Here is a 55,836-nt window from a genome sequence, read left to right on the forward strand (position 1 = left end):
CGAATGCGGGTCATACCAGGTGCCAGCGTCGAGCGTGGCAGGCCCAGCCGGGCCGTAGGTCAAGAATCACAGTTCCGATGCTCGTCATGCCCCGACTCTCCTTCGGCTCCGCACGCGCGCCGGTCCCGGCCTGCTGGGCGGCGATCGCCCGCCGCTGAACCTCCCGGACCTGGACCTCGGCCTGCTCGCGCGCCTGGGCGATCCCGGCCGGCCTCGATACGCTGCTCGGCCTCAGCGGTCACGGCGGCGTCATGCTCACGCACCTCGCCCCGTATCTGGGGTTGCCAAACGAACTGGCCGGTCAGCTCTCTGATGGTCGTTAAGCCACGTCCTCGGTGGGGGAGGGGCGTCGAGAGCATCGGTTCGAGAGGCGCTTGGGGGAGCGCCCGGCAGTGCGCACGTCGCCTTACCTTGTCTCTTGGTGGAGAACAAGATAAGGCGACGTGCAACTGGTCTCCGTGGACGGGCTTCAAGGGTCTGCTCACATGAGCGCTGACGCCTCAGAGTTATTAATCTACATTGTAAAGGCGTTCGGCTGAGTTTCAAGATCATTTAATATGGACTGAAGACTCCTCGCCTACAGAACACGGGGCGTTGCGCCGGTGGATTGGCCTGCTGCGCCCTGAAGGGCGTCTGGTGCCCATCGAGGGTGCTCGATGGGTGCCGAGCCGGGCGAGGACCAGTCTCACTGCACTTCCACGGTTCGGGCGATGCCCAGGTGGAGGCTATGGGCGGTGAGTTCGCCGTGGTTCTGGCGCTCATCGTGGACGGCTACGGCTCGGACCGTTTCGGGCGGCGTGTACGGCTTGAGCCAAGACCGCCACGTACCGCAATCGGCGTTGAGGGCCCACTGTCGGGAGAGCCGCTTCCCGGCGGGGAGCCCTGCCGCCGTGTCGATGCTCCCTCGCCCACAACCCCACAGCGGATCAGCGTGACTCCGGCCGGACAGTTCGCAACGGACCGGCACGATCGCCTGCCCGCTGAAGGCTGAACCCGTCCCCGCGGTGCCCCGAGAGCCCGCTGACCGGGCGCGTCCGGCTGTTCGGCGCGATCATGCCCCGCGTCTCCACCGCGACGGGGTGTGCTCCACCCAGGCTGTTTCCGCGGCGCTCGCCCTCCCTTTCCCGTGATTGCCGTGTACGGACATTCGGGATACTCTCATCATCCAGATGATGAGAGTATCTGCTTCTGATGTGTGACTTCAGGGGGATGTATGACCACGATCGGCGCCGGAACGGGTGGCAGCGGCGACGACTTGGAGGCGAGCGGCGTTCCCGAGGTCGACCTCACCAACGCGGAGGTGATCCGCGACCCCTTCACCGCCTACGGCGACGTCCGGGAGCGCGCGCCGCTGGCACGGTTGCCGATCCCCGGCATGCCGATGTGGGCCGTCACCCGGCACGAGGGCGCCCGGGCGCTGCTCGCCGACCCGCGCTTCGAGATCAATGAGAGCAGCTTCATGCGGCCCGACGTGCCCGCCGACTGCCTGCCGTACATGCGGACGATGAGCGAGACGGAGGGGGCGGAGCACCTGCGGCTGCGGCGGCTGGTGGCGCCCGCGTTCACCGCGCGCCGCGCTGCCGCGTTCCGGCCCCGGATCGAGCGGATCGTCGAGGGACTGCTCGACGACCTTCCCGGCCACGCCGAGGGCGGCTCGGTGGACCTGCTGTGGCACTTCGCTCGCCCGCTGCCGATGGACGTCATCTGCGAGCTGGTCGGCATCCCCGAGTCCGACCGCCCGAGCTGGCGCGAGTACGGTGCGACCATCGCCTCGGGCGCGGGACAGGCGTTCGCCGCGGCGATCCCGGCCGTCATGCGGGGCGCCGAGGCGGCGGTTGCGCGGCGGCGAGAGGAGCCCGGCGACGACCTGCTCTCCGACCTGGTCCGTGTCCGGGACGAGGACGGCGACCAGTTGAGTGAGATCGAGCTGGTCATGCTGGTCTGGCAGCTCGTGCTGTCCGGTCAGACGCCGACGAACCTCATCACCAACGCCGTGGCGGCCCTGCTGGAGCACCCCGAACAGCTTGCCGCGCTGCGCGATGGCCCGGCGCTCATGCCGCGCGCCGTCGAGGAGTTGATCCGCTGGTGCGGCCCGACGCTGCTGACGATCCCTCGCCACGCCCGGGAGGATGTCGAGCTGTACGGCGTGCCGATCGGCAAGGGTGAGCCCGTCACCGTCGCGGTCGCCGCCGCCAACCGCGACCCGCGCGCGTTCGCCGACCCCGACCGGCTCGACGTCACCCGGGTTTCCGGCACCTCGGGTACGGCGAGCCACCTCGGGTTCTCCCACGGGCCGCACTTCTGCGTCGGGGCGTCACTGGCCCGTGTGCAGACCGAGGTCGCGCTCACCGCCCTGCTGTGCCGCTTCCCCGACCTGTCGCCGGCCGTACCACCGGCCGGGTTGCGCGCCCCCGACCCGGGCACCTGGCGCCTCACCGCGCTGCCCGTGACCGTTTGACAACGGTAATGGTGACGTCGGGTGTCGGAACCCTCTGAACGCCTTTGTTGATCAAGGTTTGCGATCTTGCTCTGGGAGGTAGGGGCTGAAATGGTCGGCGACGATCCCCGCGATCGCAGCGGCGTCGCGGGAGCCGTCGACTTCGACCACGCGGATGCCGAGCTGGTGGGCGGTGCGGACGGCGTCCTCCGCGACGAGGCGATCCCGGGTGAGGCGGTTGGCCTGTGCGCGGGCCGGATCGCTGACGCGGTGCCCGAGCGAGGCGGCGCGCGGTAGTTCTTGGAGCTGGTGTCGGCGGAACTCTGGCGTGGGCACCATGACGACCATCCGGCGCGGTGAGTCGATGATGGGTGCGACGAGTTCGGGGCGGAGTCCCCAGCCTTCGGCGATGATCGGATGGCCTGAGACGAGCGCGCGCAGGTCGTCCAGGGCCCACTCGAACCGGTCCGGGAAACCGGCCAGGGTCGCGGCGGCCATCTCTTCCGGGGTGGTGTGGACCCACATCTTGTCCGGGTCGGGCTCGGTGGCGGGCTCGCCGAGGCCGACGCGACGGGCGATCCGGCGATCGTTGTGACCGCGGGCGTCGTGGTAGTCGTAGTGATAGACGGTGATGCGGTATTGGACGGCCAGGAGCCGGGCCACGGTCGACTTTCCGGCCCATTGGCCGCCGCCAATCCACAATGCGCGGCGCAATGTGCCGAAGGGGTCCCGGACTTCGCTGTCGGCAGGGGAGTTGTGGCTGGTCATCTGGTGTCCTCCTATGTCGGGGTGCGGCGGCTGATCTCGGCGGCGTAGTTGGCCCAGTCGCCCGCGGACAGATGCTGCCAGGCGACGGCGACATCGGTGTGGATGCCCAGGGTTCGGGCCCGGTGCCGGACCGGGCCGGCCGCACCGAGGCCGTCGATGCCACCCCATGGCAGGCGCCGGGGTGTCACGAGTCGACCGGGTCCGCGCAATGCGGCATGCGGCGGGACTGCTGCGGCCGGTCAGCCGAGGGCGACGCCGTACATCGCCTTGATGATCTTGATGGGGATGTCCAAGGTCTTCGGCTCGACGTTGGTGTGGACGACGACGCTTCGCCGGCCGTCGTCGGTGCTCAGCGCGAGGGTGAAGGATCCAGGGAGGATGCCGCTGACGCCACGCACGGTCAGGCCGTCCATCCCCGCGCTGTCGAACTCGATCACGCCGAGGCCGTAGCGGGCGTGCGGCAACCAGACGACGCTGTCGTTGGCGACCGTGGTCCACATCTCGTGGTGCTGAGCCGGTGGCAGTAGGCCGCCGGTCGCGATCGCCTTGAGAAAGTGGGTCAGGTCTTCGGTGGTGGAGACGATGCCGCCGGCCGCCCAGCCCCATGAGGTGTTGAGCGCGGTGACGTCGATGGGGGGTCTGTCATGGTCGATCATTGACGCCCAGTTCTCCGCGGTGAGCGTCGCCGGGTCGACGCCGTCCTTGAGGGCGCCGGCAACGTAGGCCGTGGGATGCGGGTGGGGGTAGCTTGTGGCGTCGGCGGGCCGTACGTAGGTGTGGGTCAGGCCGAGCGGCCGGATGACTGTGCGTTCGACTTCGGCGGCGTAGGTGTTGCCGGTGACCTTCTCGATGATCGCGCCGGTCAGGTAGTAGCCGCCGTTGGCGTAGATGAACTGCTCGCCCGGCTCGCCGGCCGGCGGCTGGGACACCGCGAGCTTCACCAGCTCGGAGGTGGTCCAGACGCGGGTCGGCTGGGTTGCGATGCTGTGCTGTAGTTCTGGTGCGAGGCCGGTGAGGAACAGGCCGCTGGTGTGGTTGAGCAGATGTCGGATGGTGATCTTGTCGCCGTCGTAGCCGCCCGTCTCCATGACGCCGGGCAGCCAGGTGTTCACCGGGTCCTCGAGGCTCAGCTTGCCTTCGGCTGCCAGGGCCAGCACGGTGGCGGCGGTGAATGCCTTACCGGAGCTGCCGATGTGGAGGTGTTCCCCGGGCTTACGCCGATGCCGGGTGGCGAGGTCGGCCACTCCTGCGGTGCCGAACCATGTTCCGTCGGCGTCGTGAACTTCGACGACGATGCCGGGAATGCTGTCCTCGGCAGCTCGGTTCAGGATCTGCTGCATCACTTCGTGGATGTTTTGCGCCATTCTGATGCCTTTCGGAGGAGAACTATTCGGAGGAGAACACGCGGTCCGCAGACGCCTGGAGCGTTCAGCGCCCTCTGCGCATGTAGGCGCGGAGCGACAGCGGGACGAAGATCACCAGCAGTGCGGCCGACCAGAGCAGGACGGCGCTCACCGGATGCGCGAGTGGCCAGGCCACGTTTCCGGACGGGGCGCCCGGGTTGCCGAACAGCTCCCGTGAGGCGGCGGTGAGCGCGCTCACCGGGTTCCAGTCGGCCAGGAAGCGCAGCCAGCCCGGCATGCCGCCGGTCGGGACGAACGCGTTCGACAGCATCGTGAACGGCAGGCCCAGCGGCACCATCGCGTCGGCGACCTGGTCGTTCTTCACCGCCAGGCCCAGATAGACGCCCACCCAGCTCAGCGCGTACCGCAGTACGATCATCAGCAGGAACGCCTGGGCCGTGGGGATCAGGCCGCGGTGCGGCTGCCAGCCCACCAGCAGGCCCGCGCCCACCATGATGGCCAGCATCAGCAGGCCGATCAGCAGGTCGGCGCCGGTCTGCCCGAAGGGCACCGCCAAGCGCGCGGTCGGCATGGAGCGGAACCGGTCCATCACGCCGCGGGAGGCGTCGGTGGCCATCCGCGTCATGACCCCCAGCCACGCGGAGAAGGTCACCATCGCGAACAGGCCGGGCATGAGGTACTCGCGGTAGTCGCCGCCGTCCGGCACCTGGATCGCGCTGCCGAAGACGTACCCGAACAGCACCACCATGACGGCCGGGAAGACCAGCGCGGCGACGATCTGTCCGGGTTCTTGCCGGAGCCGTCCCAGCTCGCGGCCGACCAGGGTCAGCCCGTCGAGGAGGGTCCAGCGCAGGCGACCGAGTGGTGAGGTGAGGGCGGTCATCGGGCGGGCTCCTTGCGGTCGGTGAGGCGCAGGAACACCTCGTCGAGGGTGGGACGGCGCAGGCTCACGTCGGCGGCGGCGACTCCGGCGCGGTCGAGTTCGCGCACGATGTCGGCGAGCCGGAGGCCGCCGCCGGGCAGGGCGACGCTGAGCCGATCGGCACCCGCCGTCGTGGGATCGGTGCCGGTGAGGGTGTTCAGGACGGTCATCGCCGCAGGCATCGCGGCGGGGTCTTCGAGGGCGACGTCGAGGCGGTCGCCGATCGTGGCCTTCAGCTCGTCCGGCGTGCCGGTGGCGATCACCTGCCCGTGATCGATGACGGCGATGTCGTCGGCCAGCTGGTCGGCTTCGTCCAGGTACTGCGTGGTGAGCAGCACCGTGGTGCCGTCGGCCACCAGCTCGCGGACGCTGTCCCAGATCTCGCCCCGGCTGCGCGGGTCCAGGCCGGTGGTCGGCTCGTCCAGGAAGAGCACCTCGGGACGGAGGATGAGACAGGTGATCAGGTCGAGGCGGCGCCGCATGCCGCCGGAGTAGCCGGCGACCGGACGATCGGCGGCGTCCATCAGGCCGAAGCGTTCGAGCAGCTCATCGGCCCGCCGGTGCGCCTCTCGCCGGGACAGGTGGGAGAGGCGCCCGAACATGCGCAGGTTGCCGCGGCCGGTGAGCTTCTCGTCCACGGCGGCGTACTGGCCGGCGAGCCCGATCCGCTCGCGTACTCTGCCGGCCTCGCGGACGACGTCGTATCCGGCGATGCGGGCGTGGCCGGCATCGGGATCGGACAAGGTCGCCAGGATGCGCACCGCGGTCGTCTTGCCGGCGCCGTTCGGCCCCAGCACGCCGCAGACCGTTCCTCTCGGGACGCTCAGGTCCAAACCCCGCAGGGCATGGGTATCGCCGAAGGACTTGTGCAGCCCTTCGGCGACCACGATCGGATCAGGCATGACCCCTCCACTGGGTACTTTGTACGCGGTTATGGCGGTCACGTTAAACCACTGGGTACTATGTACGCAACAAGGAGGTGGAACGGTGACCGACGCCGAGTACGTGAACATCTGGATGCGGCCCGAGCGCCCCGCCCGCGGGCCGAAGCCGGCCTACAGCCGCGCCCAGATCACCGAGGCGGCCGTCCGGATCGCCGACGCCGAAGGGCTGGAAGCCGCCACCATGCGGCGCATCGCCGCCGAGATCGGCGCCGGCGCGATGTCCCTCTACCGGTACGTCCCCAGCCGCGACAACCTGGTCGAGCTCATGGCCGACCGGCTGATGGGCGAGATCGACGTCACGGGCATGCCCTCGGGCGACTGGCGAGCCGACCTGACCCGCTACGCCGACGGGCTGCGGGCCATGTGGCTGAGGCACCCGTGGATCGCCACCGTGCAGCGGTCACTCCCCAGCTTCGGCCCCAGCCAGCTGCTCTTGATCGAACGGCTGATGGGAGTGCTCGACGCCTTCGTCTCCATCGACGAGAACCTCGGCCTCATGGCCATGCTGAACAGCTACATCGAGGGCACCGTCCGCGAGGAGATCAGCTCGGCCAGGGAATTTCGCCGCAGCGGGCTCAGCGAGTCGGAGTGGATGGCGCGGAGCTACCCGTACATCGACCGGCTGGTGAAGAGCGGGGAGTACCCGATCTTCACCAGGATCGTGATGGAGGCGCGCCAGCCGCACCTGAGCCGCGACGACCAGTTCCGGTACGGGCTCCAGCGCGTCCTCGACTGCATCGCCGCGGCCCTCCCGTCAACGGCCGAGTCTCCGATGCCGGCGCACCGAGAGGAGCGGGAAGGGCAGGAGGGGCCAGGGCGGGCTCGTAGTCGATCGTCCGAGAGGGCATCAAAAGCGAAATAGACGCATCGAACATGCCTGAATGCCCACCGAAAAGGCGCAGCGGCGGCCCGTGTCCGGTCGCGGGTGGAGTCCGGGGCCTGCCGATGCCGGGGTATTGCCCGCAGCCGATCGGCGCCGGCCCCGGCCCGGCGGTCCGGCCTGACGGTGAAGTTTTTCGAGCAGGAGGCCCGGTTCTCGCGGCATGTGGGTGAACTGCCCGAGGCCGCGGCGGACCATGCGGCCGGCCAACTGAAGGCCGATCCGGCGTTGTGGCGGAGTATGACTGGTCGGGCCGGGCGATCGAGCGGCACCGGGCCGGCCGGCGTCGTGCCCGCGGACTCGACGTTCTTCCACCGCGTCCGTGGTCAGCGTTGCGTGTGAAGACGGTTTCAGTCCCCGCCGTGATCTTGCAGCCGCCGGCCGGGTGGGCGCCAGCCGTGTGTGAGCAGGTCGAAGACCTCTTCGGCGGCCGCTCGGGGATCCTGCAGGCCTCGGGTGAGCACTGGTATGTCGAGGACGAACCGGGCGAGTGCGCGGCAGGTGATGTCGTCGTGGCTGACGCCGGCGTCATCGGCGATGGCCGTGCTGAGGGTGGCGGCGTGCCGGGTCCACATACGTTCGGCGTACTCCCGCAGCGCGGGCGTGGAGTCCACGAGGTCGGTGAATTCGGCCCGGAGCGGGTGGGTCGCGACCTGGAGCCAGGAGGTGAGGACATGCTCGCGAAGCGCATCGACGACGCCTTGACCGGTGGGGCGCCGGCGTACCACGGCGATCAACTCCACCTCTCGGTCTTCTTCCTGGTCGAAGACCAGTGCCTCCTTGCCCGGGAAGTGCTTGAACAGCGTGGTGGTCGACACGTCGGCCGCTTCGGCGATGTCTCTGATGCTCACCCGGTCGTAGCCCCGCTCCAGGAACAGCCGCAGGGCGGCGTCGGCGATCGCTTGACGGGTTGCCGCCTTCTTGCGTTCGCGGCGACCGACGACGGGTGGCGTGTTCATGCAGGCACTCTACCAAAGGTGGTCACAGACAATTAGTGGACCAATTGCACTTTTTTAGTTGTTCTGCTTTTCTGTGGTGGCGGGGCTGTCGCCGGCTCTCGGGATCTCGGGAACGACGTGCACGAGCAGCTGCGACAGGCGAACACAGCTTGCGGCCCCGCGCTACCGGCAGCCGCGTCCGCGATCCCGCCGCGGCTCGCACACCGTCATGAACGAGAGGACCAGCCATGAACTCACCAGCACCGGCCACCGCAAGGATCAGCATCATCGGTGCAGGTCCCGGTGGCCTCACCTGTGCCCGCATCCTGCAGAAACACGGCATTCCTGTGACGGTCTACGACCGCGAGACCCACCCGGAGGCGCGCAACCAGGGCGGCACCCTCGACCTGCACGCCGACGACGGGCAGCTCGCCCTGCGCGAGGCCGGCCTGATCGAGGAGTTCTTCGAACTGGCACGCCCGGAGGGACAGGAGATGCGCCTCCTGGATCCGACGGGGCGCGTCCTGGGCCAGCACGTCCCGGCCGAAGACGAGCTCTTCAAACCGGAGATCGACCGGGGCCAGCTGCGCGATCTGCTGCTCAACTCGCTAGAGCCGGGGACCGTGCAGTGGGACCACGCCGTCGAGAAGGTCAGCGGCCCGGCCGACGGCCCCCGACGGGTGCACTTCCTCGATGGCACGACCGTCGAGACAGACCTGGTCATCGGTGCCGACGGTGCGTTCTCCCGGGTCCGCCCGGCGCTGTCGCCGGCCGTGCCGCGGTACACCGGGGTCAGCTTCCTGGAGGCCTGGTTCCAGGACGTCGAGAACGCGCACCCCGACCTCGCCGCGCTCGTCGGCCAGGGCAGCGCCACCGCCGCCGACGGTGACCGCGCTCTGTTCGCCCAGCGCAACAGCGGCGACCACATCCGGGTGTACATCATTCAGCGCTTGCCCGCCGATTGGATCACCGCGAGCGGTCTGAACGCCGCCGACACCGCCGGGATCCGCGCCCGGCTGCTCGACGCCTTCTCCGGCTGGTCACCGCCCATGCTGAAGATGATCACCAGCAACGACGGGCCGTACGTCGATCGTCCGTTGTTCGCCCTGCCCGTCCCGCACACCTGGGACCCCACACCGGCCATGACCCTGCTCGGCGACGCCGCCCACCTCATGCCCCCGCTCGGCGTCGGCGTCAACCTGGCCATGCTCGACGCCTGCGAACTCGCCCTCGCACTGGCCGGCTCCACCACGGTCGGCGACGCCGTCGCCACCTACGAAAAGACCATGCTTCCCCGTGCGACGGACACGGCCCGGAACCTCGAAAACGGCGCCGAAGCTCTGCTCGAGCGACACGACAGCGATGAAATCGCAAGATTCGGCCCACCTCGGCACTGACCGGTCGACCGATACCGAGCGCCGAGAAGGCGCTGGAGAAGGCGTGGTTCCAGATCCGGGGCCGATTGGTCTCACATTCGCGTAACCCTTGGCCAGGCCGCACGCGGTGGGAACGGTGTCGCCGGCGGGTCGGCCGTCAATGCGTGGACAGCAGGATGACGCCGACCGTCACGATCCCGGCCGCGGCGATGCGCCGGGGGCCGAGCCGCTCGGCGAAGAACATCGCGCCGATGAGCGCGCCCCACAGGATGCCCGTCTCGCGGAGCGCCGCGACCTCGGCGAGCGCGCTGCCGGTCTGCGCCCACAGCACCAGCCCGTACGACAGCATCGAGATCGCCCCTCCGCCGGCCGAGATCCGCCAGCGGTCGCGCGACGCGGACACGATCGCCCGCCCGCGTACGGCTGTCATCAGCGCGAAGGCCAGGACCCCCTCGACGGCGAACATCCACACCGTGTAGCCGAGCGCTGTACCGGACTCCCGTACGCCCATGCCGTCCACCACCGTGTACGTCGCGATGGTCGCTCCGGTGAGCACGGCGGCGGTCACGGCCTGGCGGGACGGCATGCGCTGCGGTCCCGTCCCGGCGAGCGCCAGCGCCGCCAGCCCACCGCATGTCGTGGCCAGGCCGCACACCTGGAGGATCGTGAGCCGCTCTCCCAGGAACGTGACCGCGACGGCGACGAGCAGCGGCGCGCTCCCTCTGGCGATCGGATAGACCTGGCTGAAGTCGCCCAGCTCGTAGCTGCGGATGAGCAGCAGCATGTACACCAGTTGCATCGCGATCGAGACGACGCCGTACGGCCAGGACCCGGGCGCGGGTGGAGCCACGAAAGGCAGCAGCGGCAGGCAGATCAGCGACTGGGTGATCCCCATGACGCCGAAGGCCGCGTGCCGGTCGGGCACCGCCTTGGCGAGCGCGTTCCACGTGGCGTGCAGCAGACCGGCGAACAGGACCGCGACAGCGGAAAACATGATCGATCCTCGAAGTCGAGCGGGTCAGCCGGAGACGCCGGCACGGCCGTTTTCGAGACGGCCCATCATCCGGCGGTGGAAGGACGGGTCCTCGGCGACGGTCAGCCGCAGGTCGTACCAGCCGGACGCGGTGTCCCAGTCGATGACCGCCCGGTCCCCGGCCGCGACGGCCACCTCGCGACGGCCGGCGCCGTAGGCGAGGGCGTCGAGCGTGAACGTCAACGGCGCCGGTCCCGGGTTGGCGATCGTCACGGTGAGCCGCCCGCCGCCGCCCCGGGAGGACACCGCCGTCCGGGCAGCCGGGCCCGTACGCGACCCGGCGAACTCGCGCCGGAACCCGTTCGGGCCGGTGAGGGTCAGTTGGTAGGCGTCCGCACAGACGGGGATGGTGACGGACTGCGCGCCGAGCACGTCGAAGTGGCGCGGGAACGCGAACTCCCCGGCGTACGGGTAGAGCACGACATGGCTGCCCCGCTCCCCGGTGTCGGTCATGGTGACGATCAGCCCGTCGTCCGTCAGGACGGCGGACGCCTCCGGCCGGTACGGCAGCGGCCGGGCGGGCCGCGTGCCGGGCTCCTGCGCGGCGAGCCGCCCCTCGGCGGGCGGGGTCGCCGGCCAGCGCACCCGGAACGGGGGCACGGTCACGGCCGCCGCCGCGGGTACGGCAGGCGGGGCCGAGGTGAAGTCGAACGCCGCGGGTACGGCAGGCGGGGCCGAGGTGAAGTCGAACGCCGAGGTGAGGTCTCCGGCGACCTGCCGCCGCCACGGGCTGATGTTGGGCTCGGCGACGCCCAGCCAGCGTTCCACGAAGCGGATCGTCGACGTGTGGTCGAACACCTCCGAGCAGACGTGCCCACCGGCGGTCCACGGCGACACGACCGTCATCGGCACCCGGTAGCCGAGCCCGATCGGCAGCCCGTCGACGAACTCGTCCTCGGCGCCTTCCGGTGGCAGCGGAGGCGGCACGTGGTCGTAGAACCCGTCGTTCTCGTCGAAGGTGAGGAACAGCGCGGTCCGCTCCCACACCGAGGGGTGCGCGGCGAGCGCGTCCAGGATCTCGTAGACGAGGCCGGCGCTGTGCGCCGGGCTGGACGGGTCGGGGTGCTCGGAGTACGCCTCCGGCGCGACGATGTAGGAGACCTGGGGCAGCCGCCCGTCGGCGACATCCGCGCGGAAGGCCGCGGCCAGCCGCCCCGGCGGGACCCGGTGCAGGCCCCGCTCGTAGGCGTCCCGCTCGGCCGGGGTGAGCGCCTCGACGCCTTTGCGCAGCGCCGCGAGCATCTCCTCCCGCTCCTCCGCGGGCAGCCCGGCGATCGAGGTGTGGAAGGAGTGCAGGCTCCGGCAGGGCGTGTGGGCCAGGGCCTTGCGGGCGACGTCCTTGAAGGACGCGAAGTAGTCCAGGGAGTTGCACTGGTAGTTGTCCCACTCCTGGTAGACCCGCCAGGTCTTGCCCGCCGCCGTCAAGCGCTCGGGGTAGGAGACGTGGGTGTAGCCGGGATGAGCGTCCTCGTCACAGGCGTCGTTGGCGGTGGTGCGCCGCCCGGACGGCTCGTATCCGACGGTCCCCGACCAGTGGTACAGGCGGTTGGGGTTCGTCGGTCCGAACATCGAGCAGTGGTAGGCGTCGCACAGGGTGAAGGTGTCGGCGAGCTCGAACTGGAACGGCAGGTCACGGCGGTCGAAGTGGACCATCGCACCCGGCCCCTTGCCCGCGATCCAGCCGTCGTGCCAGCCGCCGCCCCGGGTCCGCTGCCCCGTCTCCCATTCGTGGTCGACGCCCTCGACGTACTGGAGGTCGCCTTCGGTCAGGTCCCGGTCACCCGTCCCCGCGCGTACCGGGTAGGGGAGGACTCCGGACTGGTCGAACACCGGCCGGCCGTCCGGCAGCGTGATGGCGTTGCGGTCGCCGAACCCACGCACTCCGCGCAGTGTCCCGAAATAGTGGTCGAAAGAGCGGTTCTCCTGCATGAAGAACACGACGTGCTGGAGGGAGCCGAGCCCCCCGGGCGGCACCGGCCGAGCCAGTGCCGCCCGCAGAGACGGGGGAAGAGCAGACAAGGGGAAGGTGGCCTTTCAGATCTTGCGGCAGTACAGGGCGTCCGGCGTGCCGTATCGGCCGGTGCGGTAGGAGAACGCGATCCCGGCGGCGTACTCGTCGGACGCGCACTGCGCCTTACGGTAGCCGGAGGCGTAGTCGCCGCCCTCGCCGGAGGAGGGGCGGCTGTCGCTCCGGTCGTCCCACAGGGTCCGTCCGGCTCCGGCGAGCGGGATCCGCCCGGGGGCGCACAGCACCGCCGACACCTTGTCGCCGCGCAGGCTGTAGCCGGTCATGAACTGGCCGGTGGGGCACTGGTACTTGGTGAACGTGGACGCCCAGTCGGTCGTGACGTTCTCACTGGTCACCACGGTGGCCGGACCGGAGGCCCACAGGTCCGCCACTCCGGCGTCGGTGCACAGGCCACCCTGGCCCTTCTGGCTGATGCCGATCAGGCGCTGGTCGTCCGGGCAGGACAGCTTGTGCGCGCCGGAGTCCCAGTCGCCCCGGGCGCGCATCCGCGCGGACTGGTCCGCGTCGGCGTGGATGGCCTGGAGCATGGACCAGGTGCGGACGGGCGCGACCTGTCCGGTGTGCCCGGTGGCGGCGATCAGGCGGCGCCAGTGCGCGGCCCGCCAGTCGTCGGTGTCGAGCACGCTGCGCAGCGCGCCGTCGGCGGCGTAGCGGACGAGCCCCCAGGTGTTGCCCTGGTCGTTGTCCTGGAAGCCGACCATCGGCCAGTAAGCGAAGTCGGTGTCGTTGTCGACGAGGAAGTCGACCATGTTGGCGAACCAGGCCTTGTCCTTGTCGGTGGCGGCTTTGCCGACGCCGAACTCGCTGATCCACACGGGGGCGGTGAAGTGCCGGTCCGGGGTGGTCGCCACGTAGGTGGCGGTGTCGCGCATGACCGTGAAGAGGTCGGAGCGGCTCAGATCCCGGTAGCGGTAGTCATGGGTCTCGCCCAGTCCGTCCGCGCCGGTGTGCTGCGGTCCGGTGTAGCCGTAGAAGTGCGCGGCGTAGACGAGCTTGTGCGAGCGGACGAGCGTCTGCGAGAGCGTCGCGACCGGTTTGAGAAGCGGCCTGTCGTGCCAGACGCCGTCGACCGGGATGCCCGACCAGTTGATCCCCTCGATCATGATCAACATGTCCGGGTTGGCCTCGGTGAGGATCCGGTCACCCGCCTGCTGCGCGGCGGCGGCCCAGTCGTGGCCGTCGCCCATGCCCCAGTTGGGGTTGTCCCAGGTGTCACGGCGTACCTCGTTGCGGAGGTCGGCGCCGACGACCCGCTTGTTGGCCTGGTACCGCCGCGCCATGAACACCCAGTCGTCCAGCCATTTCTGGGTGGTCTGGCTGCTGTTCCACCGTTCGTTTCCGTCGACGCCGCAGCACCAGCGGGTGGTGGTCGTGTGGTTGTTGAGGATGACGGCGAACCCGTCGGCGGTGAGCGCCTCGACGACCCTGTCGTAGACCTGGAGCGGAGTGAGGCCGCGCAGCTGCGGGTTGGCCGCCACGCCCGCGTCGGTGACCGGACGCGCGTCGGTGATCATCTGGTTGGAGAACGGCAGCCGGATGCTGTTGACACCGAGCGTGTGGAAGTCCGTGATCAGCTTGCTCATCGGGGCCCGGTCCAGGCCGAGCGGGACCCGATGGGAGGTCTCCGACGCGTAGTTGTTGGCCGGGTTCTCGTCGTCGCCGCTGCCGGTCCAGGTGCCGCTGGCACCGTGCCAGTTGCCGGACTGCAGTTTGAACCGCTTTCCGGTGGCGTCCACGACGTAGCGGCCCTTGGTGCTGAGAGGTCCTTCCCAGGACGCCGCGAGGGGGGTCGGTGTGTCGGCGGCCGCGGGCTGGGGGAGCGCGGCCAGGCTGCTGAGGGCGGCGGCGAGCACCGCCAGGAACGCTCGTGTCCTCATCAGGTCTCCTCGGAGGGGGAGTGACGCGCGAGAACCGCGACGTCGCGGGGGTGGAGGATGACCTGCTCGACCTCGGGACGCCCGGGGGCGAGCAGATGGTGGAACCGGTACGGCAGATCGACCGTGCGGGCCTGGGTGGTGTGGTTGAGCAGCAGCAGGAACTCCCGGCCTCCGCCCGCGCGCACCGCGGCCTGCACGCCGTCGGGTAGGCCGGGCAGTACCGGCTCGGCGCCGGCCTCGGCGAGCGCCTCGGCCATGACCGCACGCATGATCGTCTCGTCGGGGCGGGTGGTGACGTAACGGACCGTGCCCGCGGCGAACCGGTTCCTGGTGACCGCGGGCGTGCCGTCGGGGAAGGCCAGCAGGACGTCCGCGCCCTCGATGCGTACGTCCTCCCGCCACAGATCGGCGGTGCCTTCCCCCAGTGGGAACGTCTCGCCCTCGGCGGCGGGCAGATACTCCTCGACGCGCAGGCCGAGCGCCTCGCGCAGCGGCCCCGGGCAGCCGCCGTGGTGGACCCGGTCGTTGCCGTCCACCACGGAGGTGAAGAACGACACCAGCAGGTGGCCTCCGGCCGAGACGTAGTCGGCCAGCCTCCCCGCGTGCTCCTCGGTGAGGAGATAGAGGTTGGGGACCACGACCAGCTTGTAGCCGGACAGGTCCGCACCGGGCGGCAGCGCGTCCACGCCCACACCGAGGTCGAACAGCGGGCCGTAGTGATCCAGTGCCCGGTCGACGGCCTTCAGCCCGTCGGACGGATGGGAGTCCAGTTCGAGCGCCCACCAGCTGGTCCAGTCGAACAGCACGGCCACCTCGTTCGCCACGCGGGTTCCGGCCAGCTCCGGCACCGCGGCCAGCTCGGCGCCCAGAGCGGCGACCTCCCGGAACACCCGGGTGTCCGCACCTCCGTGCGGCACCATCCCGGAGTGGAACTTCTCCGCGCCGCCGCGTGACTGCCGCCACTGGAAGTACAGGACGGCGTCGGCGCCGTGCGCGATCGCCTGCCAGCTCCACAGGCGCATCCGGCCGGGCTCCTTGATCCCGTTGCGTCCCCGCCAGTTGACCGCCGACGGCGCCTGTTCGACCAGGTACCACGGGTCGCCGCCGTGCGCGCCGCGCGCCAGATCGTAGGCGAGGCCCGCCGCCACGTGCGAGCGCGGCCAGAACGGGTCCGGGTAGCTGTCGAGCCCCACGATGTCCATCCGGTCGGCCCAGGAGTGCAGGTCCACGGGCTTGTGGTGAGCCAGGAAATTGGTCAGGACGGGCACGCCCGGTGTGACCCGTCGCAGGACCGCGGCCTCGAGCTCGAAGCACGCGCGCAGCGCCTCGTTGCTGAACCTCTTGAAGTCCAGTTGCTGGGCCGGGTTGGCGTACGTCGGCGCGAGCCTCGGGGGCAGGATCTGGTCGAAGGAGGTGTAGCGCTGGGACCAGAAGTCGGTGCACCAGGCCGCGTTCAGCCGCTCGATGTCGCCGTACCGCGCACGCAGCCAGCGACGGAAGTCGCGGGCGGACTCGTCGCAGAAGCACTCCGAGACGTGGCAGCCGTACTCGTTGCCGATGTGCCAGAAGCCCAGGGCGGGGTGGGCCTTGTAGTGCGCGGCGAGCGCCTCGACCAGCCGGGCGGCCCGGTCGCGGTAGACCGGGCTGGACGGGCAGTAGTGCTGGCGGCCGCCCGGCGACAGGACAGTGCCGGACTCGGTGACCGGCAGGATCTCCGGGTGTTCGGCGGCCAGCCACGGCGGCGGTGAGGCGGTCATGGTGGCGAGGTCCACGGTGACCCCCGCCGCCGCCAGCTCGTCCATCACCGCGTCGAAGTAGGAGAAGTCGTACGCGCCCGGCGCGGGCTCGACCCGTGCCCATCCGAAGACGCCGACGGTGACCAGGTTGACCCCGGCCTCGGCCATCAGGAGCACGTCCTCGGCGCGGATCTCGTCCGGCCACTGCTCGGGGTTGTAGTCGCCGCCGAATCCCAGGCCGCCCAGGCGGTCGGTGAAACTCATGTACTCAGTCCTTCATTCCGCTGGCGGCGATGCCCTGGACGATGTAGCGCTGTGCGACCAGGAAGATCGCGACCAGCGGGAGGATCGTGACGACGGCGCCGGCGAAGAGCGCGGGCAGGTTGATCGACTGTGAGGTCAGGAAGGTGGACAGCGCGATCTGGGCGGTCCACGACTCCGGGTCCTGGCCGATGACGAGGGGCCAGAGGAAGGCGTTCCAGCTCTCGATGAACGACAGAATCCCCAGCGAGGCGAGCAGGGCGCCCGAATTGGGCAGCGCGAGCCGCCAGTACACGCCCAGATGGCCGAGGCCGTCCAGGCGGCCCGCCTCCTCGATCTCCTGCGGGAACTTCAGGTAGAAGTTGCGGAACAGCAGCACCGAGAACGCGTTGAACAGGCCGGGCGCGATGACACCCCAGAGGGTGTCGACCCCGCCTATCGCGCTGACCAGCACGAAGGTGGGCACGAACGTGGCCGAGGTGGGGATCATCAGGGTCACGATGACGAAGGACATGACGGCGCCGCGGCCGGGCACCGAGATGCGGGCCAGGGCGTAGCCGGCCATCGAGCCGAGCAGGGTGGAGACGGGAGCGGTGACGATCGCGATGACGAAGGAGTTCCCGAGCGCGCCGGCCATCGGCACCGACGGGTCGTCGAACACGTCGATGAAGCCCTGCAGGGTGAACGGGTCGGGCAGCCAGTGCCAGTCCGGGTCGGTGATCTGCATTCCGGTCATCAGCGCGGCGCGCAGCATGAAGTAGAAAGGCGCCAGGAACAGTACGGCGGCGACGCCGACGAGCAGGTAGGTCAGGATCGTCACCGGAGTCCTGCGCGTGGTCTTACGCATGGTCAGTCCTTCCGGCCGAATCCGACGAGGCGGCCCTGCAGCAGGGTCACCAGGATGATCAGCAGCGTCAGCAGGAACGCCCCCGCCGAACCCACGCCGTAGTCCTGGCCCTTGAGCGCCGTGTCGTACAGGAAGACCAGCGGCGGCCGTACGGGGGCGGTGGAGTTGCCGGCGGCGGTGATGAACACGTTGTAGAACTCGTCGAAGGCCTGGAACGCGGCGATGAGGATCAGCATGAGGATCGCCACCGAGGTGTTGCGCAGCATCGGCAGGGTGATGTGCCGGAACTGCGCCCACCGGGACGCTCCGTCCAGGGAGGCCGCCTCGTACAGGGGGACCGGGATGGCCTGGAGACCCGCCAGGAAAAGGATCATGTAAAGGCCGACCTGGAGCCACAGACGCACCGTGATGATCACGATCCAGTACAGGGGCGGGTCGGTGCTGGCGATCCACGACTGGACGTCCCAGCCGAACAGCCCGCCGATGGTGTTGGCGACGCCGGACGGCAGGCCGTTGAACAGGCTCATCTTCCAGATCAGGGCGGCGACGACGTAGGAGACGGCGGCCGGGATGAGGAAGCTGGTGCGGAAGAAGGCCCGGCCGCGGCGCATCCCGTGCAGCAGCACGGCGAGCCCGAGCGACATGCCGAAGGTCACCGGCACGATGAAGAACGTGAACAGGATGATCCCGGTCATCGAGGACCGGAACGCCTCGTCCTCGAGCAGGGACGCGTAGTTGTCGAAGCCGACCCAGGATCCGAGATCGACGGTGCCGCGCGCCTCGCTGAAACTGAGCAGGAAGCTCCAGCCGATGGCGACGTATTTGAACAGGCCGAGGCCGAGGAGCATGGGCGCGGTCAGCAGGGTGAAGGCGCCCACGGCCTTCCAGTCGGTCCGCCGCCCGCGGCGGCGGGGCCGGACCCCGGCCGGGCGGGCGGCCGTCGCCGCCCGCCTGGTCGTAGCGGTGTCTGACATGGTCAGGCCAGCTGCTTGTCGAGTTCGGCCTGGGCCTTCCCCGCGGCCTCGTCGAGCAGCGACTTGGCGTCGCCCTCGCTCTTGGCGATCTTCATGACGGCCTGCGCGAACGCGGAGTCCATCGTGGTGTTCCACAGGTTGGAGTAGGCTCTGCTGGTGTTCGCCAGGATGTCGGCGGCGTCCTTCGCCGGGCCCGAGCTGAACTCGGTGGTCTGCGCCGCGACGCTCTTGCGCGCCGGGACGTGGAACCCGTAGCTGACGCACCAGTCCTTCTGCAGGTCCGTCTGCTTGATCCAGAGCCAGTCGAGATACTTCTTGGCCTCTTCGACGTGCTTGCCCTTGGCGTTCACGGCCGCGAACCAGCCGCCGATGCGGGAGACCGCCTGGCCCGTGTCGCCGAACTTCGGCCACGCGACGACGCCGAAGTCGTCACCGAGCGCCTTCTTGATGGCGGGCATGGCCCACAGACCGCACCACTGCATGGCGGCGGCGCCCTGGATGAACGCGCCCGGGTCGTACCAGTCGGTGGTGAAGTCCAGCAGCAGCGACTTGTCGTCGTGCAGCTGCTTGAGGCCGGCGAGCGCGGCGATGGCCTCGGGCGAGTTGAAGACGACCTTCTTGCCCTCGGGGTCGAGCAGGTCGGCGCCGTTGGACCACAGCAGCAGGTACCCCGCGTTGCCGATGCCGTCGGAGCCGACGAACAGGCCCTTCTGCTCCCGGCTGGTGAGCTTCTTGGCGGCTGCGGCCAGCTCGGCGAAAGTCTGCGGCGCGGCGATCCCGGCCTTCTCCAGGACGCTCTTGCGGTAGTACAGGACCATCGCGTCGTCCATCATCTTCAGGCCGTAGAGCTTGCCGTCGGCCGTGGCGGAGTCCAGCGACGCCTTGGAGTACTCGGCCTCCTGTCCCTTGATGATGTCGTCGAGCGGAGCGAGCAGGCCGTTCTTGACGTCGACGTACTGGAAGTCGCCGATCTCGAACAGGTCGGGCGCCTTCGGGGTGAGCAGCGTCGAGTGGAGCTTCGCGGAGTAGTCACCCGCGATCCAGTTGACCTTGATGGCGACGTCCGGGTTGGCCTTGGTGTACTCCTTGGCGTACCGGATCACCGCCTGCTGGGTGCCGGCCTCGCCGTAGGCGTGGTACCACTGCTCCAGCGTGACCTTGGCGCCGGCCTTGACGGCGTCGTCCTTGCCGCAAGCCGCGAGCGCCACACCGCCGACGAAGAGGAGCGAGCCGCTCAAGAAGGCGCGGCGGGATGTCAGGGAAGTGCTCATTGGGGGGTTCCTTCCTGGGGCCGGGTGCCCGTCGGCCCACAAGGGCCGGTGTTCCCGGAGACTGTGCTAGGTCGTGATCGGCGGATCTTCTCGGCTCCGCCGCGGCGGAGATCCGCCGATACGCTCCCTAGCCTGGGGATGTGACCAGGGACTGGACGGCGACGGCCGCTGCGCCGCGCGCCCATTCCTCGAACGGCAGTGGACGGATGACGAGGCCGCACCGTCCCGCGCTGCCGTACGCCTGGGCGGAGAACGCCTCGCGGATCGATTCCTCGAACAGGTCGTAGGCGTCGAGTCCCTCGCCGGAGACCACGAGGCTCTCCGGGCCGAGGAGGTTGGCCACCACGGCCAGGCCGAGGCCGATGGCCCGGCCGGCGACGGCGAAGACCTTGCGGAGGACCTGGTCGCCCGAGCGGGCCAGATCGACCGCCTGGTCGATGGTGAGGTCGTCGACTCCCGTGGCGCGGCGAGCCTCGGTGAGCAGTGCCTGGGTGGAGGCCACCGCTTCCAGGCAGCCCGTCGCGCCGCAGTGGCAGCGCGGTCCCTCGACGCCGATCGGCACGTGGCCGATCTCCCCGGACACGCCGAACGCGCCTGAGACGAGACCGCCGTTGACGACGAACGCGCTCCCTATGCCGGTGCCGATGGTGACCAGCGCGAAGGAGGACGCGCCGACGCCCGCGCCGAACCACTGCTCGGCGGCCGCGAGGGCCTTGACGTCGTTCTCCAGGGTGGTGGTGAGCCCGGTGGCGTCGTTCAGCAGCGCGGCGAGCGGGACGTCCCGCCAGCCGAGGAAGGGGGAGTAGCGCACGATGCCGGCGGCGCGGTCGACATCGCCGGAGATGGCGACTCCGAGCCGGTGGGTCCGCTCCCGGAATCCGGGCCGCATGTCCAGGAGCTCGGTGACGATCGCGGCGAGGGCCGCGACCACGTCGGTGGGCTGCATGGGGGAGGCGGAGGCGTCGGTCCGCACGTCGAAGCCGGGCACGGCGTGGTGGCGAGCGGCGACGATCCGGGAGCCCAGGTCGGTGACCACGCCGATGAGGTCATCGCCGGTGATCTTTATGCCGATGAAGTACTCGCGTTCGGGCGCGATCGCCAGCGGGCTGGCGGGCCTGCCCGCGCCGGGCGCCGTCCGCTCGGTGGGGGCCAGTTCCCGCAGGTAGCCCGCCTCGATCAGGGGGCGGGCGGCTTTGGTCACCGCCGCCGACGAGAGGCCGGTGAGCCTGCACACGTCGACCCTGCTCACCGGGCCCCGGGTGAGGACCATGGTGAAGACCGCGCTGGCGGCGGGGCTGGTGATGGGCGCCCCGGAGCCCTGGCTTCTCGGCATGCGAGTCACCGTAGGGTCAACTAATTAACTTCGTCAAGAATTTAATTCCGCGCGGATCGGCGGTACATTTCCCGGACCGACATCGCCCCCAAGGAGTGCCCCACCGTGATCGAGTACGACCTCCAGCAGCGGATCTGGCTGCTCAGCACGCCGACGACCGCGTACGCGCTGAGGCTGGACGACGACGGCACGCCGCGGCACGTGCACTGGGGACGCCCTCTGACGTTGGAGCAGGCGGCGGCGGTGCCGCGGTTCCGCGACCCGGCGGACAGCAGCTTCGAGCACCCGCGGGCGGACGGGGTGGAGCTGCCCGTCACCGGGTTCGGGCCGGCCGCGCTCCAGGTCCGCTTCCCCGGCGGCGGACAGGAGATCGAATGGCGGTATGACGGGCACGCGGTGGACGGCGGCCACCTGACGATCCTGCTGCGCGACCGGCGCCATCCGCTCGCCGTCGAGCTGCACTACCGGGTGCATGAGGACGTCGACGTGCTGGAGCGGTGGACCGTGCTGCGGCACACCGGGGACGGCGCGCCGATCGAGCTGCTGCGCGCGGACTCGGCCTCGTGGGCGGTTCCCCACCTGGCGGCCTACCGGCTGAGCCACGTGACCGGGGCGTGGGGGAGTGAGTTCCGGCTGCGCCGCGAGGCCGTGCCCGGGGGTGAGACCGTGTTGACCAGCCGGCGGGGTGTGTCGGGGCACCACGCCAATCCATGGGCCATGATCGATGACGGCACGGCCGGCGAGGAGCACGGCGAGGTGTGGAGCTCCGCGCTGGCCTGGAGCGGGAGCTGGCGGATCACGCTGCACCGTTCGCCCGCCGAACGCCTGTGCTGGAGCGGCGGGTTCGGCCACGAGGGCGTCACCTGGCGGTTGGAGCCGGGCGAGACGCTGGAGACGCCGGTGTTCGCGGGCCTGTACCGCCCCGACGGATTCGGCGGGACGAGCCGGTCCTGGCACGCCTACATCGCGCGGCACGTGTTGCCCGCCGCCTCCGAGTCGCGTCCGGTGCTCTACAACTCGTGGGAGGCGACCGGCTGGGCGGTGACGGAGGAGGGGCAGAAGCGCCTGGCGGGCCTGGCGGCCGAGGTCGGCGCGGAGCTGTTCGTCATGGACGACGGCTGGTTCGGCGCGCGCGACAGTGACGAGGCCGGTCTCGGCGACTGGACGCCGAACCCCGGCAAGTTCCCCGCGGGGCTGGACGGGCTGATCGCCGAGGTGCACCGGCTCGGCATGCGGTTCGGGATCTGGGTGGAGCCGGAGATGGTCAATCCGGACAGCGACCTCTACCGCGCCCATCCCGACTGGGTGCTGCGTCAGCCGGACCGGCACCGCACGCTGCTGCGCAACCAGCTGGTGCTCGACTTCGGGCGGCCCGAGGTGGCCGCGTGGGCGCACGACTGGCTGGACCGGCTGGTGGCCGGACACCCGATCGACTTCCTCAAATGGGACATGAACCGGGCCTTCACCGAGGCGGGACGGCCCGGGGCCGGCGACCCGGGCCGGGTGTGGATCGAGCATGTGCGCGGCGTCTACGAGGTGATGGATCGGCTGCGCGCCGACCACCCCCGGCTGCGGATCGAGGCGTGCGCGGGCGGCGGCGGCCGGGTCGACCTCGGCGTGCTGCGCCGCACCGACGAGGCGTGGACCTCCGACAACACCGACGCCGCCGACCGGATCGCGATCCAGCACGGGTACGGGCAGATCTATCCCGCCCGCACAATGGCGGCCTGGGTGACCGACAGCCCCCACTTCCTGACCGGCCGGGAGCTGCCGCTCCGGTTCCGCTTCCACGTGGCGATGGCCGGCGTGCTCGGCGTGGGCGGCGACCTGTCACGCTGGAGCGCCGCCGAGCGTGCGGAGGCGGCGGAGCTGGTCGCGATGTACAAGGAGATCCGCCCGGTCGTCCAGCACGGCGTTCACCACCGGCTGGGGGAGCCGCCGCTGACCGGCGCGCAGTATGTCGCGGGCGACCGGGTGGTCGTGCTCGCCTGGCGGCTCTCCTCCCGCTTCGGGGCCCCGCCCGTCCCGCTGCGGCTGCGCGGCCTGGACCCGGACGCCCGCTACCGCGACGACGACACGGAGGCCGTCCACTATGGGGCCGTCCTCCTGGCGCACGGCCTGCCCCTCGAACTGCCGGGCGCCGACCACGCCAGCGCCCTCGTCCGCCTGACCCGCATCGCCTGAATCGCTCAGCTCGGTGTCCGGCGTCCCGGACGTAGACGAGACGCTCTCCTACATGGCAAGAAGGATCTTGCCGAGCACGTGGGCGAGGCGATCCTGGTCCTCCTGGACGTAGCTCTCGGCGGCCCCGGGATGTCGGGCAGGGGGTGGTCGGCGATGGAGACGTACACTCCGGCCAGCGGAAGCGCCGCGGCATCCGCCAGCGGAACCGTGGTGGGGGCGGCCGCCGGCAGCCGGGTGGGCAGGGCGATCTGCTCGGCCCAGGTACCGCGGCCGGTGGCGACCTGTGCCGACATCGCGATCACCCGGTCCCCGGGGCGGTAGCCGGGGTGGTCGGTGGCGATGACGACTACCAGGTGCGGGCACGCCGGTTCTTCCCTGTGGTGTCCCCGGGACCGGAGTTGATCTGTGCTGTCACGGATCTGGGGAGCCGGCGAAGGGTGAGAATGCCCAGTGCCATGTGCAGGGCGCCGGCCACCGCGGCGGCCAGGTGCAGGCCGGAGACGAAGGCCGTCTTCGCCTCGGCGACCACCGCGGGCGCGAGGCCCGGAAGCTGGAGGGTCTCATCCAGGGTGGGTGCCAGGTCCGGCCCCTGAAGTCGGAAGACCAGGGCAGCGAGCGAGCCGAGAAGCGCGATGCCGAGGGCGTTGCCGATCTCGTTGCTGGTCTCTGCGAGCGCGCCCGCCGAGCCGGCTCGTTCCGCGGGAACGGCACCGACGGCAGTGTCGGCGACAACGCTGAAACAGATGCCGTAGCCGACGCCCGAGATGACTGTGGAGGCGACGTACCAGCCGATCCCGCCCGTGATCGCCGTGGGGAGCAGGAACAGCAGGCCCGCCGCGATGGAGAAGTGGCAGATGATGAGGGCGGTTCGCTTTCCGATGCGATCGACCACGAAGGGGGTGACGACGCAGGTGATGGTGAGAACCACGGCGCCGGGAAGCGCGAGGAGCGCCGTGTGCAGGACAGGCAGGTCGAGGATGGACTGAAGGTAGATGCCCGCCAGGTACGCGGCCGCTGACCACGCCGCCAGTGGCAGCAGACCGGTGATGATCGCCACCGTGAAGACCCGGTCGCGGAAGAGCGAGAAATCGATCAACGGGTGCTGAAGGCTCCGCTGCCGACGGACAAACCATGTCAGCAGCACCAGCCCTGCGATCCCCACGAGAACCGGGATGATCGACAGACCTTCGGCGGCGGCGTGCTTGAGGCCGTAGATCGTGAGCAGCAGGCCGGTCGCGGAGGTCACGACACTGATCGCGTCGACGCGACCCGGGCGAGTCGCGCGCACCTCACGGAGCAGGATCGGCGCGAAGAACAGGAACAGGGCGATGACGGGAAGGTTGATCAAGAAGACCGAGCCCCACCAGAACCTTTCCAACAGGATGCCGCCGGCGACCGGACCGACGGCGAAGCCCGCCGCGAACGCCGCGGCGAAGACGCCGATGGCTTGCGCCCGTCGCCGCGGGTCGGCGAACAGCTCACTCAACACGGCCAGAGCCGATGGCAGAAGGGTCGCACCTGCTACTCCCATCAGCGCACGGGCGACGATCAAAAGCTCGGCGCTGGGCGCGAACGCCGCCGCCGCGGAGCCGACGCCGAAGACCGCCGCGCCGATCAGGAGCAACCTCAGCCGGCCGTACCGGTCGCCGATGTTACCGAACGCGACCAGCAGGGAGCCGACGGCGAAGCCGTAGACGTCCAGAATCCACAAGGCCTGGTCGGCGGTTGGCCTGAGGGCCTGGCTGATCCGGGGTATCGCCAGGAACAGGATCGACCCGTCCATGGAGACCAGCAGTACGGGCCCGAGGATCACCAGAAGGCCGAGCCAGGCCCGCAGGCCCGGTGAGTTGTGCGCGTGCTGTCGAGACATGTTGTCGACAGTGCGGCAGGAGGGGGTCGGCAACCATCCCCCTGCTGTGGGTGCACCCAGCAGGTATACCCACAGGCGTGCTCGGTCGGCCTAGGCTCGATGTCGTGGAAAGTCTCGGAGCGTTTCTGAAGAGCCGTCGTGATCGGGTCACGCCGGCTGAGATCGGGCTACGCACGTTCGGAACCGCTCGCCGGGTTCCCGGCCTGCGACGTGAAGAGCTCGCCCAGCTCGCGGGGGTCAGCGCCGGATACTACACACGCCTGGAACAGGGGCAGGCGGAAACCGCCTCCAAGCAGGTGCTCGACGCCCTCGCACGGGTGCTGCAGCTCGACCGGATCGAAGCCGTTCACCTGCACAACCTCGCTCGACAACCCGCGAATCCCCGGCTGTCCCAGCCGCCCCACGAGGAGCCCCACCCACGCGTTCTCGCACTCCTGGAATCGCTCGGGGACGCGACGCCGGCGGTCGTGCTCGGCCGCCGTGGCGACGTGCTCGCATGGAACCGCACAGGTCACGCGCTCATGGCCGAGCACATCGCATTCGACGCACCACAGGAGCCGACACACCGCCCGTCCATCCCGAGGATGTTCTTCCTCGATCCGCTCTCCCGTGACCTGCACCGCAACTGGGACGAGCTGGCCCGCATCCACGTCGCCTATCTCCGGCTCACCGCGGGCCGCTTCCCCACGGACGCACGCCTGGCGGAGTTGATTGGCGAGCTCACGATGCGCAGCGACGAGTTCGCGATGATGTGGACGATCGGAGAGGTCGCCGACTGCACCGTGGGCACCATGCACCTGCAACATCCCACCGTCGGTGCCGCGAGCGTGGCCTACCAGGTCTGGCTTCAGCCCGACAGCCCCGACCACCGGCTTGAGATATACACCCCGGACGACCCGAGCTCCGCCGACGCCCTGCGAATCCTGGCGCATCAAAGCCGCCGGCACACCGGGTCAACCCCTGGCACCGGATCCGTTCGGTGACGGCGCGGCGGAAGAAATCGGCCAGGGGGAGCAGGAGAGTCACCGTTCAGCCGAACCGTACCGGCTCGTGCATTCAGGGCGCCGGTGATACCTCGCGGGCCGGGACGTCGGCAAACAGGACTGGCCGGCGCACCGGGTCGACTGGCTACGCCTGAGAACGCCGAACGGCCCGCGCTCCGTCCCCGGCCCCCGATCTATCGACGCCGTCGCCGTCGTGTAACAGCCCGGCGGGGGGACCGGGCGGCGCCTGCTACGCCGCCCGGCTCGCCGACGCGGTGGCGGGCCTGCGCCACGGCGAGCCCCTCGCCGATCCGGGCGTGGCGCACCCGGTGACGCTGGAACATGGCTGGCGCGTGGGCATCGCCGAGGTGCAGCCCACGATGGACGAGCACCGCGCGCAGGGCGCAGAGCGTCGGCACCTGGCCGGCCGCTCTAAGCGCCGCTCGCCGGATCTGACGCAGGCGGATGGGAGTGGGCCACAGGGCCTGATACGGCCTTCAGCGCGTTCTACCCGGCCGGAGCCTCCTCGCCGGCCCGCCGCTCGGGTCCGTACCGGGGTTGAGGAACCCCGGCCCAGGCCCGGCTTCGCCGACCAGCGGCGCGCGGCGGCCCGGACGGCCTCACCGGGTCTGGGTGACAGCGCCGCCTGCTCGCCCAAGAACGCACCTACCGGCCACCGGCGGCCGGCGAGGGCCGGCGTCGGCCGGTCGGGGCGGCGCACAACGGCGGATTCCGTCCCGGCCGACCCGATCACTGGGAGGGGTGATCCAGCTCAGCATCGCACGCCGGGTTGCGCACGGTCAGGCTTGGTCAGGTCGTGCAGGCGGTTTCGTGCGGCCGTCCGTCCTCGACCCTCGCGATGGGCTCGCCGGCGAGATCTTGCAACGCGCTCTTCAGAGCGGTCCGAGCCGAGGGGGCTAGGTCGGCCAGGAGTCGGTCCTCTACTGCCTCGACGTCGCCGCGGGCGGCTTTGAGGGCACGGCTGCCTTCGGTGGTGACCTCGATGATGCGCGCCCTGCGGTCGGCGGGGTCCGGCCGGCGGCGGACCAGACCAGCGCTTTCCAGTTCGTCAAGGATGAGAACCAGCTTGCTCTTGTCGACCGACACGGCCTGGGCGAGGGCGAGCTGGGTGCGGGCGGGGGCTTCAACGATCGCCATCAATACCGTGTAGCCCCACAGGGTCATGCCGTGCTCACGCACGACTACGGTCTCGGCCGTGGCCAGGCCCTGCTTCAGGCGCGCGAACAGCCAGTGCAGGTCCTGGTGCAACCAGCTGCCGGGCGAGTCTTCCGGGGCGGGAGCGTTGGCCATGCTCAGCATGATACCAAGCCAAGATGTTCTTGACTCAAGACCATCTTGGTTTATATTGATTGCGAATTCAGATCATCTTGAATGTGGGGCAACCTTGTGACGCATCTTCTCCATCTGGACGCCAGCGGACGCAGTGACTCGTTCTCGCGCAGGCTCGGCAAGACCTTCGTGGCTGACTGGCGGACCACCCATCCCGACGGGGCCTACACCTATCGCGACCTGGTGGCCGACCCGGTGCCGCCCATCGACGAGGACCGCGTCCACCTCGCCACCCAGTCATCCGTAAACGGGGTGCGCGACATCGAGACCATGGACAAAGTGGCCGCCGGCACCCCCGAAGTGGCCAGGAGCTGGGCAGCCACCCGCCCGCTGGTGGAGCAACTCCTCGCGGCCGACGTCCTGCTCCTGGGCGTTCCGATGTACAACTTCACGGTGCCCGCCGCGCTCAAGGCGTGGATCGACCGCGTGACCCTGCCCTGGCTGCCGCTCAAGGGAAAGTCGGCCGTGGTGCTGAGCGCGCGCGGCGGAGGCTACGGGCCGGGAACGCCCCGCGAGCAGTTCGACTTCCAGGAGCCCTATCTGCGCGCCTACTTCTCCGTGCTCGGACTGGACGACGTGGAGTTCGTCCATGCCGAGCTCACCCATGCCACGGTCATGCCCTTCCTCGCGCAGTTCCGCGACCAGCACGAGGACTCCCACGCCGCGGCGCTCGACGCGGTGCACACCCTGGCGACCCGAGCGCACGCCAAGACGCCGTCCTGACCACGGCTCTCTGCCCGATCAGCGAAGACAAGAGGACAACCGCACCATGAACACAGATCTCAACGGCCGCGTGGTCCTGATCACTGGCGCGTCGACCGGGATCGGCGCCGCGACCGCCCGCGCCTATGGACACGAAGGCGCCCGGGTGGCGATCACCTACCGCAACAACCTGGACAACGCCGAGAAGGTGGCCGCCGACGTCGAGGCCTCCGGCGGGCAGGCGTACGTCGTCCGGCTCGACCTCGAAGACCCGCCCACCATTGACCACGCCGTCGCGAGCGTCGTCGAGCACTGGGGCGGGATCGACGTCCTTGTCGCCAATGCCGTGCGCTGGGGCGGCGACGGGCCACCGGACCCCGGTCTCCGGTTCGAGGACGTACCGCTGCAGGAATGGGACGCGATGATCAGTGCCAACCTGATCGGAACAGCGGCCACGGTCCGGGCGGTCCTGCCCGGCATGCGGGCCAAGGGCTGGGGCCGAATCGTGCTGATCTCCTCGAGCGTCGCCGAGGAGGGCCTGCCCGGGCCGGGCCCCTACGGCACCGCCAAATCGGGCCTGTACGGCCTCGCCCGCAGCCTGGCCTGGAACGGCGGCCGGGACGGGATCCTGGTCAACGTCGTGGCACCGGGCTTCACCCTCACCGACAGCCGCCCCGACATCCCGGCGTTCGTCACCGACGCCCTCGCCACCGCCACCCCCACCCGTAGGCTCTCCCACTCCGACGATGTGGCCAACCTCATCGTCTTCCTGGGCTCGGGGGCCAACGGCAACCTCACCGGTGAGGTGATCCGGGACGGCTCCGCCGCCGCACGTGCACCGCACATCAGCGGATAGCAGGTCAAACCCCGCATCACCTGAATCCGCTTCCCGTCCGGCCACGCGGGCGGGGAGCGGTTCTCACCTGCCGCCCGGCCGCCGGTGTTCGACCCCGCCATCTGCGCGGCCGAGGGACTCCGTCGGATTCGGCTGTCGGCAGGCAGGTTGTCACTTCGTTGAATGCGCTGCTGGGGCTGCGGAGGGGGTAGCGGCCCGTAGGAGGTCTCGCCAGTCGGCGGGCCAGTTGGCCAGCGCGAAGATGCCGGCGATGACGAGGTGCGTCGGCGCGGCCCAGCTTTCAGCCGGCACATCGTGGTTGATGATGTGCGTGGTGACCGCTCCGGTGAGCACGAACGCCAGCATGGTGGCGCCCAGGAAGCGTGTCCGTCTGCTGGGGATCACGAGCAGAATGGCGCTGAGACCTTCCAGGCCGCCGATGACGAAACGCATCCAGGACGGGTAACCCCACTCGACGAACTGCGTCGAGTAGGGCGGGCCGAAGAACGTTTCGCCGGGCCAGTACTTGGTGATGGCGCCCAACGCGAACTGGAAGGCCCAGAACCAGTACACGCCGGTCATCAAACGCCGCTGCCACACTCGGGTGGTCATACATCTGTCCTTTCAAGGAAGATCGCCGACGGGGGTCGGCGCCTAGACAGGGAGCGCGGGCCGGTCCCCGGTCTCGCCGGATGTGGCGTGGCCGGGGAGCCTGCGCGAGGTCCGTGGGTCAGGAGGCGTAGGTGGTGACTTTCCACAGATAGCCGTCCGGGTCGCTGAAGTAGCCGAAGTACCCGCCCCACTGGGCGGGGGCCGCCTCCTTGACCACGCTGCCGCCGGCAGCCACCGCGTTGCGCATCATCTCGTCCACGACTTGCCTGGAGTCGGGGCTGAAGTGGAGTGAGGCGCCGCGGAATCCGGATCCTTCCGCGGAGACGCCGGCGTCCTTCGCCGCTGCCTCCCATTCGTAGAGAGCCAGCTGTGGTGATCCCTCGCCCAGGTCGAACGAGACGAAATGACGGGTGTCCTTGTCGATCTCGCAGCCCAGGCTTGCATAGAAGTTCTTGGCGCGGGCCAGGTCCTTGACGCCGAGCATGATGGCGCTTACCTGCAATGACACGAGTCTCTCCTGGTGATTTCGGTACGTGTGCTGCCTGACCGGCAGGCCGGGCATCCGGGCCGGGCTCGGATGTCACATCGGCGTGGGTTCGCCGGTCAATCGATATGACCGCCGAAACGGAGGAATGTGACAGATGGTCGAGCAAGATTGGGTCAGCGAGCGGTTCGCCGAGCACCAGGACCGCTTGCATGCGTTGGCCTACCGGATGCTCGGCTCAGCCGGCGAGGCCGAGGACGCGGTGCAGGAGGCGTGGCTGCGGGTCAGCCGTGCCGACACCGGCCAGGTGGAGAATCCGGGAGGGTGGCTGACCACGGTCGTCGCCCGGGTCTGCCTGAACATGCTCGAGGCACGCCGCAACCGGCGTGAGGACTCGGCCGGGGCGCTGCCGCCCGAGCCGGACGCGCCGCACGCGAGTATCCACCCGGCTGGCCAGGCCGGCCCCGAGGACGAGGCGCTGCTGGCCGATTCGGTCGGTGTCGCGCTGATGGTGGTGCTGGACACGCTGGCTCCCGCAGAGCGGCTCGCGTTCGTCCTGCATGACGTCTTCGCCGTGTCGTTCGGCGAGATCGGCCCCATCATCGACCGCTCCCCGGCGGCGGCCCGGCAACTCGCCAGCCGTGCCCGGCGCCGGGTGCAAGGAGCGGCCGGGGCGTCCGATGCCGCGCGATCGGCGAAGCGGGACATCGTCGAGGCCTTCCTCGCCGCCGCCCGGGGCGGGAATTTCGCCGCCCTGCTCGAGCTGCTCGATCCGGACGCCGTGGTCGGCGAGGTCCGCGGTGGCCGCGAGGTGGCGGCCTTCTTCGCCGCACGACGGGCTCAGGCCGCCCGGCTCGCCCTGGTCGACGGCGTCCCGGCGGCCGTCTGGTCGCACCTCGGCCGGCCGAAGGCCGTCTTCATGTTCACCGTCAACGACGAAAAGATCAGCCGCATCGATATCGACACCGACCCCGACCGGCTCCGCGACCTCGACATCGTCATTCTTACCGCCAACGACAAGGAGCGGCGTTGACCCGCACAGACTTCAAACTCTCCTCTTGCACTCTCACCGTCCACGACCTCGACGAGGCGCTCGGTTTCTACCGTGACGTGCTCGGTTTCGAGATACGCGACGACGACGGATCTGAGGGAACGCGATGGGTGAGCATCGGCTCCCCGTCGCAGTCGGACGTGCAGATCTTCCTCCAGTCCCCAGGCGCGGACCCGGGTGTCTCGCCGGCCGACCGGCAGGCGATCGCGGACCTGGTGGCCAAGGGACTGCTGGGCCGTCTCGACTTCGTCACCGATGACTGCGACGCCACCTTCGAGCACATCGAGGCCGCGGGCGCCGACGTGATGCAAGAACCGATCAACCAGCCCGACGGCGTCCGCGACTGTGCCTTCCTCGATCCCTCCGGCAACATGCTGCGGTTCACCCAGCCGAAGCAGGCGGTCTTGGCCCCGCTCGGCTAGCACACCACGACCAAGGGCCCTGCTGACCGGCTGGCGCTCTCGGCGGCGCCGTCGCCGACGGCCATCCGGAACCAGCGGCGGGCGGCCACGGAAGCGGCGGCGGGCGGGCAGTGGAACCGCAGGCCCTGTCTCGGGCCGCCGTCACCGCGCCGGGCGGGGCCGGATACGATCGCGTGTATGGATCATGTCGCGGTGCGGGAGTTCGTGGACGGCTGGGTGGCGGCATGGAACGCCCATGACCTGGACGCGTTGCTGGCTCACTTCGCGGAGGATGTGACATTCCGTTCGCCGGTCGCGGCGCAGCTCGTCGGCGGCGATGGGACCATCCACGGCAAGGCAGCGCTGCGCGCCTACTGGGCGGAGGGGCTGCGGCGCATCCCCGACCTGCGCTTCGAGGTCCTCAACTCCTACGTCGGCGTCGACTGCCTGGTCATCAACTACCGCAACCAAAAAGGCGGCCTGGTCAACGAGGTGCTGATCTTCGACGGCCCGCTGGTGGTCGAGGGGTATGGGACGTACCTCGGCGACGACGCGAACCCCGCCGGCGCGACAGCGGGCTGAACGCGCCGGTTGCGCCGATGCCGGTGAAGGCGGCGTAGGCCGTGCCGACGGGCAGGGTCTCCATGGGGTGCGGCCGGAGTACGGCAGAAAGACACCGCGGGCGGTGGATCGGCGTAGGTGACCGGGTGTTCGTCCAACGGGCACGCACCCCGGGTGCGTCTGGTAGGAGAACACCGCACCCGCGGCCCGCACGGCACCGCAGGCCCAAAGTCCCGCCGGTCACCAGCACCGCCTCCGGACAGCTGCCGATCCGCCGGGGAGACGTCAAGATCGGTTAGCGTAGAGACACCCGATTCTCATTTTTCGCGGCACCGCTGATGGCAGCGATCGACCTCCCGGACGTGCGCCGACGATCGCTCGCCGGACCCGGCCGCCGCGACCGACCATCCAGCGACCGTCCTCCAGCGAAAGAGATCCATGACCCACCGGTCTGATGGCGCCCGTCCCGCCTACGCCTTCGACAACGCCAACGCCCACGCCGGAGGCCAGCACGACAGTCTCGCCCGGCTACTGGATCCCGGCACCTTCCAGCGCCTCGAACAGACCGCGATCACCGATGGCTGGGAATGCCTGGAGATAGGCGCCGGCGGCGGCAGCGTCGCCATCTGGCTCGCCGAACGCGTCGCCCCCACCGGCCGCGTGCTCGCCACCGACATCCAGCCGCAACTCATCCCCGACGTTCCCGGTCTCACCGTGGCCAGGCATGATGTGACCACCGATCCGCTGCTGGACGACGCCTTCGATCTGATCCACGCCCGTCTGGTCCTCAGCCACCTCCCCGAACGCCACCAGGTTCTCCGCAAGCTCCTCGCCGCGCTCAAGCCAGGTGGAGTCATCCAGATCGATGAGATCGACACCACGCACTGGCCGATCCTCACCGCGGCGACACAGCAGGACGCCAAGGCCTACCACGCCTACCTCCTCGGGCTCGTCGGCGTCCTGCGCGCAGCCGGCGCCGACCCGTCCTGGGGCCCGCAGGTCGCCGCCGCCCTCACCGACGCCGGGTTCACCGACGTCGACCCACAGTGTCACAGCGAGGTATGGGGACCGGATTCAGCCGGGGCGGCGCTGCTGCTCAGCAACAGCCGGCATCTGGAGCCGGCCCTGCTGGCACACGGTCTGACGGAATCGGACCTCGAGGCGGCCCGTGCGGCGATCGTCCATCCCGTTTTCCGGGCGGTGTCCTTCACCGTGCACACCGTCCAGGCGCGCAGGCCCGCTTGATCGCAGAAGATCCGGCCACTCATCAGCGGCCCGCCCGCCGCGGAGCGAACGGCAGCACCCGCACCCGCCGACCCCCTCGGTCGTCGGGGAACGCCCGCCTTCTTGGGCAGGCGGATGAACAGGCCCGATGCGGGGGAAACTCCTGCCTGACAGCGGAGCCGATCACGCACAGCCGCGTTACCCCGGGTAACGCCGACCCGGGTGGAGGGCCGTAATCCATGCTGCTGCCTGCGGGATGCCATGTCGGCCGCTACGGCGACTGTTCGGCGGCGGACTGCGCCGGTCGGCTCGCGAGGGTGCCACGTTCGCGGCCGCCACTCAGTCGAGACAGAACTCGTTGCCCTCGATGTCCTGCATCACGAGGCACGACTCGTTGTCGTCGTCGGCAGGCAGTAGTCGCACGCGTACCGCGCCGAGCGCGATCAGTCGTGCGCATTCGGCCTCAAGCGCGGCCAGGCGCTCTTCCCCCACGAGTCCGGTGCCGACCCGCACGTCAAGGTGGAGCCGATTCTTGACGACCTTGCCTTCGGGAACGCGCTGGAAGAACAGTCGCGGGCCCACACCTGAGGGATCGACGCACGCGAACGCCGACCCCTGACGCTCAGGCGGCAGTGCGCGATCGAAATCGTCCCAAGTGGCAAACCCCTTCGGTGGTGGCGGCACGACGTACCCCAACACCTCGCACCAGAAACGAGCGACGCGCTCGGGGTCCGCGCAGTCGAAGGTGACTTGAATCTGCCTGATCGATGCCATCGGTCCATCGTAGGGGCGGGGGCTTCCGTCGTCTCCCACGGGCCCGCTCCCCCGCCCACCCGGCCGGCGGCCCCTGTCCCGCACGCCGCTGGAGGCGTGCGGGACGCGGAGCATCAGAGGTCGCGCTCCTGCTCGTCGAGAATGGCGAGCGCGATCTTGACAGCGCCCGCCGCATCGCCGGCCTCGATCGCCTCGTACAGTTCCTGATGAGAGGAGTCGGAGCTGAGCACGGCACGTTCCATGCAGTGGTCGCGGAGGAGCGTGTCGCGCACCGCCTCGCTCATGCCGCGATACAGGTCCAGCAGCACCGGGTTGTGCGAAGCCGCGGCGATGGACAGGTGGAAGCCGAGGTCGGCGTCGGCGAACGCGTCGAGATCTATGGCCTGGTGGGCGGTGGTGCGCCGCTCCAGCGTCTCCCTCAGCGCGTCAAGGTCCTCCGGTGTCCGTCGTTCGGCGGCCAGCCGGGCCGCCACGAGGTCCAGGCCGCGCCGCACGTCGATGATGTCCATCGTCGCCGCGCGGTCGAGGCGGCGCTTGAGCGCCACCTCGCTCTCGTCCGTGGCGGTGACATAGGTCCCGTCGCCCTGACGTGTGGTGAGCAGGCCGGCGTGGACAAGGACGCGGACGGCCTCGCGTACTGACAGCCTGCTCACGCCCAGCACCTCGGCCAGCTGGCTCTCTGAGGGGATCTTTGTGCCGACCGGCCAGACGCCGCTCGAGATCTCTTCGCGGAGCTCACGTATGGCGGAGTCGACGAGGGTGGTCCGGCCCACTTGCCGCATTCGTCCTCTTCTCTAATCATCTGATGTCTGATAATTCTATGCCACTGTTGCCCGCAAGTTAAGGGGATCAGCCGGTATGGCTCAGATTCTGTTCACCGATGTCCGCCCCCACGATGTCCTGGTCGAAGACGGCCGCGTCGTCCCCCTGGAACGCAGAACAGAAGGATGCGAGGTGGTGGAAGCGGGCGGACTGCTCGCCCTGCCCGCCCCGGTCGACGCGCACGTCCACCCCGACAAGACCACCTGGGGCCAGCCCTGGCTGAGCCGTACTCCGGCCCAGACGCTGCGCGACCTGATCGAGGGTGATGTCGCGGCGCGGGCGGGGATGGCGGCGCCGGTGGCGGAGCGGGCCGGAGCGCTCATGGATCACGCGATCGCACGCGGTACGCGGGCGTGGCGGGCGCACGTGGACGTCGCCCCGGTGTACGGGCTGAGCAACGTGCACGGCGTGCGGGAGGCGGCCCGGGCGCGTGAGGGCCTGCTGGAGGTGCAGATCGTCGCCTTCCCCCAGCTCGGGCTGCTCTCGATGCCGGGGACGGCGGAGCTGATGGAGCAGTCGCTGAAGGAGGGCGCGGACATCCTCGGCGGGCTCGACCCCGTGGGCGTCGACGGCGACCTGCACGGACACCTCGACCTGCTGTACGGCATGGCCGAGCGGCACGCCGTACCGGTCGACATCCACCTGCACGACGGCGGTGAGCAAGGGGTCGCGCAGGTGCTGGAGATCGCTCGCAGGGCGAAGTCCAGCGGTGTGCCGACCACGATCAGCCACGCCTTCTGCCTGGCCGACCGGGAGGACCTCGCCGAGACGCTGGCTGAGGCGAAGGTCGCGCTGACCACCTGCGCGCTCGGCGCGGACCCGGTCCTGCCCGTCGGTCCGCTGCTCGAAGCCGGCGTGCTGGTCGGCCTCGGATCCGACGGGGTGCGGGATCCGTGGACGCCGTTCGGCGACGGCGACATGATCAACCGCGCGCACCTGCTCGCCTACCGCACCGACGCCCGCACCGATGAGGAGCTGGCCACGTGCTACGAGATCGCGGCGCACGGAGGCGCCGCCCTGCTGGGCCTGGAGCCGGCGCGGCTCCAGCCCGGCGACCCCGCCGACTTCATCCTGGTCCGCGCCGAGTCCACGGCCCAAGCCGTCGTGGACAGGCCCACCCCCCAGTTCGTCGTCCGCAACGGACACGTTCGCGAAAGGTCCTATTGATGATCCGTCGAGCCATACCCGTGGCCACCGCCCTCGCGCTGGCCCTGACCGCGTGCGGCCAGCAGGCCGCATCACCGCAACAGCAACAACAGCAAGGAGCGGGCGGAGCGCCCAAGCTGGAGCTCAAAACCGTCACCGCCCCGGCCGCCGGGGAACTGGACAAGGTGACGTGGAACCTGCCGTACGAGCCGCAGACGGTCGACCCGATCAGGTCGTTCAACTACGCCGAGAACACCGTGCTGGCCAACATGTGCGAGAGCCTGCTGCGGCTGACCCCCGAGTTCGGCATCGAACCCGGCCTGGCCGAGAAGGCCGACAACCCCAGCCCGACCACGTGGGTCTACACGATCCGCGACGGCGTGAAGTTCTGGGACGGCACGCCGCTGACCGCCGAGGACGTCGCGGCCAGCCTCAACCGCCACCTCGATCCCGCACTCGGCACCTGGTGGGGCGACTACTTCCACACCGTGGAGTCGATCAAGGCGACGGGGCCGATGCAGGTCACCGTCACGTTGAAGCAGCCCGACGTGCTGTTCAACCAGGCGATGGCCTCCGCGGCGGGCGCGATCGTCTCCGCCGAGTACGCCAAGAAGAAGGACCTGGGCTCGCCCACCGGCGGGGTGATGTGCACCGGCCCGTACGAGTACGAGAGCTGGAAGTCCGGCGACTCGCTGACGATCAAGCGCAACGACGCCTACTGGGACACCGCGTTGCGGCCCAAGACCAAGGAGCTGGTCTTCCGGTTCATCGCCGACGAGACCACCGCCGTCAACGCGCTGCGCTCCGGCGAGGTGGACGGGCAGTACTTCTACCTGCCTCCCGCGGGACTCGGCCAGCTCCAGCAGTCCACGACCGGCTCGGTCACGCTCGGCAGGTCGCTGACCTTCTGGACGCTGCTGGGCGCCGCCAAGACCGGCCCGTACGCCGATCCCAAGGTCCGCCAGGCCCTGTCGCTGGCGCTGGACCGGGCGGCCATCTCCAAGGTGGTCTTCCAGGGGACGGCGGTGCCGCAGCGCACCCTCGCGGGCGCCGAATACTGGGGATACCAGCGGGACGTCTTCCAGAAGGCCTATGAGGCGCTCCCTCCGGAGACGCCCGACCTGGCCAAGGCCAAGCAGCTGCTCACCGAGGCCGGCTCGCCCACCCAGACCATCACCATCGGGATCCAGGGCAGCTCGGCCGTCCACGAGCAGACCGCCAACCTGATCAAGGCGACCGGCGAGGCGCTCGGCCTGAAGATCGAGATCAAGGTGATCCCCGTCGAACAGTACGGGAACCTCTACAGCGACCCCAAGGCCCGTGAGGGCATCGACGCCTTCATCTCCACCTGGTACGGCAACGTGCCCGACCCGCTCGACATCTACACCGTCTTCCTGGCGGGCGGCCGCACCAACTTCAACGACTACGCGGCCGTGGACGCCGACATCACCAAGGCGCGGGCGGCCTACGACGAGGCGGCGCGGGCGGCGCTGGTGACGACGATCCAGCAGAAGGTCACCACCGACGTGCCGTGGATGCCGCTGAACAACCTGCCGGTGATCCTGTACATGAACAAGCGGGTGACCGGAGCCGTCGCCTCCTTCCCCTACCTGTACTACCCGTGGGCCGCGGGGCTCGGCGCGGCATGAGGTTCCTGGCGAAACGGCTGGCAGGGCTGATCGCGGTCCTGCTGGTCGCCTCCTTCCTGGTGTACGGCCTGCTCTACCTGGTGCCCGGCGGCCCGATGGCGTTCCTGCTCGGCAACCGCAGCGGCACCCCCGAGCAGGTCGCGGCCATCCGCGCGCAGTACCACCTGGACGATCCGTTCCTGCTGCGCTACGCCGCCTGGCTGCGTGACGCGGTGACGGGCGACTTCGGCACCTCCCTGGTCTACCGGCAGGATGTCTCCGCGCTGATGGCCTCCCGGGCGACGACGACCGTCTTCCTGGTGGTCTACGCGACGCTGCTGATCGTGGCCGGGGGCGTGGTCATGGGCTTGCTGGCCGGGCTGCGCGGCGGCAAGGCCGACGGCGCGGTCAGCCTGATCTCCTCGGTGTTCCTGGCCACGCCGCCGTTCGTGATCGGGGTGATCCTCGTCATCGTCTTCGCGCTGGGACTGGGCTGGTTCCCGGTCTTCGGGCCCGGTAGCGGGTTCGGTGACCGCATCCACCACCTCACGCTCCCGGCGACAACGCTCAGCCTGGCCAGCGCCGCGTTCCTCGCCCGTATCACGCGGGCCTCGGTGTCCGAGGAGTTGGGCCGGGAGCACGTGGAGACCGCCCGCAGCCGCGGCCTGGCCGAGGGGCACATCGTCCGCAGGCACGTGCTGCGCAACGCGGCCATCCCGGTGGTGACCGTGGTCGGCCTGAACGTCGCCGGGCTGATCGCGGGCTCGGTCGTGGTGGAGAGCATCTTCGCCCTGGACGGCCTGGGCTCGTTGTTCGTCCGCGCGATCCTGCAACGCGACTTCGCGATCGTCCAGGCGGTGGTGCTCGTGCTCGTCACCGCCTTCGTCCTGATCAATCTGGTGGTGGACCTGTGCTACTCCGCTCTCGACCCGCGCCTGTCGCGGCAGTGACCCGCCGCCTGGGCGGGCTGGGCGTGGCCGCTGCCGTCCTGCTGGCCGCCACCGTGGTGATCACCCTGCTCGCGCCGCTGCTCGCGCCCTACGACCCCGACCTACCCGACCTGTTCAACGCGCTGGGCGGCGCTTCCGTCGCGCATCCCCTGGGCGGGGACGCCCTGGGCCGGGATGTGCTGTCCCGGCTGATGTACGGCGCGCGGACCACGTTGCTCGCCCCGGTGCTGGTGATCTGTGTCGCGAGTGTCGCGGGGACCACGCTGGCGATCGTCGCCGCCTGGGCCGGCGGCAAGGTGGACGCGGTCATCTCCCGCCTGCTGGATGTGCTGTTCTCCGTGCCCGGCATCGTTTTCGCGCTGGTCACCGTGGCCGTCCTCGGTCCCGGCATCCCCGGCGTGGTGATCGGCCTGGCCGTCGCCTACACCCCGTACGTGGCTCGGGTGGTGCGGAGCGCGGCGCTGCGTGAGCGCAGCCTGCCATACGTGGCCGCCGCCTGGGTGCAGGGCCGTTCCGCGACCGCCATCTGCCTGCGCCATCTGCTGCCCAACCTGCGGCCGATCATCGTCGCCCAGTCGGTCTCCGCGCTCGGCTTCGCGGTGATCGACGTGGCGGCGGTCTCCTTCCTTGGGCTGGGCGTGCAGCCGCCCACGGCCGACTGGGGGTTGATGGTCAAGAGCGGTTTGGACAGCGCCATGCGGGGCCAGCCGCTGGAGGCGCTGAGCGCGGGCCTGCTGATCGCGCTGGTGGTGGCCGCGGTGAACCTGTTGGGTGATCGCCTGGGGAGGCAGCCGTGAGCCTGTTGACGTTGGAAGGCTTCGGCCTGGCCGTGCCGTACGGACGGAGCTGGCGGACGCTGGTGGAGCAGGTGGACCTGACCATCGGCAGAGGGGAGGCCGTCGGGCTGGTGGGGGAGTCCGGGTCGGGCAAGTCGATGACCGCCCGGGCGGTCATCGGCCTGACCCCGCCGGGCGCCCGCGTGACCGGCAGGATCGTCTTCGACGGCGCCGAGGTGCCCTCGGGCAGGGAACTGCGGCGGCTGCGGGCCAAGCGGATCGCGATGATCTTCCAGGATCCGCGGGCGCACATCAACCCCGTCCGCAGCGTCGGCGACTTCCTCACCGAAGCCATGGTCCATAACCTGCGGATGCCGGTACGGCAGGCGTCGGCGCGAGCCGTACAGCTCCTCAAGGAGGTCGGTATCACCGACGGTGAGCGGCGCCTGCGCCAGCACCCCCACGAACTCTCCGGCGGCCTGCTGCAACGCGTCATGATCGCATCCGTACTCGCCGTCGAACCCGACCTGGTGCTGGCCGACGAGCCGACCACCGCACTGGATGTGACCACCCAGTCAGAGGTCATGGCCATCTTGGACGAGCTGCGCCGTGAGCACGGCATGGCCATGCTGTTGATCACCCACGACCTGGAGCTGGCCGCCGCGACATGTGACCGGCTCGCGGTGATGTACGCGGGCCGGATCGTGGAGGACCTTGACGGCGAGCCGCGCCACCCCTACACGCGCGGCCTCATGAGATCACGCCCCAGTTTGGCGGGAACGGTGCACCGGCTGCCGGTGATCCCCGGACGGCCCGTGGCGGCCTTCGAAGCCGAGGAGGGCTGCGCGTTCGCGCCACGCTGCGACCTGGCCGAGCCGCGTTGCCGGGAGAGCCGGCCGCCGTCCGTCCGCGGGGTCGCCTGCCTGAGAGCGGAGGAGACGGCATGAGCGTGATCGAAGCGGAGCGGCTACGGAAGACGTACGGCACCGCCACCGCGGTCGATGAGGTCTCCTTCACCGTGGCCGAAGGTGAGTCGCTGGCCATCGTGGGGGAGTCCGGGTCGGGGAAGACCACCGTCGCCCGCATGCTGCTCGGCCTGGAGACGCCCACCAGTGGGACGATCAGCGTCTGCGGGCGGCCGCGTCCGGCAGGCCGGGTGTCGGCCGGGGAGCGGCGCAGACGGGCACGAGAGATCCAGATCGTCTTCCAGGACCCCTATTCCTCGCTGGACAAGCTGCAGCGGGTCGGCGACGTCGTCGAAACGAGCCTTGCCCTGCACTTCTCGCCCACCCCCGCCGAGCGGCGGAAGAAGGCGCTGGACCTGCTCGAATCCGTGGGCCTGGCCGAACGTCACGCCGCGATGCTGCCCAGACAGCTGTCCGGAGGGCAGCGCCAGCGGGTGGCCATCGCCCGCGCCCTGGCGGTGGAGCCACGCGTGCTGGTGCTGGACGAGGCGGTCGCCGCGCTCGACGTCTCGATCCAGGCGCAGATCCTCAACCTGCTCGCCGACATCCGCGAGCAGCGGTCGATCAGCTATGTCTTCATCTCCCACGACCTGGCCGTGGTCAACCAGATCAGCGACACGGCCGTCGTGATGCGTCACGGCCGCGTCGTGGAGCGAGGAACCACCCGCGCCCTGCTGCGCGAGCCGCGGGAGGAATACACCAAAGCCCTGCTGGCCGCCGTACCCAGGCCCGGATGGAAGCCGACCCGGAGGAACACACAGTGAGCACTCTCGTCAGGGCGTCGTCCGTCATCGGCTTCGACGGCGACGACCATGTCATCCACCGCGACGCGTGCGTCGTCTACGACCGCGACCGGATCGTCCACGTCGGCCGCTCCTACGACGGCCCGGTCGACGAGGTGATCGACGCCGGTGAGGCGATCGTCGGGCCGGGCTTCATCGACCTGGACGCGCTGGCCGACATCGACCACGCCATCCTCGACACCTGGCACGCCGATTCCAGCGGGCTGGGATGGTCACAGGACTACGCCGTCAACCGGCGCCGTGCCGTCTTCCCGCTCGAGGACACGCTCTTCATGCGGGAGTACGCGCTCACCCAGCTCATCCGCAACGGCATCACCACGGCGATGCCGATCGCCGCCGAGACGCACAGCGCCTGGGCCGAGTCGTACGAGGAGCTCGCCGGCGTCGTGGAGATCGCCGGACGGCTCGGCCTGCGCATGTACTTGGGTCCGTCCTACCGCTCCGGCGTGCCGGTGCTGCGTGCCGACGGCAGCAGGGACGTGCACTGGGAGCCCGAGCTCGGCGAGAAGGGGCTCGCCGACGCGATCCGCTTCGTCCGGGACGTCGACGGCGCCTACGACGGCCGGATCCGAGGGGCGCTGCTGCCCTGCCGCATCGAGACCGTCACCCTCGACCTGCTGCGCGCCACCGCCCGAGCCGCGGAGGAACTCGACTGCCTGGTCCGCCTGCACTGCATGCAGGGGCTGACGGAGCTGCGGTTGCTGCGCGAACGGTACGGCCGGCACCCGCTGGACGTGCTGGCAGAGGTGGGCCTGCTCGGTCCCCGGCTGCTGATCCCACACGCCCTGTACCTCGGTGACCCCGAGACGCCGTTCGAGGGATCACCGGACCGGCTCGCTGCCCTGGCCGGGATCGTGCACTGCCCCCTCACCTTCGTCAGGTACGGCGATGCGCTCCGCGACTTCGACCGTTACCGGGAGGCCGGCGTGAACATGGCGCTGGGCACCGACTCCTTCCCGCCCGACATGATCCGCAACATGGACTACGGCAACAACCTGGCCAAGCTGGTCACCGGACGGCTGGAGGCGGGCTCGGCCGCCGACTATTACCGGGCCGCCACGCTGGGCGGCGCCCGCGCGCTGGGCCGGGACGACCTGGGCAGGCTCGCCCCCGGCGCCAAGGCCGACCTGGTCGTCGTGGACCTCTCCGGCCCGCGCACCGGCCCCGTCGACGACCCGATCAGGACGTTGCTGATGAACTGCACGGGCGCCGACGTGTCCACCGTGGTGATCGACGGCCGGCCGGTGATGCGCGACCGGATGATCGCGGGGGTGGATGAGGAGTCGATGCGGCTCCGCGCACAGACCTACTTCGAGACGATGAAGGCCGCCTACTCCGAGCGTGACCACATGCGCCGCGACCCGGCGCTGTTGTTCCCCGCGTCCTTCCGCGTCGTCGAGGCCGGCTCATGAGCGGCGCCGGCCTCTTCACCGAGCTCAGCGCCGGACTCGCCGCCGAGCTCGACACCCGGCTCGCCGCGGCGGACGAGCGACTGCGTACGGCCTACCCCGGTGAGCCGTCCGGCCGGCAGCCGGTGCACACCGTCTACGTCCCGGCCGACCGCTACACCTCGGACACCGTACGAGCATGGGGCCGGGAGGCCCGGGCGGCGCTGGCCGAGCACGGCCGGACCGTCATGGAATTCGCCGACGCGCTCGACCTGCCGCCGCGGACGGCGGCGGAGGTGTATGACCGGGTCCGGGCCAAGCTGGAGCGCGAGCCGGTCGAAGACCTGAGGATCGACTTCGAGGACGGCTACGGCGACCGCTCGGACGCCGACGAGGACGCCACCGCCCAGGCCGCCGCGGAGGCCCTCACCGCCGCTGTCGCCTCCGGCGGCGGCTCGCCCTTCTGCGGAATCCGATTCAAGAGTTTCGAGGCGCCGACCAGGCGGCGCGGCCTGCGCACCCTGGCGATCTTCCTGGAGACCCTCGGCCCGCCGCCCGACGGCTTCGTCGTCACGCTCCCGAAGGTGACATCCGTCGAGCAGGTGGAGGCGATGGTGCTGGCCGCCGAGCGGCTGGAAGCGGCGTACGGGCTGGAAGGCGGGAGCCTGCGGTTCGAGATCCAGGTGGAGACACCGCAGGCGATCCTCGGTACGGAGGGCGTCTCGCCGCTGGCATCGATGATCCGCGCCTCGGCCGGGCGCTGCACGGGCCTGCACTACGGCACCTACGACTACTCGGCGGCGCTCGGGGTGTCGGCGGCGTACCAGAGTGTGGAGCATCCGGTCGCCGACCACGCCAAGGCGGTGATGCAGGTCGCCGCCGCCGGTACCGGCGTACGCGTCAGCGACGGCTCGACCAACGTGCTCCCGGTCGGCGACACCGACGCGGTCCGCGCCGCCTGGCGGCTGCACGCGCGCCTGGTCCGGCGCGCCCTGGAGGGCGGCATCCACCAGGGCTGGGACCTGCATCCGGCCCAGCTCCCCAGCCGGTACGGCGCCGTCTACGCGTTCTTCCGTGAGGGACTGCCCGCCGCGGCCGCCCGGCTGCGCGGCTATCTCGACCGCGCGGATTCGGGCTTCCTCGACGAGCCCGCGACCGTCCGGGCGATGGCCGGGTTCCTCGTCCGCGGCCTTGCCTGCGGCGCCGTCGATGAGGCCGAGGTCGGTACCCTCGCCGGCATCGCCCCACCCGGGCTCCGCGCCCTGACCCGGCCGGCCGGGCCAGGGCGCCTCGGACGGGTGGACTGAGATGCGCATCCTGATCGTGAATGTGAACACCACCGCGTCGATGACCGAAACGATCCGTGCGCAGGCTGCGGCGTACGCGTCGCCAGGGGTCGAGATCGTCGGGCTCACCCCGTCGTTCGGGCCGGAGTCGGTGGAGGGGAACTTCGAGAGCTATCTGGCGGCGGTCGCCGTGATGGACCGGGTCATCCGGTACGACGAGCCGTACGACGCGGTGATCCAGGCCGGATACGGCGAGCACGGTCGCGAGGGCCTGCAGGAGCTGCTCGACGTACCCGTGGTGGACATCACCGAGGCGGCCGCACAGGTCGCGATGCTGATCGGTCGTACGTACTCGGTCGTCACGACGCTGGACCGCGCCGTACCGCAGATCGAGGACAGGTTGCGGCTCGCCGGGCTGACCGACCGGTGCGCGTCGGTCCGGGCCAGCGGGTTGTCGGTTCTCGAGCTTGAGGGGGATCCTGGCCGGGCCGTCGACGCGATCGTCGCCGAGGCATGGAAAGCCGTCGTCGACGACCGAGCCGAGGTGATCTGTCTTGGTTGTGGCGGAATGGCAAGCCTCGCCCGGGAGATCACCGCCGCCACCGGGGTACCCGTCGTCGACGGCGTCGCCGCCGCGGTCGCCCTCGCCGAGGGGCTCGTCCGGCTCGGCCTCACCACGAGCAAGGTGCGCACCTACGCGGCGCCACGGCCCAAGACCGTGACCGGGTGGCCGATCGACAATGGAGGTGTCGCCTGATGGCCGAGCTGGACGTGCTGTTCAAGGCCCGTCGAGTGGTCACCGCGGCCGGGGAGGTGGCCCGCAGCATCGGCGTACGGGACGGGACGGTGATCGCGGTCGAGCCGCTGGACGCGGACCTCGAGGCCGCCGAGGTGGTCGAGCTCGGCGACGACGAGGTGCTGCTGCCCGGCCTCGTGGACAGCCACGTACACGTGAACGACCCCGGCCGGACCGAGTGGGAGGGCTTCGGGAGCGCCACCCGGGCGGCAGCGGCCGGCGGCGTCACGACGATCATCGACATGCCGCTGAACAGCATCCCGCCGACCACCGATGTCGCGGCGCTGCGGACGAAGCGGAAGACCGGCGAGGGACGGGTGTACGTCGACGTCGGCTTCTGGGGCGGGGCCGTACCGGGCAACCTGCGCGGGCTGCACGACTCGGGCGTGTTCGGATTCAAGTGCTTCCTGCTGCACTCCGGCGTGGACGAGTTCCCCCACCTGGAACCGGGCGAGCTGGCGGACGCGCTACGGGAGATCGGGGCGTTCGACGCACTGATGATCGTGCACGCTGAGGACCCGCACGTGATCGACCACGCCCCGGCCGCGCACGGCGCGAGCTACCGGGACTTCCTGCGCTCCAGGCCGCGGGGCGCGGAGAACCTCGCGGTCGCGCAGGTGATCGAGCTGGCCCGCCGGACCGGCTGCCGGGTGCACATCGTGCACCTGTCCAGCTCGGACGCGCTGCCGATGATCCGGTCGGCCCAGCGCGACGGCGTCCGGATCACCGTGGAGACATGCCCGCACTATCTGACGTTCAGCGCGGAGGAGATCGCCGAGGGTGCCACCCAGTTCAAGTGCTGCCCGCCGATCCGGGAGGCGGCGAACCGCGAGTCGCTCTGGCAAGGGCTTGCCGACGGCACGATCGACTGCGTGGTGTCCGACCACTCGCCGTGCACACCGGAGCTCAAACGGTTCGACGTCGGTGACTTCGGCGTCGCCTGGGGCGGCATCGCGTCGCTGCAACTCGGCCTGCCTGCGGTGTGGACCGAGGCCCGGCGCCGCGGCCACACGCTGACCGACGTGGTGCGCTGGATGGCGGAACGCCCCGCGGAGCTGGTGGGGCTGCCCCGCAAAGGCCGGATCGAGGCGGGCTACCAGGCCGACTTCTGCGTGTTCGCGCCCGACGAGGTGTTCGTGGTCGACAGGGAACGGCTGCACCACCGCAACCCGGTCACGCCCTACCATGGCCGGCCGCTCGCGGGTGTGGTCCGCGGTAGTTGGCTGCGCGGCGTACCGATCGACATCGACAGCCCGCCGCAGGGCCGGCTGCTCAACAGAGGAGGGGCATGACCGCCCACGGTTTCACCCGGCTCCCGGACCTGGCCTCACGTGCGCTGGCGGCGAGCGTGGTGCACGCCAACGACGAGCTGTTCGCCGAGCGCGAGAACCTGATCAAGCCTGAGCCGTCGGTCTTCTCGACGGAGGACTTCGGCCACAAGGGCAAGGTGTACGACGGCTGGGAGACCCGTCGCCGGCGCGAGCCCGGCAACGACCACGCGATCGTCCGGCTCGGTGTCCCGGGCGTGATACACGGCGTGGTGATCGACACCGCCTGGTTCAAGGGCAACTATCCGCCCTACGCCTCGGTGGAGGCGGCCGGCGTCGAGGGGGCGCCGTCACCGGCCGAGCTGGAGCGGGCGAGCTGGGAGACGATCGTCGGGAAGAGCGCGATCAAGGGCGACACCGAGAACGCGTTCGAGGTGGCGGACCGGCGGCGCTGGACGCATGTCCGGCTGAGCATCTACCCCGACGGCGGGGTGGCCCGGTTCCGGGTGCACGGTGATCCGGTGCCGGACCCCCGGTTCATGGACGGCACGATCGACCTGGCCGCGCTGGAGCACGGCGGCGCCGTGGTGGACTGCTCGGACATGTTCTACTCCTCGCCGGTGCAGCTGCTGCTGCCCGGCAGGGCCAGGATCATGGGCGACGGCTGGGAGAACGCCCGCCGCCGCGACGACGGCAACGACCACGTGACGATCAGGCTGGCCGCCCCTGGCCGGGTCCGCCGGGTCGAGATCGACACGTCGTGCTTCGTCGGCAACGCGGCCGGCTGGGCCTCGCTGCGCGGGACCGATGGCGATCATCTGGACGCGGACGCGGAATGGTTCGACCTGGTTGCGAAGACGCGGCTGCAGCCGGACACCCGGCACTTCTTCCGCTCGGCGTCGGCCGCGCCGGTCACGCACGTCCGGCTGGACGTCTTCCCCGACGGGGGTCTGGCCAGGCTCCGGGTGCACGGTGAGGTGGTCGCCGACGCCCACCGCGAGGCCGTGCTGCGCTGGCTCGATCTGCTCCCCGCCGAACACGCCGTCCAGGTTCTCGGCGGGGCCGGCGTTCTCCCGGAGACAGCCGAGGACCTTCTCCGACGGCGGCCGTTCGCCGCTGGCTGCGTGCTGCCTGCGACGGTGCTCTCCACCTTGTCGGGAGGACTTCCTCCGGCAGGGCTCACCGGCGTGCCCGCCTCGGAGACCGGGTGATCCCGCGTCGAACCCGATGATGAGATGGCGGGGTCCATGTGACGCCGGGGCTCGCCGGCGGCGAGGCGGCGACATCCGCCGGGAACCCGGTCAGATGGGGCGAGGGGTGCTCAGGCGGTGGGGGCACCGGTCACCCGCCGCCCGCCGCCGTTGCGCTCCTGCCACAAGCGGTAGACGTCGACGGCGGCCCCGTGCGGCTCGTAGCGCATCGGCAAGCGCCGCTCGGCCCAGTTCTTGGCGAACTCGGGGTAAAGGGTGTCGAGTTCGAAATATTTGCGGTCGTCCACGTAGTGGGGCTCATAGGCCTCACGAGTGGCGAGGAAGACGACCTCGTCCGGAGAGCAGTAGTACAGCGATCCCAGGCACATGGGGCAGGGATGCGCCAGGACGTAGACGGTGGTGCCGGTCAGATGTTCGGTGCCCAGCTTCATACACGCTTCGCGGATGGCGAGGATCTCCGCGTGCGCGGTCGGATCGGAGGTCTGGGCGACCTTGTTCGCGCTCTCGGCGAGGATCTCGCCGTCCTTGACGATGACGGTCGCGAACGGGCGGCCGCCCTCGGTGACGTTCTGGTGGGCGATGTCGACGGTGCGCTGTGCGAAGTCCATGAGAAGTCCTCGGTGAGAAGCGGGGGCCTCCGGCGAGCGAGCCGGCGGAGGGCGGAAAGGCGGACGGGGAAGGGGGAAGGGGAGTGGGGCCGGATGCGGTGCAGGGGCCTGTCCGGCCCGGGCCGGGTCTCGCGGTTCGACTCAGAAGGGCTTGGTGGGCAGGTATTTGCCGTCGAGGGTGATGACAGCGCGCTCGCCGCCCTCGGGGTCGGCGACCTTCTTCACATCGAGCCTGAAGTTGATCGCGCTGATGATTCCGTCACCGAACTGCTCGTGGACAAGGGCCTTCAGCGTGGTGCCGTAGACCTGGAGCATCTCGTGGAAGCGGTAGATGGTCGGGTCAGTGGGGACGGCGCCGGTGATGGAGCCGCGGGTCGGGATGGTCTGCAGCAGCATCACCGCGTCGTCGTCCAGGCCGAGCAGCTCGGCGACCGCCTTCGCCGCGGCCTCGGGCAGGGCGTGCTGGCCGAGGACGGCGGCGGTGACGAAGGCGACCGACAGGCCGGCGGCGTCGGCGATCCGCTGCCAGGTCAGGTCCTTCCGTGTCTTCGCCTCAACGGCAGCTGCGGCCAGGGCCTGACGGGCGGTGGGGTCGAACTGGGCGTGTGCCATGGGAGTGTTCCTTTCCTACGGGCCGGTCCGGGGTGGCGGGGAACCGGCAGGTCTCCGTGGTGCCTGGTGATTTCCGGGTGCTGGACGGCGACGGGACGTCGGGTGTGGGGCTTGGAGGTCAGACCGCGAGTGCGGAGGGACGGCCGGTGGCGTCGAGTTCTGCCACGGTCCCGGTGCCGATGTCGTAGATCCAGCCGTGCAGGGTGACCGTCTTTCCGGCCAGGGCGTGCGCCACCGAGGGGTGGGTGGCCAGGTTCGCCAGCTGCGTGAGCACGTTCTGCCGTACCAGCGCGGCCACCTTGCCCGCGCCCGTCTCCGTGGGCGTGGTCGTGGTGCGAGGCGGGGAGGCGTCCGCGTGTCGCAGCCACTCGGCGACCGCGGGAAGCGCGGCCGGGTCGAGACCGTCGGCCAGGGCGGTCATCGCGCCGCAGCCGGAGTGCCCGCACACCACTATGTCGGAGACGCCCAGCACGGCGACGGCGTACTCGATGCCGGCGGCGACACCGTCAGCGGAGCCGGGGGCGTAGGCGGGCACGAGGTTGCCGGCGGTGCGGATGACGAACAGCTCGCCAGGCTCACTCTGGGTGATCAGCTCGGGCACCACACGGGCGTCGGAGCAACTGATGAACAGCGTCGCCGGCTGGTGGGCGGTGGCCAGGCGCGTGAAGAGCTCCGTCTTGGCCGGGAAGACGTCTCGCTGGAAACGCGCGACCCCCTCTTCGAGATCCTGCATGGTTCACTCCCTTCGATTGGAGGCGGCCTCATGGGCTGACCTGATCCACCATGCATGACATGCGGCGATAGTGTCCAAGACGAACTAACCATGATCTCCATAGTTCTGGCCTATAGTCATCCCCGTGGCTCCGGAACTGCGTCACCTGCGCTATCTGATCGCCGTGGCCGAGCACGGCAACTTCACCCGCGCCGCCGAAGACCTGCGCATCTCCCAGCCCACCCTTTCTCAGCAGATCAAGCAGCTGGAACGCGCCGTGGGCGTGCAACTGCTGGACCGGAGCGGCCGCAGCGTACGCCTCACCGACGCCGGTGAGGCGTACGTCCACTACGCCCGGCGCGCCCTGCGGGACCTGAGCGCCGCCGAACGGGCCGTCTTCGACGTGGCCGACCTGTCCCGCGGCAGCCTGCGGCTGGCGGCGACCCCGACGTTCACCGCCTACCTCATCGGGCCGCTGATCGCCGAGATGCACGCCCGCCACCCCGGCATCACCCTGGACATCAAGGAGATGACGCAAGACCGCATCGAGTCGGGACTGCTGGCCGACGGGCTCGATCTCGGAATCGCGTTCTGTGATCACTACCTGCCCGGCATCGGTGGCACCACCCTGTTCATGGAGACCCTCAGCCTCGTGGTCGGCGCCCATGACTCCGACGGCGAGCACCTCCGGCCGATGCCCGCCCGAGATCTCGCCACGCGGCGACTCGCGCTCCTCAGCGGCGAGTTCGCCACCCGAGGGCACATCGACGCCTACTTCAGGCAGCAGAGCGTCAGCCCCCGCATCGTGGTGGAGGCGGACTCCGTCCAGGCCCTCATCGAAATTGTTCAGCGCGGCTCCGTCGCCACCGTCCTCCCCGACGCCGTCACCCACGACCACCCCGGCCTGAGCCCGATCCCGCTCGTACCGGCCCTGCCCACCCGCACCGTCACTCTGCTGCGGCGGGAAAACGCCTACCAGAGCGCCGCCGCCCGCGCCTTCAGCGCCGTCGTCGACGACCATGTCCGTGCGCGTGGGTACGCTCCCGCCTGAGCGGACGTGCCAGTGAGCTTCCCTGGTGACGGACCGCTGCTCCAGCTCGCCCTCCCCGAGCGTCTGCTCCCGGGTCAGCGCTCACTTTTCGCCCGGCCGGTTCGACGCCCGCACCTGTAGGGGTGGAGATGGCGTTGAGAGAGACGTTTTCCGACATCGACGGCCGCTGAGACGCACAAGCGTGTGCGTCTCACCACCCCTGCCGATGAGGTCACCGACGCGGTGGCCTCGTCGGCATGCCCGTGGAACAGCTCGCGCGGAGACCGGGCTACGTGGAGGTCTCCAGCTTCTCGCAGGCGTTTCGCCGTTGGAGGGGCCCGGTAGTGGTCGCGGGGAATCCAACGGATGTACGAACAGGGCCCCGGTCCGGCCCCGTGGACGGCGAGCTGGAGCGCCGTCTCCGGTTGAGCCTGTGTTGCTGCTAGTGTTGACGACCTCAGATCCGCAACCTTCTCCCGATGGTCTTGAGGGCCCGAGCTGAAGCACATGCTCCAGCTGTGGGGGAAGGCGCAAGATCTCCGCTGACAGTTGGAGAGTCTTGCCATGGGTGAAATCAAGCGGATCAAGAGCGCGCCGGGTTCCGGAGAACTGCGGCTGCTGACCGTGGTCAGTGCGCGGAAGGGCGCCGGCAGCAGCCCGACTGGGATCGTCGGACGGAGCCTGGCACGGTGCCCAGCTCTCGACGGTTCAGGATGCGCTGGCACTCACGCTGGCCGCCGCATGGTGGTGCTGTCCTCGCACGGGCCGGAGTACGAGGAGTTGTATCCGCCGGAGACGTGGTTCTGGCCGGCCGTCGAAAAGGCCGTCGAGCGTTCAGGGATCGAGTGGACTCACATCCGCTCATCGGCTGTGATGGGATCCATCGTCGAAGGCACCTATCCCGCCACGGGATCGGACCTGCCGGACACCATCAGACGTGAGCTGGTCGTCCGGGAGGCATTCCTGGACGAGGGCCACTATCCGTTCATCCACGAGGACGACCTCGCTGCCGTCGCAGTGTCAGCATTGCGTAACGACGAGTACGTCGGCGGCGTCCTTGAGGCGGTCGGCCTGCCGCTCTGCACCTTTTCTCGGGTCCTACGACGTCTGGGCGATCGAGAGCGCAGACCGGTTCCGCTGACTCCTGTCCTACGCCGGCAGTAGCGCGAGCGCCATCCCCGGCAACCGCTGCGCCCAAGGGGCGACGGGCCGCAGGCGGCGAGGACGCGCTCTGCGTGGACCAACCGGCCGGGCCGCGTGGCGGTGCAGATCACCGCCGCGCCCACCACCTACCAGGAGACGTTCCTCTTTCGGCTCGCCTTTGGGATACCGCTCGAGGAGGTGGGGCAGTGGCTCGCCGCCGCCGTTGAGGCGCCTTCGACTTGCTGAAACACAGGTTCACACTAAGAAGGGAATTGTCATGAAAAAGGGGATCAACTATGACACGGGGTTCCTGCCGGGAGACCGCTTCACCCGCAAGGTGTTCGACGTCGAAACCGTGCGGCGCGAGATGCGCGTCATCGCCGACGACCTGCACTGCCAGGCCGTCCGCGTGTCCGGCGGCGACCCCGCCCGGCTGAGCGTCGCCGCCCAGGAGGCCGCCGAGGCAGGGCTGGAGGTCTGGTTCGCGCCCTTCCCCGTGGACCTGCCCGACCAGGACGCGCTGGCCCTCTACGCCGACTGCGCCGAGCGCGCGGAGAGGGTGCGGCGCGGCGGGGCCGAGGTGGTGCTCGTGGCCGGCTGTGAGTACACCACCTTCGGCCACGGCTACCTGCCCGGCGACACCTACACGGCGCGCATGGACGCCATGATGGCCGACCTGGCCTGGCTGGAGTCGCTGAGCACGACTACGGGCCGCTTCAACGCGTTCCTCGCCGAGGCGGCCGAGACCGCGCGGCCGCTGTTCGGCGGCCGGATCACCTACGCTTCGGCCCCGTGGGAGTCCGTTGACTGGGCCCCGTTCGACCTGGTGGGCGTGGATGCCTACCGCGCCGCGTACAACGCCGACACCTTCGCCGAGGAGATGCGCGGCCACTTCAAGCACGGCAAGCCCGTCGTGGTCACCGAGTTCGGCACCTGCGCCTGGCGGGGCGCGGCCGAGCAGGGCGGCGCCGCGATGCTGGTGCCGGAGGGGGCGGTGCCGGACGAGGGCGAGCAGGTCCGCTACTTCGAGGAGTTGATGGACATCTTCGAGCAGGAGGGCGTGGCCGCCGCCTTCTGGTTCAGCTTTGCCGGATACGCCCTCCAAGGCGCGGCCGACCTCGGCTCCTACGGTGTCGTCAGGATGCTCGACGCGACCAGGTGGGAGCCCAAGGCGGTCTTCCACGCCATGGCCACCAGGGAAGCGCGCAGCTCGCGGAAACGCTGAGGCGTGACTGAAACCTGCGGCGTCATATTGGAGGATGGACGCGAGCGCTGACCGAGGTGGCGGCGTTGCGGCGCGCGGCTGAACGTCTTGGGCCGCCGCCGCACGTGTCCGCCATGGCCAACCACGCCGACTTCACCGCGATGATCAAGTTCGGGTGGTCCACCGTTCGTCTCGCGGGTAGTGGCCCGTCAGATTGGGCACGGCGCCAAGGCATCCGGCCGGGCCGCCTGGTGACTGGGACTGTGTGAGAGCGCAGGGGCGGGGGAGTTCGGGCATCTCAACTCTCCTGCTCCGGGGGACAGTCTCGGCCGATGGGGGTCGTGATGGCTTGCTCACGAAGTCGGCCAAGAAGAAGGGCGTTCTGTTCGCGAAGGCGTTGAATTTGCGCGCGGAGCTCGCCGTTGGTGGTGGTGAGTTGACGGATGCGGGCTTCTTCGGAGGGGGCGGTCATGCGCTGGCGGGCAGGCTGGCGTTGTCCGGCCTACTGCTGGTGGTCCCGGAGTTGCCGGACTTCGTCGATCAGTTCGGGGACCCGACCCTCCCGGGAGCGGATCAGGGCCAGGGCGGCCTGGAAGGGATCGGAATCGGGGTCGGCGGGCGGGGCGGGGGAGCGGCGGCGTAACCTGCGGGCAGGCGCATCCTTCATCCCAGCCGATCTGGCGTGCGGTGCACCTGCCCATCTCATGATCGCTATGACCATCCTGCTGTCGGTGACGACACCGTGGCGTAGCGGGGGTCGGCCGCCGGTTGCGGTAGCAGAGTGCGTGGCGACTTCAGCCCCCAGGCCGGGCTCATGTCCCACGGTAGGCCTGGACCTGTAGCGTCCTACGCTCCGGGGTTTCAGGAGCTTCCGCCAGCGGTCGAGGCGGCTACTGCCGGTCGTCGCCTTCCAGCCGCGATACAGCGTCGACCTGCCCATCCCGAGGTGCTTGGCGACCGCGGTGATGGACTCCCCGCGGACACGGGCGACGGTCAGAGTGTCGGCGTCCAAGGCCGGGGGCCGGCCACCCCTGCGGCCCTGGGCGGTGGCGGCCGCCAGGCCGTCCAGGATGCGTTCGCGGATCATCTCCCATTCCATTTCCGCCGCCACTGCCGCGACCATGAACAGCAGCTTGTCGGCCATGGACTGCCTGTTCGGCCGGTGGACGCCCGCGCAGATGCCCGACAGGATCTCCAGGTTCACCCCGCGCGGAGCGAGTTCGTCCTCGAGGAGGACCAGCAGTTCCTTTCACCCCGGAGCAGCCGATCACCGAGGCCGGGGCATCGCGCCAGGCCACTCCAGTGCGGCAATACGATAAGCGAGAATGGCGGCACTCGATCAGCAGTAAATTAAGGCTAGACGTAAACCCCAACTATCCAAGGCTTCATCGATTCAGAATGCTTCAAACACCATCGACCACTCAAATAATGGCCAGTAGCGCTCATTTATGATGAGCGCGCCCGCGATGTTTACAAGCGGAACAATCGCCATAGTCCATGCAAGAACTAGTTTTACGCGCGTCAGTCGTTCAGGGGCGGCCTTGGCGAGCTGAAGTACGCCGGTCACTCTCATCATCGCAAATGCGAGTAGCCATAAAAATGTTGCGACGATAACTGTCATCGCGATTGATGTCGCCGACTAGGGCGTACGCGCCCTCGACTCCGGGAATGTCGAAACTTGAGGAGGATCCGTCGCTTTCAAGGATAACCCCAAAACATTTCAGATGAGCTTTCTGATTATGAATCCATTGGTGGGCATACCGCCCCTGGGCGGCCGCTAAGAGCGGGCCGGTTAGGTTATTACAGAACGGCCGGACAGCTTCCTGATAGTGGTGAGAGTGGAACATCAAAGGCGAACAGGTAATCAATTAGGACGAAAATGTTGGAGCTGCTTCCCTAGTCGCGGCGGAGGATGAACGCTTCCTCATCTGCATCCGCGCCGGTGGAGGCAACCGCCCAGAGCGTGCTCGATCCCGGCACCCAGGTGATCGATGTCCTCGTCACCCTCTCCCATGCGTCCTTGTCCTGGTCGGGGATGGGCAGGCTGGGACCATAGGAGGCGACCCACTTACCAGCTGCGTACCGCAGGAAGAGCACCTGCTTGGGATGGGTCAGGTCGACGCCGCTGGCCCACACGGTCCCGGATGCGTCACTGGCGAGGCCAGAGAGGTGTCCCTGGTCTACCGACACCGGCACCTGGCGCCAGGATGCTCCGTCGTAGTGCAGTGAGATCGGCGTTTCCAGCATCTGGTTCTTGTTGTCCGGGTCGGGCAGGTTCTTGTGTCCGACCGCCCAGACGTCGTTCTCGGCCACTTGCCATACCTGGGTGAGCTGGCCGCCGGGGATCGGCGGGGTGCTGCTCACGTTCCACTTGGTGCCGCCGTCCGTGCCGTGCAGCACCAGCGGCCGGTTGTCCGCCGAGCCGACCGCCCAGTAGTCGCCCGCTGAGCCGACCGCCCAGATGTCGCCCGTCTTGCTGTGCGCGGTGATCGCCTGCAGTGAGCCCGGGGTGCTGAACTGCGTGGCGAACCCCTTGCTCTTCGTCCAGCTCAGGACGGTGGCCTCGCTGTGACCTTTTCCGGGGTGCAGGACGCCGTATTCGAGGTCTGTGTTGCCGGCGAACCACGGGCGCTTTCCGGAGACGGCGACGTCAGAGAACAAGATGTCGGTGTTGAGGGTCTTGTTTCTGTATGGGTGGTGTTTCCTCCAGCGGGAGCCGTTCCAGTGTGCGGCCCAGGTGACGATCCCGTTGCCGACCACCCACACGTCGTCGGCCGCGTATGCGTCGACACCATCGATGTAACGGATGTCCCCCCCCCGGGAGCGGTGACCTGGCGCCAGCGCGAACCGTCCCAGCGCTCAATGACCGGATCACCGAAGTCATCCTCTGTGCTGCCCTTTTCGCCGACCGCCCACACATCGCGCTCGCCGGTCGCGGCCACCTCCACCAATGCACTGGCGGAGGAGATGTTCGCCCCCTCCACGATGTGCCATCGCCCCGTTTCATCGTTGATTGTCCTCAGCCTTGGCGATGTTGGTGTCGTGATCTGCAAATTCCCAACCGACGAGGAGATTTTCGACAAGGACGACAATGTCGCCTGCGTCGACAAGGCATCAGTCGTCCCACAAGCCATGGCTGACGAACTCAGGCAGATCATAGGAACAGCAAGGATCGATAGGCGGCGACCCAGGGTACGACGATCACTCATGATAAGGAACAATGCCAGATTTTCACCCATCAGTCTGCTCTAAGGATGACGCGGGCAGGTGACGGTGTCGCCCGGGTGAGTCGTAGGAGCAGGAAGCGTCGCCAAGCGGAAGGAGGCGGTGGCGGCTGACCAGTGGATATTGGGCGGGGTGGCCCACGCTGATCCACCGCTCAGGCTTACGACCCCGTGCATGATTAGCCGTGGCCTCTGAGGTCCTGGCTCGTCGGGCCAGACGTGGTGAGAACACTCGAACGGACG

Annotated in this window: 55 protein-coding genes (1 of these 55 only partly in view); 29 read left to right on the forward strand and 26 right to left on the reverse strand. The window is 69.6% G+C overall.

The features are described from left to right. Positions 1-1,213 precede the first annotated feature (1,213 nt). A complete protein-coding gene (locus ACZ6R6_RS42095; protein WP_470102531.1) occupies positions 1,214-2,458 on the forward strand; it encodes a cytochrome P450 family protein in 1,245 nt (414 codons plus the stop codon). A 51-nt stretch (positions 2,459-2,509) separates the two neighbouring features. Here the strand turns inward: ACZ6R6_RS42095 and ACZ6R6_RS42100 are convergent, their stop codons facing one another. The 5 genes from ACZ6R6_RS42100 to ACZ6R6_RS42120 form a co-directional block, all read right to left on the reverse strand. After that, complete coding sequence (locus ACZ6R6_RS42100) at positions 2,510-3,205, reverse strand: hypothetical protein (protein WP_470102532.1); 696 nt, start codon at positions 3,203-3,205, stop codon at positions 2,510-2,512. 11 nt (positions 3,206-3,216) lie between these two features. After that, entirely contained in the window at positions 3,217-3,393 is a 177-nt protein-coding gene (locus ACZ6R6_RS42105; RefSeq protein ID WP_470102533.1) for a hypothetical protein, read from the reverse strand. Between the two features lie 51 nt (positions 3,394-3,444). Then, a complete protein-coding gene (locus ACZ6R6_RS42110) occupies positions 3,445-4,545 on the reverse strand; it encodes a serine hydrolase domain-containing protein (protein WP_470102584.1) in 1,101 nt (366 codons plus the stop codon). A gap of 88 nt (positions 4,546-4,633) precedes the next feature. Beyond that, a complete protein-coding gene (locus ACZ6R6_RS42115) occupies positions 4,634-5,452 on the reverse strand; it encodes an ABC transporter permease (RefSeq protein WP_470102534.1) in 819 nt (272 codons plus the stop codon). Next, positions 5,449-6,393, reverse strand: a complete 945-nt coding sequence (locus ACZ6R6_RS42120) for an ATP-binding cassette domain-containing protein (protein WP_470102535.1) — start codon at positions 6,391-6,393, stop codon at positions 5,449-5,451. Before ACZ6R6_RS42120 ends, ACZ6R6_RS42115 begins: the two co-directional genes overlap by 4 nt. Positions 6,394-6,478: 85 nt before the next feature. On the opposite strand from ACZ6R6_RS42120, the gene ACZ6R6_RS42125 reads away from it, so the two are divergent. Both ACZ6R6_RS42125 and ACZ6R6_RS42130 read left to right on the forward strand, forming a co-directional pair. Further along, positions 6,479-7,297, forward strand: a complete 819-nt coding sequence (locus ACZ6R6_RS42125) for a TetR/AcrR family transcriptional regulator (RefSeq protein ID WP_470102536.1) — start codon at positions 6,479-6,481, stop codon at positions 7,295-7,297. Positions 7,298-7,441: 144 nt separating this feature from the next. Next, positions 7,442-7,657: a hypothetical protein gene (locus ACZ6R6_RS42130; RefSeq protein WP_470102537.1), complete on the forward strand. Its 216-nt coding sequence runs from the start codon at positions 7,442-7,444 to the stop codon at positions 7,655-7,657. Positions 7,658-7,665: 8 nt separating this feature from the next. Here the strand turns inward: ACZ6R6_RS42130 and ACZ6R6_RS42135 are convergent, their stop codons facing one another. Next, positions 7,666-8,274: a TetR/AcrR family transcriptional regulator gene (locus ACZ6R6_RS42135; protein ID WP_470102538.1), complete on the reverse strand. Its 609-nt coding sequence runs from the start codon at positions 8,272-8,274 to the stop codon at positions 7,666-7,668. Between the two features lie 227 nt (positions 8,275-8,501). Here ACZ6R6_RS42135 and ACZ6R6_RS42140 point away from each other — a divergent pair, with 227 nt between their 5' ends. Beyond that, positions 8,502-9,650 (forward strand): FAD-dependent oxidoreductase, encoded by a 1,149-nt coding sequence (locus ACZ6R6_RS42140; protein WP_470102539.1) that lies wholly within the window; start codon positions 8,502-8,504, stop codon positions 9,648-9,650. Positions 9,651-9,786: 136 nt separating this feature from the next. Here the strand turns inward: ACZ6R6_RS42140 and ACZ6R6_RS42145 are convergent, their stop codons facing one another. The 8 genes from ACZ6R6_RS42145 to ACZ6R6_RS42180 all read right to left on the reverse strand — a co-directional run bounded on the left by ACZ6R6_RS42145 (position 9,787) and on the right by ACZ6R6_RS42180 (position 20,990). After that, the gene (locus tag ACZ6R6_RS42145) at positions 9,787-10,623 is read right to left on the reverse strand and encodes an EamA family transporter (RefSeq protein ID WP_470102540.1); all 837 of its coding nucleotides are present in this window, start codon (positions 10,621-10,623) and stop codon (positions 9,787-9,789) included. Positions 10,624-10,647: 24 nt separating this feature from the next. Continuing rightward, on the reverse strand, positions 10,648-12,681 hold the full coding sequence (locus tag ACZ6R6_RS42150) for a phosphocholine-specific phospholipase C (RefSeq protein WP_470102541.1): 2,034 nt from the start codon (positions 12,679-12,681) through the stop codon (positions 10,648-10,650). A gap of 15 nt (positions 12,682-12,696) precedes the next feature. Then, positions 12,697-14,568 (reverse strand): glycoside hydrolase family 5 protein, encoded by a 1,872-nt coding sequence (locus ACZ6R6_RS42155; RefSeq protein ID WP_470102542.1) that lies wholly within the window; start codon positions 14,566-14,568, stop codon positions 12,697-12,699. Beyond that, positions 14,568-16,568 (reverse strand): beta-galactosidase, encoded by a 2,001-nt coding sequence (locus tag ACZ6R6_RS42160; protein ID WP_470102543.1) that lies wholly within the window; start codon positions 16,566-16,568, stop codon positions 14,568-14,570. The genes ACZ6R6_RS42155 and ACZ6R6_RS42160 overlap by 1 nt, the downstream gene beginning before the upstream one ends. A gap of 4 nt (positions 16,569-16,572) precedes the next feature. After that, the gene (locus ACZ6R6_RS42165; protein ID WP_470102544.1) at positions 16,573-17,412 is read right to left on the reverse strand and encodes a carbohydrate ABC transporter permease; all 840 of its coding nucleotides are present in this window, start codon (positions 17,410-17,412) and stop codon (positions 16,573-16,575) included. A gap of 2 nt (positions 17,413-17,414) precedes the next feature. Then, positions 17,415-18,386 (reverse strand): carbohydrate ABC transporter permease, encoded by a 972-nt coding sequence (locus tag ACZ6R6_RS42170; RefSeq protein WP_470102545.1) that lies wholly within the window; start codon positions 18,384-18,386, stop codon positions 17,415-17,417. Positions 18,387-18,388: 2 nt separating this feature from the next. Continuing rightward, entirely contained in the window at positions 18,389-19,657 is a 1,269-nt protein-coding gene (locus ACZ6R6_RS42175; protein WP_470102546.1) for an ABC transporter substrate-binding protein, read from the reverse strand. Positions 19,658-19,784: 127 nt separating this feature from the next. Beyond that, positions 19,785-20,990 (reverse strand): ROK family protein, encoded by a 1,206-nt coding sequence (locus tag ACZ6R6_RS42180; RefSeq protein WP_470102547.1) that lies wholly within the window; start codon positions 20,988-20,990, stop codon positions 19,785-19,787. A gap of 105 nt (positions 20,991-21,095) precedes the next feature. On the opposite strand from ACZ6R6_RS42180, the gene ACZ6R6_RS42185 reads away from it, so the two are divergent. Both ACZ6R6_RS42185 and ACZ6R6_RS42190 read left to right on the forward strand, forming a co-directional pair. Continuing rightward, positions 21,096-23,174, forward strand: coding sequence for an alpha-galactosidase (locus ACZ6R6_RS42185; RefSeq protein ID WP_470102548.1), 2,079 nt, complete (start codon positions 21,096-21,098; stop codon positions 23,172-23,174). 78 nt (positions 23,175-23,252) lie between these two features. After that, positions 23,253-23,495: a hypothetical protein gene (locus ACZ6R6_RS42190; protein WP_470102549.1), complete on the forward strand. Its 243-nt coding sequence runs from the start codon at positions 23,253-23,255 to the stop codon at positions 23,493-23,495. 25 nt (positions 23,496-23,520) lie between these two features. On the opposite strand, the gene ACZ6R6_RS42195 is transcribed toward ACZ6R6_RS42190, so the two are convergent. Continuing rightward, entirely contained in the window at positions 23,521-25,044 is a 1,524-nt protein-coding gene (locus ACZ6R6_RS42195; RefSeq protein WP_470102550.1) for an MFS transporter, read from the reverse strand. 104 nt (positions 25,045-25,148) lie between these two features. On the opposite strand from ACZ6R6_RS42195, the gene ACZ6R6_RS42200 reads away from it, so the two are divergent. Then, positions 25,149-26,027 (forward strand): helix-turn-helix transcriptional regulator, encoded by an 879-nt coding sequence (locus ACZ6R6_RS42200; protein WP_470102551.1) that lies wholly within the window; start codon positions 25,149-25,151, stop codon positions 26,025-26,027. 810 nt (positions 26,028-26,837) lie between these two features. On the opposite strand, the gene ACZ6R6_RS42205 is transcribed toward ACZ6R6_RS42200, so the two are convergent. Next, entirely contained in the window at positions 26,838-27,338 is a 501-nt protein-coding gene (locus tag ACZ6R6_RS42205; protein WP_470102552.1) for a MarR family winged helix-turn-helix transcriptional regulator, read from the reverse strand. Positions 27,339-27,434: 96 nt separating this feature from the next. Here ACZ6R6_RS42205 and ACZ6R6_RS42210 point away from each other — a divergent pair, with 96 nt between their 5' ends. Both ACZ6R6_RS42210 and ACZ6R6_RS42215 read left to right on the forward strand, forming a co-directional pair. After that, entirely contained in the window at positions 27,435-28,100 is a 666-nt protein-coding gene (locus ACZ6R6_RS42210; protein ID WP_470102553.1) for an FMN-dependent NADH-azoreductase, read from the forward strand. 46 nt (positions 28,101-28,146) lie between these two features. Continuing rightward, positions 28,147-28,935, forward strand: coding sequence for an SDR family NAD(P)-dependent oxidoreductase (locus ACZ6R6_RS42215; protein ID WP_470102554.1), 789 nt, complete (start codon positions 28,147-28,149; stop codon positions 28,933-28,935). A 150-nt stretch (positions 28,936-29,085) separates the two neighbouring features. Here the strand turns inward: ACZ6R6_RS42215 and ACZ6R6_RS42220 are convergent, their stop codons facing one another. Together ACZ6R6_RS42220 and ACZ6R6_RS42225 are read right to left on the reverse strand one after the other, a co-directional pair. Next, positions 29,086-29,526 (reverse strand): DoxX family protein, encoded by a 441-nt coding sequence (locus tag ACZ6R6_RS42220; protein ID WP_470102555.1) that lies wholly within the window; start codon positions 29,524-29,526, stop codon positions 29,086-29,088. Between the two features lie 118 nt (positions 29,527-29,644). Beyond that, the gene (locus ACZ6R6_RS42225; RefSeq protein WP_470102556.1) at positions 29,645-30,034 is read right to left on the reverse strand and encodes a VOC family protein; all 390 of its coding nucleotides are present in this window, start codon (positions 30,032-30,034) and stop codon (positions 29,645-29,647) included. 133 nt (positions 30,035-30,167) lie between these two features. Here ACZ6R6_RS42225 and ACZ6R6_RS42230 point away from each other — a divergent pair, with 133 nt between their 5' ends. From ACZ6R6_RS42230 to ACZ6R6_RS42245, 4 genes are all read left to right on the forward strand, one after another. Further along, positions 30,168-31,043 carry a sigma-70 family RNA polymerase sigma factor gene (locus ACZ6R6_RS42230; RefSeq protein WP_470102557.1) on the forward strand — a complete coding sequence of 292 codons (876 nt, stop codon included), beginning with the start codon at positions 30,168-30,170 and terminating at the stop codon, positions 31,041-31,043. Continuing rightward, positions 31,040-31,483, forward strand: coding sequence for a VOC family protein (locus ACZ6R6_RS42235; protein WP_470102558.1), 444 nt, complete (start codon positions 31,040-31,042; stop codon positions 31,481-31,483). Before ACZ6R6_RS42230 ends, ACZ6R6_RS42235 begins: the two co-directional genes overlap by 4 nt. Before the next feature lie 177 nt (positions 31,484-31,660). Beyond that, positions 31,661-32,044, forward strand: coding sequence for a nuclear transport factor 2 family protein (locus ACZ6R6_RS42240; RefSeq protein ID WP_470102559.1), 384 nt, complete (start codon positions 31,661-31,663; stop codon positions 32,042-32,044). A gap of 417 nt (positions 32,045-32,461) precedes the next feature. Next, a complete protein-coding gene (locus ACZ6R6_RS42245; protein ID WP_470102560.1) occupies positions 32,462-33,268 on the forward strand; it encodes a class I SAM-dependent methyltransferase in 807 nt (268 codons plus the stop codon). A gap of 318 nt (positions 33,269-33,586) precedes the next feature. Here ACZ6R6_RS42245 and ACZ6R6_RS42250 read toward each other — a convergent pair whose 3' ends face one another. After that, complete coding sequence (locus ACZ6R6_RS42250; RefSeq protein ID WP_470102561.1) at positions 33,587-34,021, reverse strand: VOC family protein; 435 nt, start codon at positions 34,019-34,021, stop codon at positions 33,587-33,589. Positions 34,022-34,134: 113 nt separating this feature from the next. After that, the gene (locus tag ACZ6R6_RS42255) at positions 34,135-34,803 is read right to left on the reverse strand and encodes a FadR/GntR family transcriptional regulator (RefSeq protein WP_470102562.1); all 669 of its coding nucleotides are present in this window, start codon (positions 34,801-34,803) and stop codon (positions 34,135-34,137) included. Positions 34,804-34,879: 76 nt separating this feature from the next. Here ACZ6R6_RS42255 and ACZ6R6_RS42260 point away from each other — a divergent pair, with 76 nt between their 5' ends. Genes ACZ6R6_RS42260 through alc form a run of 11 tightly spaced genes read left to right on the forward strand, consistent with a single transcriptional unit; the run spans position 34,880 to position 47,060 of the window. Continuing rightward, positions 34,880-36,010: an amidohydrolase family protein gene (locus ACZ6R6_RS42260; RefSeq protein ID WP_470102563.1), complete on the forward strand. Its 1,131-nt coding sequence runs from the start codon at positions 34,880-34,882 to the stop codon at positions 36,008-36,010. Beyond that, positions 36,010-37,638, forward strand: coding sequence for an ABC transporter substrate-binding protein (locus tag ACZ6R6_RS42265; RefSeq protein ID WP_470102564.1), 1,629 nt, complete (start codon positions 36,010-36,012; stop codon positions 37,636-37,638). Before ACZ6R6_RS42260 ends, ACZ6R6_RS42265 begins: the two co-directional genes overlap by 1 nt. Beyond that, positions 37,635-38,567: an ABC transporter permease gene (locus tag ACZ6R6_RS42270; protein ID WP_470102565.1), complete on the forward strand. Its 933-nt coding sequence runs from the start codon at positions 37,635-37,637 to the stop codon at positions 38,565-38,567. Before ACZ6R6_RS42265 ends, ACZ6R6_RS42270 begins: the two co-directional genes overlap by 4 nt. After that, a complete protein-coding gene (locus tag ACZ6R6_RS42275; protein WP_470102566.1) occupies positions 38,564-39,364 on the forward strand; it encodes an ABC transporter permease in 801 nt (266 codons plus the stop codon). The genes ACZ6R6_RS42270 and ACZ6R6_RS42275 overlap by 4 nt, the downstream gene beginning before the upstream one ends. Beyond that, positions 39,361-40,290 carry an ABC transporter ATP-binding protein gene (locus ACZ6R6_RS42280; RefSeq protein ID WP_470102567.1) on the forward strand — a complete coding sequence of 310 codons (930 nt, stop codon included), beginning with the start codon at positions 39,361-39,363 and terminating at the stop codon, positions 40,288-40,290. Before ACZ6R6_RS42275 ends, ACZ6R6_RS42280 begins: the two co-directional genes overlap by 4 nt. After that, positions 40,287-41,072, forward strand: coding sequence for an ABC transporter ATP-binding protein (locus ACZ6R6_RS42285; RefSeq protein ID WP_470102568.1), 786 nt, complete (start codon positions 40,287-40,289; stop codon positions 41,070-41,072). Before ACZ6R6_RS42280 ends, ACZ6R6_RS42285 begins: the two co-directional genes overlap by 4 nt. Then, complete coding sequence (locus ACZ6R6_RS42290) at positions 41,069-42,523, forward strand: amidohydrolase family protein (protein ID WP_470102569.1); 1,455 nt, start codon at positions 41,069-41,071, stop codon at positions 42,521-42,523. The genes ACZ6R6_RS42285 and ACZ6R6_RS42290 overlap by 4 nt, the downstream gene beginning before the upstream one ends. Next, entirely contained in the window at positions 42,520-43,806 is a 1,287-nt protein-coding gene (locus ACZ6R6_RS42295; protein WP_470102570.1) for a DUF6986 family protein, read from the forward strand. The genes ACZ6R6_RS42290 and ACZ6R6_RS42295 overlap by 4 nt, the downstream gene beginning before the upstream one ends. 1 nt (position 43,807) lies before the next feature. Next, on the forward strand, positions 43,808-44,542 hold the full coding sequence (locus tag ACZ6R6_RS42300) for an aspartate/glutamate racemase family protein (protein WP_470102571.1): 735 nt from the start codon (positions 43,808-43,810) through the stop codon (positions 44,540-44,542). Continuing rightward, a complete protein-coding gene (gene allB / locus ACZ6R6_RS42305) occupies positions 44,542-45,873 on the forward strand; it encodes an allantoinase AllB (protein WP_470102572.1) in 1,332 nt (443 codons plus the stop codon). The genes ACZ6R6_RS42300 and allB overlap by 1 nt, the downstream gene beginning before the upstream one ends. Further along, on the forward strand, positions 45,870-47,060 hold the full coding sequence (gene alc / locus ACZ6R6_RS42310) for an allantoicase (RefSeq protein ID WP_470102573.1): 1,191 nt from the start codon (positions 45,870-45,872) through the stop codon (positions 47,058-47,060). The genes allB and alc overlap by 4 nt, the downstream gene beginning before the upstream one ends. Positions 47,061-47,170: 110 nt before the next feature. Here alc and ACZ6R6_RS42315 read toward each other — a convergent pair whose 3' ends face one another. The 3 genes from ACZ6R6_RS42315 to ACZ6R6_RS42325 form a co-directional block, all read right to left on the reverse strand. Further along, positions 47,171-47,668 carry a nucleoside deaminase gene (locus ACZ6R6_RS42315; protein ID WP_470102574.1) on the reverse strand — a complete coding sequence of 166 codons (498 nt, stop codon included), beginning with the start codon at positions 47,666-47,668 and terminating at the stop codon, positions 47,171-47,173. 141 nt (positions 47,669-47,809) lie between these two features. Further along, positions 47,810-48,280, reverse strand: coding sequence for a cyanase (cynS, locus tag ACZ6R6_RS42320; RefSeq protein WP_470102575.1), 471 nt, complete (start codon positions 48,278-48,280; stop codon positions 47,810-47,812). Between the two features lie 118 nt (positions 48,281-48,398). Continuing rightward, the gene (locus ACZ6R6_RS42325; protein WP_470102576.1) at positions 48,399-49,013 is read right to left on the reverse strand and encodes a carbonic anhydrase; all 615 of its coding nucleotides are present in this window, start codon (positions 49,011-49,013) and stop codon (positions 48,399-48,401) included. A 124-nt stretch (positions 49,014-49,137) separates the two neighbouring features. Here ACZ6R6_RS42325 and cynR point away from each other — a divergent pair, with 124 nt between their 5' ends. From cynR to ACZ6R6_RS42340, 3 genes are all read left to right on the forward strand, one after another. Next, positions 49,138-50,043 carry a transcriptional regulator CynR gene (cynR, locus tag ACZ6R6_RS42330; RefSeq protein WP_470102577.1) on the forward strand — a complete coding sequence of 302 codons (906 nt, stop codon included), beginning with the start codon at positions 49,138-49,140 and terminating at the stop codon, positions 50,041-50,043. A 543-nt stretch (positions 50,044-50,586) separates the two neighbouring features. After that, positions 50,587-51,186, forward strand: coding sequence for an SDR family oxidoreductase (locus ACZ6R6_RS42335; protein ID WP_470102578.1), 600 nt, complete (start codon positions 50,587-50,589; stop codon positions 51,184-51,186). 256 nt (positions 51,187-51,442) lie between these two features. After that, positions 51,443-52,390, forward strand: a complete 948-nt coding sequence (locus ACZ6R6_RS42340; RefSeq protein ID WP_470102579.1) for a hypothetical protein — start codon at positions 51,443-51,445, stop codon at positions 52,388-52,390. Between the two features lie 481 nt (positions 52,391-52,871). Here ACZ6R6_RS42340 and ACZ6R6_RS42345 read toward each other — a convergent pair whose 3' ends face one another. The 3 genes from ACZ6R6_RS42345 to ACZ6R6_RS42355 all read right to left on the reverse strand — a co-directional run bounded on the left by ACZ6R6_RS42345 (position 52,872) and on the right by ACZ6R6_RS42355 (position 55,129). Beyond that, positions 52,872-53,612, reverse strand: coding sequence for a helix-turn-helix domain-containing protein (locus tag ACZ6R6_RS42345; protein WP_470102585.1), 741 nt, complete (start codon positions 53,610-53,612; stop codon positions 52,872-52,874). 150 nt (positions 53,613-53,762) lie between these two features. Beyond that, entirely contained in the window at positions 53,763-53,990 is a 228-nt protein-coding gene (locus ACZ6R6_RS42350; protein ID WP_470102580.1) for a hypothetical protein, read from the reverse strand. A 275-nt stretch (positions 53,991-54,265) separates the two neighbouring features. Further along, entirely contained in the window at positions 54,266-55,129 is an 864-nt protein-coding gene (locus ACZ6R6_RS42355) for a hypothetical protein (protein WP_470102581.1), read from the reverse strand. Positions 55,130-55,195: 66 nt separating this feature from the next. On the opposite strand from ACZ6R6_RS42355, the gene ACZ6R6_RS42360 reads away from it, so the two are divergent. Together ACZ6R6_RS42360 and ACZ6R6_RS42365 are read left to right on the forward strand one after the other, a co-directional pair. Continuing rightward, the gene (locus tag ACZ6R6_RS42360; RefSeq protein ID WP_470102582.1) at positions 55,196-55,621 is read left to right on the forward strand and encodes a hypothetical protein; all 426 of its coding nucleotides are present in this window, start codon (positions 55,196-55,198) and stop codon (positions 55,619-55,621) included. 194 nt (positions 55,622-55,815) lie between these two features. Next, positions 55,816-55,836, forward strand: partial view of a helix-turn-helix domain-containing protein gene (locus tag ACZ6R6_RS42365; protein ID WP_470102583.1) — the 5' portion only. 423 nt of this gene lie beyond the right edge of the window; 21 of the gene's 444 nt are visible here — the first part of the coding sequence; the start codon lies at positions 55,816-55,818; its stop codon lies off the right edge, out of view.

It is taken from the genome of Streptosporangium sp. NPDC048886 (assembly GCF_055586905.1).

Bases quoted from the DNA above. Each gene is read 5' to 3' on its own strand.
- ACZ6R6_RS42095 (WP_470102531.1), top strand. From the start codon at position 1,214: ATGACCACGATCGGCGCCGGAACGGGTGGCAGCGGCGACGACTTGGAG.
- ACZ6R6_RS42100 (WP_470102532.1), bottom strand. From the start codon at position 3,205: ATGACCAGCCACAACTCCCCTGCCGACAGCGAAGTCCGGGACCCCTTC.
- ACZ6R6_RS42110 (WP_470102584.1), bottom strand. From the start codon at position 4,545: ATGCAGCAGATCCTGAACCGAGCTGCCGAGGACAGCATTCCCGGCATC.
- ACZ6R6_RS42115 (WP_470102534.1), bottom strand. From the start codon at position 5,452: ATGACCGCCCTCACCTCACCACTCGGTCGCCTGCGCTGGACCCTCCTC.
- ACZ6R6_RS42120 (WP_470102535.1), bottom strand. From the start codon at position 6,393: ATGCCTGATCCGATCGTGGTCGCCGAAGGGCTGCACAAGTCCTTCGGC.
- ACZ6R6_RS42135 (WP_470102538.1), bottom strand. From the start codon at position 8,274: ATGAACACGCCACCCGTCGTCGGTCGCCGCGAACGCAAGAAGGCGGCA.
- ACZ6R6_RS42140 (WP_470102539.1), top strand. From the start codon at position 8,502: ATGAACTCACCAGCACCGGCCACCGCAAGGATCAGCATCATCGGTGCA.
- ACZ6R6_RS42145 (WP_470102540.1), bottom strand. From the start codon at position 10,623: ATGTTTTCCGCTGTCGCGGTCCTGTTCGCCGGTCTGCTGCACGCCACG.
- ACZ6R6_RS42155 (WP_470102542.1), bottom strand. From the start codon at position 14,568: ATGAGGACACGAGCGTTCCTGGCGGTGCTCGCCGCCGCCCTCAGCAGC.
- ACZ6R6_RS42160 (WP_470102543.1), bottom strand. From the start codon at position 16,568: ATGAGTTTCACCGACCGCCTGGGCGGCCTGGGATTCGGCGGCGACTAC.
- ACZ6R6_RS42165 (WP_470102544.1), bottom strand. From the start codon at position 17,412: ATGCGTAAGACCACGCGCAGGACTCCGGTGACGATCCTGACCTACCTG.
- ACZ6R6_RS42170 (WP_470102545.1), bottom strand. From the start codon at position 18,386: ATGTCAGACACCGCTACGACCAGGCGGGCGGCGACGGCCGCCCGCCCG.
- ACZ6R6_RS42175 (WP_470102546.1), bottom strand. From the start codon at position 19,657: ATGAGCACTTCCCTGACATCCCGCCGCGCCTTCTTGAGCGGCTCGCTC.
- ACZ6R6_RS42180 (WP_470102547.1), bottom strand. From the start codon at position 20,990: ATGCCGAGAAGCCAGGGCTCCGGGGCGCCCATCACCAGCCCCGCCGCC.
- ACZ6R6_RS42195 (WP_470102550.1), bottom strand. From the start codon at position 25,044: ATGTCTCGACAGCACGCGCACAACTCACCGGGCCTGCGGGCCTGGCTC.
- ACZ6R6_RS42205 (WP_470102552.1), bottom strand. From the start codon at position 27,338: ATGGCCAACGCTCCCGCCCCGGAAGACTCGCCCGGCAGCTGGTTGCAC.
- ACZ6R6_RS42215 (WP_470102554.1), top strand. From the start codon at position 28,147: ATGAACACAGATCTCAACGGCCGCGTGGTCCTGATCACTGGCGCGTCG.
- ACZ6R6_RS42220 (WP_470102555.1), bottom strand. From the start codon at position 29,526: ATGACCACCCGAGTGTGGCAGCGGCGTTTGATGACCGGCGTGTACTGG.
- ACZ6R6_RS42230 (WP_470102557.1), top strand. From the start codon at position 30,168: ATGGTCGAGCAAGATTGGGTCAGCGAGCGGTTCGCCGAGCACCAGGAC.
- ACZ6R6_RS42240 (WP_470102559.1), top strand. From the start codon at position 31,661: ATGGATCATGTCGCGGTGCGGGAGTTCGTGGACGGCTGGGTGGCGGCA.
- ACZ6R6_RS42245 (WP_470102560.1), top strand. From the start codon at position 32,462: ATGACCCACCGGTCTGATGGCGCCCGTCCCGCCTACGCCTTCGACAAC.
- ACZ6R6_RS42250 (WP_470102561.1), bottom strand. From the start codon at position 34,021: ATGGCATCGATCAGGCAGATTCAAGTCACCTTCGACTGCGCGGACCCC.
- ACZ6R6_RS42255 (WP_470102562.1), bottom strand. From the start codon at position 34,803: ATGCGGCAAGTGGGCCGGACCACCCTCGTCGACTCCGCCATACGTGAG.
- ACZ6R6_RS42260 (WP_470102563.1), top strand. From the start codon at position 34,880: ATGGCTCAGATTCTGTTCACCGATGTCCGCCCCCACGATGTCCTGGTC.
- ACZ6R6_RS42265 (WP_470102564.1), top strand. From the start codon at position 36,010: ATGATCCGTCGAGCCATACCCGTGGCCACCGCCCTCGCGCTGGCCCTG.
- ACZ6R6_RS42270 (WP_470102565.1), top strand. From the start codon at position 37,635: ATGAGGTTCCTGGCGAAACGGCTGGCAGGGCTGATCGCGGTCCTGCTG.
- ACZ6R6_RS42285 (WP_470102568.1), top strand. From the start codon at position 40,287: ATGAGCGTGATCGAAGCGGAGCGGCTACGGAAGACGTACGGCACCGCC.
- ACZ6R6_RS42295 (WP_470102570.1), top strand. From the start codon at position 42,520: ATGAGCGGCGCCGGCCTCTTCACCGAGCTCAGCGCCGGACTCGCCGCC.
- ACZ6R6_RS42300 (WP_470102571.1), top strand. From the start codon at position 43,808: ATGCGCATCCTGATCGTGAATGTGAACACCACCGCGTCGATGACCGAA.
- allB (WP_470102572.1), top strand. From the start codon at position 44,542: ATGGCCGAGCTGGACGTGCTGTTCAAGGCCCGTCGAGTGGTCACCGCG.
- alc (WP_470102573.1), top strand. From the start codon at position 45,870: ATGACCGCCCACGGTTTCACCCGGCTCCCGGACCTGGCCTCACGTGCG.
- ACZ6R6_RS42315 (WP_470102574.1), bottom strand. From the start codon at position 47,668: ATGGACTTCGCACAGCGCACCGTCGACATCGCCCACCAGAACGTCACC.
- cynS (WP_470102575.1), bottom strand. From the start codon at position 48,280: ATGGCACACGCCCAGTTCGACCCCACCGCCCGTCAGGCCCTGGCCGCA.
- ACZ6R6_RS42325 (WP_470102576.1), bottom strand. From the start codon at position 49,013: ATGCAGGATCTCGAAGAGGGGGTCGCGCGTTTCCAGCGAGACGTCTTC.
- ACZ6R6_RS42335 (WP_470102578.1), top strand. From the start codon at position 50,587: ATGGGTGAAATCAAGCGGATCAAGAGCGCGCCGGGTTCCGGAGAACTG.
- ACZ6R6_RS42340 (WP_470102579.1), top strand. From the start codon at position 51,443: ATGAAAAAGGGGATCAACTATGACACGGGGTTCCTGCCGGGAGACCGC.
- ACZ6R6_RS42350 (WP_470102580.1), bottom strand. From the start codon at position 53,990: ATGACAGTTATCGTCGCAACATTTTTATGGCTACTCGCATTTGCGATG.